Source organism: Dechloromonas hortensis (assembly GCF_009469765.1).
In the GTDB taxonomy this organism is placed as follows: Bacteria; Pseudomonadota; Gammaproteobacteria; order Burkholderiales; family Rhodocyclaceae; genus Azonexus; species Azonexus hortensis.
In genome coordinates this window covers 1-57,671 of sequence record NZ_SSSQ01000017.1, presented here as the reverse complement: position 1 = coordinate 57,671, position 57,671 = coordinate 1, and the positions used below count along the sequence as shown (strand labels likewise).

The following is a 57,671-nucleotide window of genomic DNA, read 5'->3' as shown; positions in this document are numbered from 1 at the left end:
GGGGCCTGCGGCCAGCCGGAAGCAGCGATCAGTTCGGAAACGCAGGCCTCGGGACCGATCTTGCGATGGGTCTCGAAGGGCAGTTTCAGGGCTTCGGCCGTCTGTTGCGTGCGCACGGCCGGACTGACGATGATGCGCAGATCCTTCGGTTGATGCGCGCGAATCCAGGCGCCCATGGTGCGCGCCTGCTTCTCGCCGCGCTCGGTCAGCCGGCGCTTCATGTCGTCCTCGCCATCCTCCGCTTCGGCGTGGCGCCACAGCAACAAATCCATGCTCGTCTCTCTGTTGAAAATCGGCATCATGGGCCTCCATTGTTACGTCCGCATTGCAAAGTATAGGCCGGGGCCATTAGGGAAAGGTTGACAGCTGGCCCCGGCCTTCACTAGAGTCAAGATATCCCAAGGGGGAGTAGCTCCCATCCGGCCTGTCGTCATCACGAAGCCCCCGCTTCCGGCAACCGGGCAGCAGAACAGCGCTGCGAGCAAGACCTTTGCCGCGACGGCAAGGCTCCTTTGGCATTCCATGGCCCTGCCCACTCCGGCACGGGCCATTTGCTTTGTGGAATGCGCGAAAGGAAACATCATGGAAACCATCGGCAGTCTGGGTTTATGGACGGGCTTTGCCGCCATTGTGCTGGTCATGCTGGCCATCGACCTCTTCGTCGTCGGTGGCGGCAAGGAGCATCGGGTCACTTACAAGGAAGCGGCCATCTGGTCGATGGTCTGGATCAGCCTGACCTTCGCCTTCGCCGGGGCCCTGTGGTGGCATCTCGACGGCAGTTTGGGACGCGAAGTCGCCAATACCCGGGCCCTCGAATTCATCACCGGCTACTTGATCGAAAAAGCCCTTGCGGTCGACAACGTCTTCATCTGGCTAATGCTGTTCGGCTACTTCGCAGTACCTGCCGAATTGCAGAAGCGCGTGCTGCTCTACGGCGTGCTCGGCGCCATCGTCATGCGCACGGTGATGATCTTTGCCGGCGCCTGGCTGATCAGCCAGTTCCACTGGATTCTGTACATTTTCGGCGGCTTCCTGCTGATCACCGGCGTCAAGATGTACTGGTTCGCCGACGAAAAGCCCGACCTCGACAACAATCGACTGATCCAGTGGCTGCGCCGCCACCTGAAGATCAGCAGCGACTTCGACGGTCAACGCTTCTTTACCTGGCAAAACGGCGCCCGTCACGCCACCCCGCTCTTGCTCGCCCTGGTCCTGGTCGAGATCTCCGACCTGATTTTCGCCGTCGATTCAATCCCGGCCATTTTTGCGATCACCACCGATCCGTTCATCGTGCTGACCTCCAACATCTTCGCCATCCTCGGCCTGCGTGCCATGTACTTCCTGCTCGCCGGGGTCGCCGACCGCTTCTCGCTGCTCAAGTATGGGCTGGCCGTCGTCCTCATGTTCATCGGCGTCAAAATGCTGCTGATCGATCTCTACAAGATCCCGGTTGGCTTTTCGCTGGCCGTCGTTGCCGTCATCATCGGCACCTCGGTCTGGGCCTCTCTGCGCAAGGAAGCCCGAATGAAACGCACCGGCTAGCGATTTTCGAGGCGGCTGTAGTCGAGGATGGCCGCCTCGCGCGGGGCGATCCGCCGCCATTCGGCATGGATCGCATCGCTCAGCGGCCAGAAACGGGGATCGCTCCGGCGCACGCCATAACGCTCGGTCAGACGGACCAGATCGTCCTCACGCTTCAAGCCGGCCACCAGATCGGTGAAATTCGGCAATTCTGCGGCGTCGACCGCATAGATCGCATTCGGATAGGCGCCAACCACGCCATCCAGCGCCAGCAGCGTGTCTTCCTCGGGCAGGCGACGTTTCGACTCGCGGATGATTTCGGCAACATTGCTGTGGGCACTGTTACGCACCAATGAAACGAGATGCAGGCTGCGGTCAGCCCGCCGCACGGCCAGCAAGCTGTTCTCCGGCATCACCGACGCCGCGATGCCGGCGACCGCCCCCAGGCGGCGCAAGTGGACTACCTCCGGCCGACTCCAGCCATTCGCCGCCCAGTCCAGACTGGCTTCGCGCACCGGCGCCATGCGTTGGAGCAGCGCCTGGTACAACTCGTCGAGCGGCTTCGCGCTGCGGAAACGCATGCCGCTTTCCTGCGAAAAATAGGCGGCAGCATCGGAAAAATAGCGACTATGAGCTCCGTTTCGGCCGCGATACCAGTGATCGAGCACCGGCTGACGGGCCTGCAGCGGCAGCAGGGTGAGGAAATTCAGTTCGCCTTCCATACGCAGGAAATCCATATACAGACGTGTGGCGACCTGATGGCCGAGGTTGCCGTAAACGTCGAAGCCGGCGACCAGCAGGTAATGCATCCGTTCCAACAGCGGATAGCCGAGCAACAGCGTCGTCTGCGGCTTTTCTCCGGCCAGGCCGCGCACGACGGAAGCACTATCGAAATGGCGAAAAACGGTTAGCGCAGCATTCGGATTCCGCCCCTCGCCATTCCACAACTTGTTGACGTGCGGCAGGAAGTCCTTGCTCGCCGACTGAGCCAGCACCTTGCTCTTCGACTCCAAATAACGGTTTTCCAGTGTCGCGTAGTCACGCCAGGCGAGCAGGCCGGCCGTGCTTTCGTGCTCGGCCGGCAAGCGCAAGGCCGGCATCGCGGCATCGAGCATGGCATCCATCAAACGATTTTCCTTGCTGTCCGGATTGACGAATACCACCCAGAAATGATCGTTGATCACATTCAGGGCAACCTGCCCCCGGCAGACCGGCCCTTTCATGAAGCCCATCAGCGTGAATTGCGCCTCGTCCAGCATGAAGCGATAGCGCGCCTCCACCGGCAGTGCACGGAAGGTGACGAAAGGATTTGAGGCGACCTCCGCCGCATAACCGGGCAACTGTTCGACCCGGTAATTCGGCGCCAAAAACCAGCCCCGCAATCGGCTCAGGCGCTCGGCATCGAGTTTGAGCGGCATATGCGTCTTGGCAACCGCCGTCGCCTCCAGCCGTTGCAGGCGGTAATAAACCCGCTCGATGCCAGGGTCGTCATACGGCCGGCGCGTCACCACCCGCTCGATCGGCACACCCGACGGCGTCCGACTACGGACCAGTTCGAAGAAGACGCCGGGCAACTCGTCAAAATATAGATGACCGATATACCAGTGCTCGTAGATGTAACGAGCCGCCAGTTGCTCCTTCAGGCTGTCGCCATTGAGGAATTGCTCCCACTCGCCCACCTTGGCCCGGATCGCGGCCGGCAACGGGGCTGGCGGCGTATAGGGCGCACCGGCTTCCAGCCACTTGCTCAGCGTCGCATGCTCCGCCGCCGGCAAGGCCGGCAGACCAAAGGGCATGCCGCGCTGCGGATGCTGCCGCGCATACTCGTCCACGCCCTCGGCTCGAACGCAGACCTGTGTGCGGTCGAGCGAAAAATCAAAATCCCGCTCCGGCAAGGCGCCGGCCTCCGGCCCGGGATTTTGCTGCTTCAAGCTGAGCAGACGGTGCATGACCCCGGCTGTGCGATTTGCCTCGGGCGTCGACTGCCGCTCGTTGAGAACCGGAAAAAAGCCCATCTGACGCCAAGCCACTGTCGTCTGCGCATCCACCCCCAGCCGGGTCGGCTGCGCGGCAAGCAGGCGCGTGCTGGAATAGACGACCTCCGGATTCGCACCGCGCGTCAGGCCGGCATAACTAGCCAGGTTCAACTGGCACGGTGCGTCGTAGCAGGCGTGGCAACTGACGCAACGTTGATCGAGGAGCGGCCGGACATCGCGCCAGTAATCGGGCGACGGTCCGTTGGCCGCGACCGGCAAGCGATCAAAGCGGGCCGGATCGGCGACCCCGAAACGATCATCGAGGTGCAGCGAAATCACCGTTGCGCAAGCGCTCAACAGCAGAAAAAGGAGAGGGGCTAGTTTGCGCATCGCTTGACCGTTCGAACCACGTGGAGCAGGCAACAAGCACCCCGCACGACACCGGAAATAAGGAATGGCGGGGAGAATACCCGAGGCCGGTACGCCATGCCACAGAGAACAGACGCCATCGCCTCCCCGGTGAGGCAGTTCAGCCGGTCTTGGCCTTCAGCGCTTTTTTCGGGTAAATGTCGAAGCGGCTGGATTTGCCTTCGAGCGCATAGCCGGGCTGCACCCCGGCAATGGTCGGCGCCTTGCGCGGCCGCTTGACCACCACCCGGTGCGTCGCCAGCGCCAGGGCGGCCGCCAGCAGGGCCGGCGCATCGTCATCGGCGCCGGCCAAAGGGCGGAACAGGCGCATTTCCTTCTTGACCAGCGCACTCTTGTCGCGGTGGGGAAACATCGGGTCCAGATAGATGACCTGCGGCACTTCGTCCGGCCAGGCTTGCATCAGTTCGATGGCATTTCCGAAGCGCAGATGCATCCGGCCGACAATCGGGGCTACCTCGGGGTCGGCCATGGCGCGCGCCAGCCCATCCTCCAGCAGGGCGGCAATCACCGGCTGGCGTTCGATCAGCCGGACGGCGCAACCAAGTTCGGCCAGCACGAAGGCATCGCGACCGAGGCCGGCAGTGGCATCGAGGACGAGTGGTCGCACACCGGGCTGGATGCCGACCGCCTTGGCGATCATCTGGCCGCTACCACCACCAAACAGCCGACGGTGCGCCACCGCCCCTTCGACAAAGTCGACCCGCACCGGCCCCGGGGCATCCGGCCCCAGTTCGACAAACTGCAAGCCATCGCCACCCAGTTGGACGGCAAAATCGGCCTCGCCCGTCAGAGGCAAATGCAAACGCTCTGCCCAGCCGGCAGCCGCAGCCGCAAAGGCTGGCTCCAGCGCGTCAACACGGATCATGACCGGCAGAGAGTCGGTGCTCATCGGGTATCCCAAAAGCAAAAAAGCCAACCATTGCTGGTTGGCTTTTTCTACCTTGCGAACAAGGATAATTCTGGTGGCCAATCGCGGAATCGAACCACGGACACGCGGATTTTCAATCCGCTGCTCTACCAACTGAGCTAATTGGCCAAAACGAGCGCGCATTATAGCGATGAGAATCAGTGCTGGCAAGACAATTCAGCATTCAGCGCAAAAAAAGCTCGCCCTCCCCCAATCAGGTGCCAATCGGTGGCGACTGGCGATAGAGTTCCGAAAAGTCGTCAGGCTCCGGCGGCGGCGGTGGCGGCGCTTGCCAGGCCGCAAAGACCACCCGTGCCACGGCACCACGGCCCTGCGGATTGGGCCGCAAACTGGCGCGCGAACCATGCTGCATGGCAATTTCCTGAACGATGGCCAGGCCCAGGCCACTGCCCTCGGTCATCGCATCGTCGACGCGGTAAAAGCGCTCGAAAACCAGCTCCGCCTGCTCTTCGCTGATCCCGATCCCGTCATCCTCGACCTCAAGGACGACGCTGACCTGATTGTTCAGGATACGACAAGTGACATGACCGCCCCTCGGGGTATAGCGGAGCGCGTTGTCGATCAGGTTCTTGGCAAGTTCGCGCAACAGAAAGGCATTGCCCATGATCATCGCGTCGTTGTCCGCCTCGTAGCCCAGATCAATGCCCTTTTCGATGGCAACCATGACCCAGTCCTCCACCACATCGCGAATCAGGGCAGCGAGATCGAGCGGCTCATGCCGCTGCTGGGCCGGCTCGCCGCCCTCGGTACGGGCGAGGGTGAGCAATTGATTAACCAGGCGCCCGGCCCGGTCCACCCCGACCGCGATCTGGCGCAAGGCGTGACGCAAGGCCTCCGGATCGGTTTCGCGGATGGCGAACTGGGCCTGGGTTTTCAGGCCGGTCAGTGGCGTGCGCATCTGGTGCGCTGCATCGGCGACGAAGCGCTGTTGTGCCTCGACGTTTTTCTTCATGCGCTCCAGCATGGCGTTGAAGGCTTCGACCAGCGGCTCCAGTTCTTCCGGCACGCGACGGGTGGCAATCGGCGACAAGTCGGCGGGTTCTCGGGCCTCGATGGTTTGGCGCAGCCGGGTCAGCGGCCGCAAGCCCCGGGAGAGACCGAACCAGACGAGCATGACGGCCAGTGGAATGATCACGAACTGCGGCAGGATGACGCTGGCGACGATCTTGTTGGCCAGTTGGGTCCGCTTCTCGGTCGTTTCGGCGACTTCGACGACGATCCAGCGCTCGCGGGGCAAGGTCGGATCGGCCAGCCAGGTATAGGCAAAGCGCAGATCCTGGCCGTTGTATTCGGCATCACGCAGGTAGATTTCCCCGGTCAACGAGGCATCGCCGGGCAACTCGCTGGGCATCGGTAATTCCTTGTCGCCGGCGAGCAGCTTGCCGTCCTGGGTGACGACGTGGAAATACACGCTGTCGGTCTCGTCGGCGCGTAGCAGCGCCCGCGCCGAGGCCGGCAAGGTCAGCACCGGTTTGCCGCCGACCAGCTTGACCTGGCGGGCGATCGCCGCGACATGCTCGCGCAGGGCCTGATCGTAGGGGAAATTGGCGACGTTGTTGGCGAAGTAATGGGTAAAGGCGATGCTCAGCGGCCAGACGAAAAGCAGCGGCGCCAGCATCCAGTCGAGAATCTCACCGAATAGCGAGCGTTCGGTATCGGAACCAGGCGTCGTTGCCAATTACTCGCCCTGCGGACGTTCGAGGCAATAGCCCAGGCCGCGCACGGTGGCGATCTTGACGCCACCGGGTTCAAGCTTCTTGCGCAGACGATGGACATAGACCTCGATGGCATTGTGGCTGACTTCCTCGCCCCAGCCGCACAGATGGTCCACCAGCTGGTCCTTGCTAACCAGGCGGCCCATGCGGGTCAGCAGCACCTCGAGCAAGCCGATTTCCCGCGCCGAGAGATCGAGCGAGTGGCCCTGGATCTGGGCGACACGCCCAACCTGGTCATAACTCAGCAAGCCGCACTGGATAGTCGGTGTCGTCCCGGCCGAGCGGCGGGTCAAGGCGCGGACCCGGGCCTCCAGCTCGGCCAGCTCGAAGGGCTTGACCATATAGTCGTCGGCCCCAAGATCAAGTCCCTTGACGCGGTCGCCGGTGCCATCGAGCGCCGTCAGGATCAGCACCGGCAGCTGGGAGTGACGGGCCCGCAAACGTTTCAGCACCTCCAGGCCGGACAGCTTGGGCAGGCCAAGGTCGAGAATCAGCAGATCGTAGGAAACCGTCATCAGCGCCGTTTCGGCCTCCAGGCCATTCGGCGCCCAATCGACGGCATACCCACCCTGGCGCAATGAACGGGCGAGCCCGTCGGCAATGATCGCGTCGTCTTCAGCAATAAGAATGCGCATTTATACGTTTGGCCTATGCTGGCGTAAGATTTTTGTAAGCCTGTCGCATTATTCTGCGCGGGCTGTTCTCCTTTTATGGTCTTCGGAGTCTGCGGTTACACCGCGACTCAGGGGGTCGCCCGATCCTGCACTGGGCAACCCCCTACCGTTTTTTTTCCCCTAAAGCCCGACAAGTCTAACAAATAAACCGCCCTGCAATTTTTGCAGTGCACCAGCACGTTCGCATTTTCAGGCGAGCCCTGCGGTCGACTGCCTTTCCGATGCAAAAATCAGGACGAAAAAAAGCCCGGGTCGAAACCCGGGCTTTTGCTTGACGGTGTTCTGTCGGCTTAGTGCGAAGAGGCGGTAGAAGCACCCAGACCGGTTTCCGAACGAATCAGCTGATCCGGGAACAGGGCACGTTCCTTCTTGGCCTGCTCGGAGTTGTCCAGGATGGAAACGAGCCAGATCGTGAAGAAGGCCAGCGACATCGAGAAGATAGCCGGCGAGGAGTACGGGAACGGCGCGGAGCCCTTCGGGTTACCCAGCACAGCTTCCCAGACGTTGGCGGACATCACGGTCAGGGCAACGGCGGCGATCAGGCCGACGAAACCACCAACGGTTGCACCGCGGGTCGTGCAGTTCTTCCACAGGACGGACATGAAGAGAACCGGGAAGTTGGCCGAACACGCGATGGCGAAAGCCAGCATCACCATGTAAGCAACGTTTTCCTTTTCGAACAGGATACCCAGGACCACAGCCAGAACGCCGAGGCAGATGGTGGTGATCTTGGAAACGCGCAGTTCGTCTTCGGAAGTTGCCTGGCCCTTCTTGAACACGGTTGCGTACAAGTCGTGCGATACGGCAGAGGCGCCGGACAGGGTCAGACCAGCCACAACGGCGAGGATGGTTGCGAAAGCCACGGCCGAGATGAAGCCGAGGAACAGGTCGCCGCCAACAGCCTTGGAGAGATGCACAGCAGCCATGTTGCCGCCGCCCTTAAGGCCCTTGGCAATTTCACCGCCAACGTAGAACTCGCCCGGATTCTGCACCAGGTTAACAATGGCGCCGAAGCCGATGATGAAGGTCAGGATGTAGAAGTAGCCGATCCAGGTGGTTGCCCAGGCAACCGACTTGCGGGCTTCCTTGGCGGACGGCACCGTGAAGAAGCGCATCAGGATGTGCGGCAGGCCAGCCGTACCGAACATCAGGGCCATACCGACCGAGATCGCGGAAATCGGATCCTTGATCAGGGCACCCGGCGACATGATGGCATCGTGCTTGGAGTGAACTTCAACTGCCTTGGCGAACAGCGCTTCCGGGCTGAAACCGAACTGCAGCAGCACGGAGACGGCCATGAAGGTCGCACCGGTCAGCAGCATGACGGCCTTGATGATCTGCACCCAGGTGGTAGCGGTCATGCCACCGAACAGCACGTACAGCATCATGATGATGCCGACCATGATGACGGCGTAGGTGTATTCCAGACCGAAGAGCACCTTGATCAGCTGACCGGCACCGACCATCTGCGCAATCATGTAGAAAGCGACAACGACCAGGGAGCCGGTAGCGGCAAAGGAACGCACCGGGGTCTGGGCGAAACGGTAGGCAGCCACGTCGGCAAACGTGAACTTGCCCAGGTTGCGCAGACGCTCGGCCATCAGGAAGGTGATGATCGGCCAGCCGACCAGCCAGCCGATCGAGAAGATCAGGCCGTCGAAGCCATTGGCGAACACCAGGCCGGAAATACCGAGGAAGGAAGCGGCGGACATGTAGTCGCCGGCAATGGCCAGGCCGTTCTGGAAGCCGGTGATACCGCCACCAGCCGTATAGAAGTCAGCTGCCGTCTTGGTTTTGCCGGCCGCCCACTTGGTGATGTAGAGCGTGAAACCGACGAAGGCGCCGAACATCGCGATCGCGGTCCAGTTGGTTGCCTGCTTGGTCGTGTTGCCGAGATCGGCACCAGCCGCCATGGCTGCACCGGCAGCCAGAAGAGCGACAAGGCCGCTCAGGATGTACTTGGTGTTGGTTTTCACTTACCGGCCTCCTTCAGCACTTGGGCGGCTTCGGCGTCGAATTCCGTATTGGCGCGACGCACGTAGATGGTGGTGATGATGATGGTGAAGAGAATGACCCCCAGACCCATCGGGATACCAATGGAAGTGACCATGCCAGCCCCCAGCTTGGTGGCAAGCCATTCCTTGTTGAAAGCGATCAGCAGGATATAGCCGAAGTACACGATCATCATGAGCGAGGTCATGATGAAGGAATACGAATTACGCTTCGCGATCAGAGACTGGAACTTGGGATTGTTCCGAATCTGCGCGTAGCTGTCTGTGTGTTGTGACATCGATTTGCTCCTCAGACTTAGTGATTATTAGAGGCATTGCTGCGGAGCGTAATTTAGGCGGGGCTACTTACAGCCAACTTACAGCGCGCAAGCGATTTCGAAATAGTTAACTCGTTTAACAAAAAGCACCGAAACCCCTTGATATTTCAGGCCAAGCGCCAAGAAAAAGCCCCGCACAAGGCGGGGCTCTCGGTGAGCGTAAAGGCTCAGCAGGACATTACATGCCCATGCCGCCCATACCGCCCATACCACCCATGCCGCCCATGTCAGGCATGCCGCCGGCCGGCTTGTCTTCAGCCAGTTCAGCAACCATGCATTCGGTGGTCAGCATCAGGCCGGCCACGGAGGCGGCGTTCTGCAGTGCGGTGCGGGTGACCTTGGTCGGATCGAGAACGCCCATTTCGACCATGTCGCCGTACTCGCCGGTGGAAGCGTTGTAGCCGTAGTTACCCTTGCCACGCTGCACCTTGTCGACCACAACAGACGGCTCGTCACCGGCGTTGGCGACGATTTCGCGCAGCGGCTGTTCCATGGCGCGCAGCACGATCTTGATGCCGGCGTCTTGGTCGTGGTTGTCACCCTTGAGCTTGCCGATGGCAGCACGGGCGCGGATCAGCGCAACGCCGCCGCCGGCGACGATGCCTTCTTCCACAGCAGCGCGGGTAGCGTGCAGGGCGTCTTCAACGCGGGCCTTCTTTTCCTTCATTTCGACTTCGGTGGCAGCGCCAACCTTGATGACGGCAACGCCGCCAGCCAGCTTGGCAACACGTTCCTGCAGCTTTTCCTTGTCGTAATCGGAAGTCGCTTCTTCGATCTGAATGCGGATCTGCTTGACGCGGGCTTCGATGGCAGCAGCTTCGCCGGCGCCGTCGATGATCGTGGTGTTTTCCTTGGCGACTTCGATACGCTTGGCCTGGCCCAGATCCTTCAGGACAGCCTTTTCCAGCGTCAGGCCGGTTTCTTCGGCGATCACGGTACCGCCGGTCAGAATGGCGATATCTTCCAGCATGGCCTTGCGACGGTCGCCAAAGCCCGGGGCCTTGACGGCAACGGTCTTCAGGATGCCACGGATATTGTTGACGACCAGGGTAGCCAGGGCTTCGCCATCGACATCTTCAGCGATGATCAGCAGCGGACGGCCGGCCTTGGCGACTTGTTCCAGGATCGGCAGCAGGTCGCGGATATTGGAGATCTTCTTGTCGAAGAGCAGGACGAACGGGTTTTCGAGCAGGGCTTGCTGCTTGTCGCCGTTGTTGATGAAGTACGGCGACAGGTAGCCGCGGTCGAACTGCATGCCTTCGACGACGTCGAGTTCGTTGGCCAGGGACTTGCCGTCTTCAACGGTGATGACGCCTTCCTTGCCGACCTTTTCCATGGCATTGGCGATGATTTCGCCGATGTCGGAATCAGAGTTGGCGGAAATGGAGCCAACCTGGGCAATTTCCTTGGTCGTGGTACACGGCTTGGAGATGGCCTGCAGTTCGGCGATGGTGGCGGTGACAGCCTTGTCGATACCGCGCTTCAGATCCATCGGGTTCATGCCGGCGGCAACGAACTTCATGCCTTCGCGAACGATGGACTGAGCCAGCACGGTGGCGGTCGTGGTGCCGTCACCTGCGATGTCGGAGGTCTTGGAAGCGACTTCCTTGACCATCTGGGCGCCCATGTTGGCGAACTTGTCCTTCAGTTCGATTTCCTTGGCGACGGAAACGCCGTCCTTGGTGACGGTCGGGCCGCCGAAGGAACGCTCGAGCACGACATTGCGGCCTTTCGGGCCGAGGGTGACCTTGACCGCATCGGCCAGGACGTTGATGCCTTCGACCATGCGGGCACGGGCGGAATCACCGAATTTGACTTCTTTAGCTGCCATTTAATAGCTCCTGAAATTTGATCTGTTTTGAACGTCGACCGCAGCGCTTAGGCTTGCAGGACACCCATGATGTCTTCTTCACGCATGACCAGGACTTCCTGGCCATCGACCTTGACGGCCTGGCCGGCGTACTTGCCGAACAGAACGCGGTCACCCACCTTGACGTCCAGGGCGACCTGCTTGCCGTTGTCGTCGCGCTTGCCCGGGCCAACGGCCAGGACTTCGCCCTGATCCGGCTTTTCGCCAGCGGAATCAGGAATGACGATGCCGGAAGCAGTGGTGCGTTCGGCTTCAACGCGCTTGACGATCACACGGTCGTGCAAAGGACGGATATTCATAAAGCTAACTCCTCGTGGTTCACAGAGATGAAATTGGCCGGCACACCCAACGGGTTCCCGGGAACGGAGCGAGCGACTGTTAGCACTCGCATCCGGTGAGTGCTAAATAATAAGGTCGCCCCCCCGCTATTTCAAGGGCCGACTTTGAAATTTTCTGCTACCCCAATCTGCCGGTACCTGTTTCGCCCCGTCCCGCGGCAAGGGCAGCGCTGCCGAACAAGCGAATCGACGGCTGCCCGGCCAGTGTTTTAACAAAATTCTTCACCGGAATTAATCTCGGCAATATCGACAAGAGCACGACTTTGGTCATAATTCGCGGATGGAAAAAAACACTCATCCGCTCCTGCTCATCGTTGATGACAGCCGCATGTCCCGCATGCTGGTCCGCGCCATCGTCGCCGACAGCCGGCCTGACTGGCGCATTGCCGAAGCCTGCAACGGCGATGAGGCGCTGCAGATCGTCGCCGAAGAATGTCCCGACTACATCAGCATGGACGTCAACATGCCGGGCATCAGCGGCCTAGAAGCCGCCGGCCGCATTCGCATACGCCACCCGGAAGCCCGTATCACGCTGTGCACCGCCAACATCCAGGAAAGCACCCGGGAGGCTGCGGCCCGGGCCGGCGTTCATTTCGTCGCCAAGCCGATCACCGCGCAATCGGTTGCCGACGCCATCGCCTTTTTCGAGGCCTGAACGCGTGAGTCTGAACGAATTGCAGCGCGATGCGCTGGGCGAGATCTTCAATATCGGCGTCGGCCGGGCCGCCGCCAGCCTGAGCCAGATCGTCAGCGACGAGGTGCTGCTGAGCGCCCCCGAAGTAATGGTCGTCCATCGCGAACAAGCCGCCAAAGTCCTGCTCGGTGCCGAACTGAACCAGTTCAGCACGGTCAGCCAGAGCTTTTCCGGCCCCTTCGACGCCCAGGCCATGCTGGTCTTTCCCGAGTCGAATGCGCTGGAAATCGTCCGTCTGATGGTCGGGCCGCACATGAGCATCGAGGAACTCTCGGAATTTGAGCAGGAGGCGATGTGCGAAATCGGCAACATCATCCTCAACGCCTGCATGAGTTCGCTGGCCGACATTTTCCACATCCGCTTCGAAAGCACGCTGCCGCTGCATCGTTTTGGCGACACCTACAACCTGCCCATCCTCGACGGCGACGAGGAGCAGATGGTGCTGCTCCTGCAGGTGGACATGATCATCAGCCAGCAGCGCATCCAGGGCCACATCCTGTTTCTGCTCAGCGTGCCTTCGATGAGCGCCCTGCTCGACCATATCGACCGCTACCTGAGTTCGCAAGGCTTGGCATGACAGCAGGCGAATTCGACGGCATCGACCTCGGCTGCGTCATCGACAGCCTGCAAGTCGGCATCATCATTCTCGACAGCGCACAGCGCATCCGCCATTGCAACCGCTGGCTGACCCAGCGCAGCGGACTCTCGGCCAGCGCGATCGACGGCAAGCCGCTGTACGAGGTGTTTCCCGAGGCACGAGGCAGCCGGCTCGAACAAGCGGTGCTCCACGCCATTGACGACCGCCTGCCGTCGCTGCTTTCACCGGCGTTGCACGGGACGCTGCTGGCGCTTTACCAGACGCCAGGCGACCGCCGTCACGACCGGCGCATGCAACAGATGATCCACGTCGTACCGCTCAGCGACAAGGCGCAGCAGGGAGCCTGCCTGATCCAGATCAGCGACATGACGGCCAACATTTCGCGCGAGCGCCTGCTCCGCCAGCAGACCGAGACACTGCGCCGGACCACCACCCAGGATGCGCTGACCGGCGTCGCCAACCGGCGCAAGTTCGACGACGTCCTGGCCAGCGAGTTTCACAAGGCGCAGCGTAACCAGTCGCAACTGGCCCTGATGATCATCGACCTCGATGCATTCAGCCGCTACAACACGCATTACGGCCGCGAGCGGGGCGATGTCTGCCTCAGCGAAATCGCCGCCGTCCTGCAGGATGCCGTTCGCCCGCTCGGCGACCTGCTCGCCCGCTATGCCGGCGACGAATTCGCCCTGATCCTGCCCGGCATCGATGAACGCGAGGCCTGCCGCCTAGCCGAAAACCTCCGTCTGCGGGTCGGCACTTTGGGCATTAGCAATGCCGCCAGCAACACGGGCTATCTGACGGCGAGCATCGGCGTCACGGTCATGCAGCCGAGCGCCGATGCCGACACCCACACCCTGCTCTCCTCGGCCGATGTCGCGCTTTACCAGGCCAAGCACGAAGGCCGCAACCGCGTCGTCTATTTTTCCGCCGAGGACGGCAGCTTCAAGAGCTACGGCTAAGCTTCACGCCATGCCCGGGCCGAACAGGCGATAGGCGTTTCGCCCCCCGGCCTTGGCAGCATACAGCGCAGCATCGGCACTGCGCTTGAGGACATCCATGTCCTCGCCGTGCTCGGGGAAGATGGCCACCCCGACGCTGGCCGAGATGCGTGCCTCACCGGCCTCGAGCAGAAACTCCTGACCGAGACTGCCGACCACCCGTCGCGCCACGTCCTCCGCTTCGGCGGGGGTGGCGATCTTGGGCAGGATGACGGCGAACTCATCCCCCCCCAGTCGGGCGACGGTATCCGATTCGCGCACCAGCAAGCGCAGACGGCGCGCCGTTTCAAGCAGCAGTTCGTCGCCGGCGGCATGCCCCATGCTGTCGTTGACCGCCTTGAAGTGATCGAGATCGATGTAAAGCAGCGCAAACGCCTCGCCGTAGCGCCGCGCCTGGGTCATCGACATCTGCAGGCGGTCGTAGAACAGTGCGCGGTTGGGCAGATCGGTCAGCGGATCGCTCTGCGCCTTGTGGCGCAGCAACTCCTCGGCCTCCTTGCGCTGGGTGATGTCGATGAAGGTGGCGACGTGACGTCCGCCACTTTCCGCCGCCTCGCCATGAATCGTCGAAATGGCCAACCAGGATGCATAAACAGTCCCGTCGCGCCGTCGATTCCAGATTTCGCCTTCCCAGTGACCGTTGCGTACCAGCGCCTGCCACATCGCGGCGTAGAACTCCGGCCCGTGCTGGCCGGAGGCGAGCAGTTTCGGGTCACGGCCGAGCACTTCGCGCACCGGGTAGCCGGTAATCACCGAAAAGGCCGGATTGGCCTGGATGATCAGGTTTTCGCTATCGGTAACAATGATTCCTTCGCTGGCATTTTCCATCACTGCGGCGGCGATCTGCAGCGCCCGCTCATCGGCGATACGATCCGTCATGTCGCTGACATTGACCACCCATTGCGGCGCTTCGTTGGCCCCGACATCGATCTTCGCAACATGGACGTCGGCCACCCGAACCTGCTGGCTGCCGGCGCGCAGGAAACGCAGGCGCGAACTGGCCGAGACCGGCTCGCCGCGCAGACGACGGCCGAGGCGATCCGCCACCACGCCCCGGTCGAGCGGATGGATGTAATCGAGAATGGGATGTCCGATCATCTGCTCCGGCATGCAACCGAGAATCGCTGCCGCCCGCTCGTTGGCGAAAGTGATGCAAAAGGCCGGCGCTTCGAAAATCAAGATGCCGTCCTGGCTGGCCTCGATCACCGAGCGGTAACGCGCCTTGCTGTCATTAATCAGGCGCTCGTTGCGCTGCCGCTCGGCAACTTCTTCGAGCAAGTGGGCATTGGCCGCGGAAAGTTCCTGGGTGCGCTCGGCAATCAGCCGCTCCTGGCCGGCGCTGATTTCACTCAGCCGTAAAAAATAGCGGCGCGAGCGGGCCGCGGCATAGTGCAGCAGCCCGGCAACCAGTACGGCCGCGGCAACCATCAGGAAGACGGCACGCTGCCGTTGCTGCGCACGCACGGCGAGCATTCTGGCGGCTGGCATCGTCACGCTGATCCCGCCCCGGACCATGCCCTGTACGTAACCCTGCGTCGCATGGCAGACCAGACAGGATTTCTTGACGTAAAGCGGTGCCATATAGCGGTAGACCGCCGCCTCGCCCGTACCGACCAGGGCCAGCGCCTCCTCGGTCTTGCGTTCATCGAAGCTGCGCAGCGCCGCGGCCTCCCAGTCGTCGGCACCGTTGCCCGGGCGCATCGGCTTCAGGCTGGTGATCCGGAACTTGACGCCGTCGGCCTGCTCGGCGATCTCGGCAATCTGGCGGGTCATGAAGGCCGGGTTGACCATTGTCAGGCGCATGCCATCGACCGTCGTCAGATCCCGTTTCGGATGCGACAGATAAGGATTGGGCTGGGTCTGTTCGGTGACCGGGACATAGACGCCGCCATGCCCGGCGTTCCAGTCGCGGGTCAGCTCGACCAGGCGGAACAGCGCGTTGCCCCGCTCGCGGGCGAGGTACTCGATATTGTCGTCGATGAAACGGAAATCGATGGCAACGGCGAGGCCACAGATCACCGCCACGACCAGGTAAATGAACGCGACGCCGACCCGGTAGCCGGCGAATTGGGGGCTATTCGACACGGAGGACTCAGCGTTCGATGCAATCGTCATGATGACCAATACATATTATAGGAATCAGACAGTTAGCCGTTGAAAACAAACCACAGGATATGGCTAGAATGCCCCCTCCAGGTGTGATTTTTGCTCATTAGCTGCTGCAGCCTACAGCCAACCGACAACTCGAGAAAACTCCTACAAACGCACCATGAAGAACAATCAGCCGACCACCCAACGCGAAGTCGCATTTCCATTAAACACCTATTTGGTGTCCCATACCGACCTTAAAGGAATCATCACTGCGGCCAACGACGCCTTCGTCGAGATTAGCGGCTTTACGCGTGAAGAGTTGATTGGCAAGAACCACAATATTGTTCGCCACCCGGACATGCCGGAGGCCGCTTTTGCCGACCTCTGGCAGACCGTCAAAGGCGGCCTGCCCTGGCGTGGGCTGGTCAAGAACCGCTGCAAGAACGGCGACTTTTACTGGGTCGAAGCCTTCGTCGTGCCGGTCAAGAAAAATGGCCAGATCACCGGTTACATGTCGGTGCGCACCCCGGCCAGCCGCGACAAGCGCGCCGCGGCCGAAAAGGCCTATGCCGCCGCCGGACAAAAGGGCAGCCTGCCGGCCAGCGGCCGGCGCACGCTGTCGTTGCGCACCCGTTTGTGGGTGGCGATTGCCGTCATCCTCAGCCTGATGACGGCGATTGGCCTGTTGGGCCTGAACGGCATCGCCGAAACCAATACCCAGCTCGACCGCATGTACAAGGAAAAACTGGCGCCCTCGAACATGGCCAGCCGAATGATGCTGCTGCTCGCCGACAACCGCGCTCAGGTCATGCTCGCGCTACAGCACGACCCGGCCAATTCCTCGTCGAAACTGCACGACCACGCCATCGACCTGCATATCGAGGCGACGCTGAAGAATCGCGAACAGATTAATGCCGAACTCGAAGGTCTGAAAAAGACCGCGCTCAACGACAAGGAACAGCAGTTGCTGGCGCGCTTCGGCGACACCCGGGAGCGCTTTTCCAAGGAGGGCATCGCCGTCGCCCGCAACCTGCTCAAGGAAGGGCAGTTTGCACAGGCCAACGAATTGCTGCTGCTCAAGATCAACCCGCTGTATGCCGAAATGCGGCGCGATGGCGAAGCGCTGATCCAGGAATTTGCCAATTCGGCGGAAGCGAATTTTGCAACGGCCGAAGCCAATTACCGGACCATCCGCAACATCACCATCGGCAGCATGGCCTTCGCCCTGCTCGCTGCCCTGGTCGGCGGCGCGCTCCTTATTGGTGCAATTCTGACCCCGATCCGCAAGGCCATCACCCATTTTGAACGGATTGCCGAAGGCAAGCTGACCGACGACATCGACGTCTCCGGCCGCGATGAAACCGGGTTGCTGCTCTGCAACCTGGCCACCATGCAGGGCACGCTGAAGGCAATGCTCGACGAGATCACCACCGCCTCGCGCGCCATCGACAGTCGCTCCCGCTTGCTTGAAGAGCAGATGACGCAGGTTGCCGTGCAATCCGACCAGCAACAGGCCAGCGTCGAAGGCGTCGCCTCGGCAACCGAGCAATTCAGCCAGTCGGTGCAGGAAGTGGCGGCCAATGCGCAGGACACCGCGATGGCAGCCCGCGACTCGCAGGCTCAGGTCAGCGAAAGCAACGCCAGCATCAATCAGAGCATGGAAGCGACCAACCGCGTCGTGGCAGCGGTGCATGACTCGAACACCACCATCGACCAGCTCAACCAGTCGATTGCCAAGATCGGCGATATCACCAAGGTGATTGCCGACATCGCCAGCCAGACCAACCTGCTCGCCCTCAACGCCGCCATCGAAGCGGCGCGGGCCGGCGAACAGGGCCGCGGCTTCGCCGTCGTCGCCGACGAGGTGCGCAAGCTGGCCGAACGGACGACGACTTCGACCGCCGACATCAACACCACCGTCTGCGAAATCCAGTCGGTCACCGCGCAGGCGGTGGCCAGCATGGACCGCGCCGCACTCGAAGTGGAAACCGGCATCGGCAAGCTGCGCGAAAGCGTCGCCGGCCTGGAAGGCATCACCGAATCATCGAGCCAGGTCTCGCTGATGGCCGGCCAGATTTCCGACGCCGCCCGCCAGCAGGGTGTCGCCAGCGAGGAAGTGGCGATCAGCATGCAGCAGATCACCGACCTGATCGAACGCAACACCAGCTCGGCCCGCTCGGCCCGCGAAGCGGCCGACGAGTTGCTGGTCACCGCCGGCCAGCTCGACAAGCTGATCGCCGGCTTCGAGCTCTATCGCAAGTAGCGCGGCAGGCGACCGGCAGACCATTAGAATGGGAGGCTTCGGCCTCCCATTCCGCTTTCCGATGATCCTGAAACTACTCGCCGCCCTCGCCGGCGCCCTGCTCGGCCTGCCCGCCCTGGCCGACGGCCTGCCGCCCAATGTGCTGAAAGCGCTGAAGGCGGCGCAGATTCCGGCCGCCAGCGTCGCCGTCGTCGTCCAGCCGGTCGACGCCCCGACGCCGCTGGTTGCCCACAACGCGGCCCCGGCGATGAACCCGGCCTCGGTGATGAAGCTGCTCACCACCTATGCCGCACTCGACCTGCTCGGCCCGGCCTACACCTGGAAAACCACGGCCTGGATCGAGACTGCTGCGGTAGACGGCGTTTTGAACGGCAATTTGTACCTGAAAGGCAGCGGCGACCCGCGCTTCGCCATCGAGCACCTGGCCGGCCTGCTTCGCCAGTTGCGCGTCCGCGGCATCCAGCACATCGCCGGCGACATCGTGCTCGACCGCACGGTGTTCAACGTGCCCAGCATCGATCCCGGTGCCTTCGACGACAAGCCGATGCGCCCCTACAACGTCGGCCCGGACGGCCTGCTGATCAACTTCCGCGCCCTGCGCTTCACGCTGCAACCGGACAACGGCAAACCGCGCCTGCTGCAGGAAACGCCGAGCGAGGGCCTGCGCCTCGACAACCGCCTGCGCACTGCGGAAGGTGGCTGCGGCAGCGACTGGAAGGAACGGATCGAGGTCCGCCTGATCCCGGAAAACAACGGCAACCGCCTCGAATTCAACGGCAGCTACAGCCCGCTGTGCGGCGAAAAGACGCTCAACCTGGCGCCGCTACCGGCCGACGCCCAGAGCAGCGGCCTGCTCCGTGCGCTGTGGAAGGAACTCGGCGGCAGTCTGGCCGGCCAGGTCCGCGGCGGCGGCATCCCGCTCGGCAGCAAGCTGGTCGCCAGCCACGAATCGCCGCCGCTGGCCGATGCCGTGCGCGACATCAACAAGTTCAGCAACAACGTCATGGCCCGCCAGGTTTTTCTGACCCTCGGCAACGATACGGCGCCGGCCACCCCCGAACGTGCCCGGCAGCGCGTCACCGACTGGCTGAACGGGCGCGGCCTGCGCTTTGCCGAACTGGTGCTCGACAACGGCTCCGGCCTGTCGCGCAGCGAACGGATCAGCGCCGACAGCCTGAACCGCCTGCTGCTCGATGCCTGGAAAAACCCGGTAATGCCCGAATTCATCTCCAGCATGCCGATCGTCGGCATCGACGGCACGATGAAGAAACGCCTGAACGGCTCCGATGCCACCGGCCGCGCCCACATCAAGACCGGCACGCTGGACGGCGTCAAGACCGCCGCCGGCTACGCGCTGGATGCCCAGGGCCGCCGTTACGCGGTGACGTTCCTGATCAATCACGCGAAAGCGCAGGCCGGCAGCGCAGCGATCGATGCGCTGCTGGTCTGGGTCGCCCAGCGCCGGGTCGGCGAAAAAGCACCACTGCTGGAGAACGAATGAGCGACTTCACCGACCTGCCGCAGGCCTTGCCGGCTGCCGTACTGAATGAGGCCGGCCTCAACCGGCAGGCGGTTTTCGCGCTGGCTGAGCTGCCGGCCGAGATCCGCGCCAGCCTCGATGCCATCGCCCCATTGGCCGGCTACCGGCAACTGATCCTGATCGGCCACGGCGGCCGCCGGCTGTGGGAATGCGTCAAGGCTTCGGGCATCCGCAACGCCGACCCGATCGACGACTTCACCGTGCGCACCATCGCCCAGTTCTTCGCCGCCCACCTGCCCGACAACCGTTACCAGTTGCTCTACCCAAGCCATCACCCGATCGGCCTGCAGCAACTCGGCAGCTTGGCCGGCTGGCACCACGCCTCGCCCTTCATGGTTGGCATCGACGCCGAATGGGGCAGCTGGTCGGCCTATCGCGCCGTCGTGCTGGCAGATACCCGTTTCCCCGTTTCCTCACCGGTCCACCGCAGCCATCCCTGTTCGGCTTGCCGGACGCAGGACTGCATCGCCGCCTGCCCGGCCGGTGCGCTCGGCGACGGCCCGTTCAAGCTGGAGCGCTGCGTCGCCTACCGCAAGCAGCCCGACTCGGCCTGCCGGACGACCTGCCTGGCCCGCCTGGCCTGCCCGGTCGGCGCCCGGCATCGCTACACCGACGAACAGATCAGCCACAGCTACAGCATCTCGCTGCGCATGATCGAAGAGTTCTACTGAGCCTGCCGCGCCGTATGTCCAAACATCCCATCAGCCGCCACACGCTGTTCGAAGACGCCCAGGCCCTGCTCGTCGCACCGCTTTTCGTCGCCTTCGCCGTCCTTCTCTTCAAGGAAGCCGGGCTGCTTACCGGCGGCACGGTCGGCATCGCCTTCCTGATTCACTACCTCAAGCAATGGCCGTTCGGCCTCGTCCTCTTCGTCGTCAACCTGCCCTTCTACCTGCTTGCCATCCGGGCCATGGGGCGCAGCTTCACGCTGAAGACCTTTCTCGCCGTCAGCCTGCTCTCGCTGTACGCCGAACTGCTGCCCCGGCTGGTCGAGTTCCAGGCGCTGAACCGGGTTTTCGCCGCGCTGATGGGCGGCTTTCTGGCCGGCGTCGGCCTGCTCATCCTGATCCGCCACCGGGCCAGCCTGGGCGGCCTCGGCATTCTCGTCATCCACTTGCAGAACACCCGCGGCTGGCGGGCCGGCCACCTGCAGATGGCGGCCGACAGCCTGATCCTCGGCGCCGCCATCTTCGTCCGCGACCCGCTCAGCGTCGGCCTGTCGATCATCGGCGCACTGGCCCTGAACCTGGTCATCGCGGTCAATCACAAGGCTGGCCGCTACATGGGTACCTGAATCTGGTTTTTGCCCTTTTTCGCCGGTCGACCGCAGGACTCTTGTTACGGCGAATTTGAAAGCAAGAGACAGGGTGTCCGGCGATTGCGCGACCGCTAAAGTTGATCCGACAATGAACGGGAAAGGACAAGCGATGGCCAACGACATACTCTCTGCTGCAACTCTGGCCGACCCGCGCTGGGCCGCCGTCATCGGCCGCGACCGCGAGGCGGACGGCCAGTTCGTCTACGCCGTGCGGACGACCGGCATCTACTGCCGCCCGGGCTGCCCGTCACGCCCACCGAAGCCGGAAAACGTCACCTTTTACGCCACGCCGGAGGCCGCAGCCGCCGCCGGCTTTCGCCCCTGCCAGCGCTGCCGGCCGGATACGGCATCACTGGCCGTGCGTCAGCAAGCCATCATCAGCGACCTCTGCCGCTACATCGAACAAGCCGAACAGCCGCCGACGCTGGCGCAACTGGCGACCCGGGCCGGACTCAGCCCGCATCACCTGCACCGCCTGTTCAAGGCGAGCACCGGCCTGACTCCGCACGCCTACGCCAGCGCCATACGGGCCGGGCGGCTGCGCCAGAACCTGGCCCAAGCCGCCAACGTCACCACCGCCATTTTCGCCGCCGGCTACAACAGCGGCAGCCGCGGCTACGCCGAGTCGGATGCGCTGCTCGGCATGACGCCCGGCGCCTACCGGGCCGGCGGCGCCCGCCAGGAAATCCGCTTCGCCAGCGGCGCCTGCACCCTCGGCTACGTCCTCGTCGCCCGCAGCGAGCGCGGCCTCTGTGCCATCCTGCTTGGCGACAAGCCGACGGCCCTTGCCGACGATCTCGAACAACGCTTCCCGGCGGCACAACTGATTGCCGATGATGGCGAACTGGCGCAGCAACTGGCCGAGGTCGTCCGCTTCGTCGACGCCCCCAAAACCGGGCTCGACCTGCCGCTCGACATTCGCGGCACCGCCTTCCAGCAACGCGTCTGGCAGGCCCTGCGCGCCATCCCGCCCGGCCAGACAGCCAGTTACAGCGAGATCGCCGAGCGCCTCGGCGCACCGAAGGCAGTGCGCGCCGTGGCCGGTGCCTGCGCCGCCAATGCGCTGGCCGTCGCCATTCCCTGCCATCGCGTCGTACGCAGCGACGGCGCGCTGTCCGGCTACCGCTGGGGCATCGAGCGCAAACGAGCACTGCTCGCCCGCGAGGCCGAAGAATGAACGGCGACCTGTTCGCTGGCGCCAGCGGACCGGAACAGATCGGCCCCGGCACCTGGCTGCTGCATGGCGCAGCGCTCGATGCCGCACCGGCGCTGTTCGCCGAGGTGCAGCACCTGACCGCCACCGCCCCCTTCCGCCAGATGCAGACACCCGGCGGCTACCGGATGTCGGTGGCGATGAGCAATTGCGGGCCGTTCGGCTGGGTCACCGACCGCAGCGGCTACCGCTATGCGGCAACCGACCCGCTCAGCGGCCTGCCCTGGCCACCGCTGCCGCCGCTCTTTCTGCAAATTGCCGGCGCCGCCGCCGAACGGGCCGGCTACCCCGGCTTCGTGCCCGACGCCTGCCTGATCAACCGCTACGCCCCCGGAGCGCGGATGGCGCTGCACCAGGACAAGGACGAGCGCGATTTCACCGCCCCCATCGTTTCGCTGTCGCTCGGCCTGCCGGTCGTTTTCCTGTTCGGCGGCACCCAGCGCAGCGACCCGCCGGCCCGCCTGCTGCTCAGCCACGGCGACGTGCTGGTCTGGGGCGGCCCGGACCGCCTGCGCTTTCACGGCGTCATGCCCTTGAAGCCGGGGCGGCATGAACTTTTGGGTGAACAGCGCATCAACCTGACATTCCGCAAGGCGCGCTGAACGACGATGACACCCAGTCCGAGCCCCTGCAAGATCGAATTGCCCGAGTACTTTCGTGCCCAGGACATCCTCGCCTTCCATCGCCGCGACAACCAGCAACTGGCCGAACAGGTCGAGGGCGAGGTGCTGCGCAAGGGCCTGCTCTGGGCCGGCCAGCCGGCCTGTTTGAGCATCCGGTTTACGGCCGGACAGGCCACGGCGGAATTGGCCATCGATGGCCCGTCGACCGCCGGAACCGCCGCCGCGCTAAGCCGACTGGCCCATCGTCTGCTCGGCCTGACCCAGCCGGTCGATGCCTTCGCCGCCGCCTATCGCGAGCATCCGCAACTCGGCCGCCTGCTCGCCGAGCGGCCCGGCCTGCGCGTGCCGCAGACCGCCACCCCGTTCGAGGCGCTGAGCTGGGCGGTGACCGGCCAGCAGATCAGCGTCCATGCCGCCGTCGCCGTCCGCCGCAAGCTGATCCAGACGACCGGCCGCCAGCACTCGAGCGGCTTGTGGTGTTACCCGGATGCGGTGCAGGTCGCCGCCAGCAGCGAGGTCGAATTGCGCCAGGCCGGCTTTTCGCAGAGCAAGGCGGCGACGCTGCTCGCCCTCGCCGAGCAAGTCGCCAGCGGCCAGCTACCGCTCGACGACTGGCTCGCTTGCGAAACGGCGAGCCTGCCGGTCGACGCTATCCGTGAGCAACTTTTGCAGGTCCGCGGCATCGGCCCGTGGACGGTCAACTACGCGCTCCTGCGCGGTTTTGCGTGGCTCGACGGATCGCTGCACGGCGATGTCGCCGTCCGCCGCAAGCTGCAGCACCTGCTCGGCGCCAATGCCCCGCTGAGCGAACGGCAAACCGCAGCCTGGCTCGAAGAATTCAAGCCGTGGCGGGCGCTGGTTGGCGCCCATCTGTGGGCGATGCCGCTCTAGTTATCGACTGGCCGCACGCCCGACAGCGCCACCCAGCCGCGCCCGACACGGTAGATCACCCACAGGCCGAGCAGCGCGATGAGCAGGAAGGCGACGGGAATACCGATGATGGTGATGATCAGCAGGCCGTAGATCACCAGCCACAGCGCGGTGAACCAGAAAGTGCGGATCTGCCAGCGGAAATGGCTTTCCAGCCAGGTGCCGCTGACCTCGCCGCGCTTGAGGTAATTGAGAAAGACGGCGATCAGTGACGGCAAGCCGAAGACGAAGCCGCCGGCCACGGTCGCCGCCGAAGTGACGCCGACCAGTACGGCGAAGGCATGCAGCCCGTAAATGACATGGGTCAGCTGGACCAGCGACGGGCGCACGCCGTGCAGGTCGGGGACGGGAAGTTGCTCGGGCATCTCAGGCCTCCTCAAGATATTTCTGCAGCAACAGCGCGTTGCCGGCCGCCGGATCGAGCACATAAGGCGCGAAACCGGCACGCTCGTAGGATGCCATCGCCTGCCGGTTGTTGGACAGCACTTCCAGCGTCAATTTGCAACAGCCAAGCTGGCGGGCCCGCCCTTCGGCCCACTGCAGCAGCGCCTGGCCGATGCCCTGGCCGCGCCATTCGGCCCGGGTGACGATATCGTGGATATTGAGCAGCGGCCGGGCGGCAAAGGTCGAGAAGCCGGCGAAGCAGTTGATCAGGCCGACCGCTTCGTCGTCGAGGAAGGCCAGGGCGCCGTGGAAAGTTGGCAGGGCCTGCAGTTCGCGCAACAGGTTGGCCTTGGCATAAACCGACAGCCCCTCGCCGCCGCCCATCGGATCGCGCGCGTAGTGGTCGAGCAGCGCGAGGAAAGCCGCAGCGTGCGCGGGCCGGGCCAGATCGGTGGCGGTAATGACAAGACGGGAATGCATGGCCGAGGACGCCTGAAAAATGCTGGAGGGCGCCATACTAAAGCGCCCGCCAGCATTCGCTCAACTCAGCGCGAAAACGGTTTCCGTGCCCTCGTCCCAGCCGTCCCACAGATAGTCGTCGGCTTTGCCGTCGGCAATCAGGCGCAGCGCGTAATTGACCTGCTCCTTGTAGAAGTCGCAGAAGGCGCCGATCTTGTCCATGCCGCCGTTCATCTCGAAGGCTTCGGCCGGACAGGGCGAGCCGCAGAAATGGCGGATCGCGCAGTCGCCGCAGGGACTGAACTTATCGACATCGCGCGTCGTCACCGCCTTGAAGGCAGCCGAATCGAGCGCCGCTTCGACCCCGCCGAGCAGCAGGCTGCCGCCATTGAAGCGCGGCAGGCCGATGAACTCGCTGCACGGGTAGAGGCTGCCGTCGGCGGCCAGCGCGAAGAAGGCCCGGCCACCGCCGCAGGGCGAGATGTCGCACATCAGGCGGCGCGCAGTCGGGGCCAGGATGCCGATCAGGATATTGGCGAAATTGGCGACCATCAGCTTGCGGCCAGTCTGCTGGTACAACTCGTAGGTGCGGTCCATCGCGGCGAAGAAGGCCTTGGCCATCTCGCCATCGGCCGGCTTGACGCCGCGCGCCCCGGACAAGGTGCAGCGCACGGTGTTGAGCATGCAGGTCGGCACTTCGTGGGCGTGGAACAGCTCGATCATGCGCGTCAGGTAAGGCAGGTTCTCGGTCGTGCAGGTCGTGATGACGCTCCATGAGCCGTAACCGCGCAATTTCTCCATCGCCCGCAGCACCTTGTCGTGCACGCTCTTGCCGCCCCAGGTCCGCCGGGTGGCGTTGGTGATCTCCGCCACCGGGCCGTCGAGCGAGAGGCCGATGCTGACATTGCGCGACGTCAGGAAATCGAGCGCCTTGTCGTCGAGCAGCGTGCCGTTGGTCTGCAGGCCGAAAACGAAATCGTCGGCGAAGGCATCGATCGCCTCGAACACCGCCGGCGCGTTCATCAACGGCTCGGCGCCGTGGAAAATGGCGCGCGGCTTGCGGTCGGCCGGCATCACCGAACGGAAATAATCGCGCAGCTTGCCGAGCGAGGCATGCAGGATCTCGGCCGACATGTGGGTGCCGCTGCTACGCTGGGTGTCGGGCAGATAGCAGTAGGTGCAGTTGAGATTGCAGCGCTCGGTCGGGTTCAAATAAACGCCGGACGGTTTCAGGCCGAAGCGCAGCGCGTGCAGCTCCTGTTCGAACTGCCCGGCCTTGGCGCTGTAGGCGGCGAGCAGGTCGGGGTCGCGATTGGCTTCATGAACCTTGTTCTTGTCGACCAGTGCCCAGAAAGCAGTCTGCGGATCGGTTACCGCGGCATAGAGCGGGTGGCCGATATCGACCGGCTGGAAAAGCGTGCCGCGGGCGGCACGCTCGGCAAGCACAGCGTTCATTTGGCCGCCTTCCGGTCCATCAGCACATAGTGCGAGAGGCCGATGCCGTCCGGATTGCAGCTCTTGCGCACAGCAATGGTCGGGGCGACGGGCGCGTTCTGGCTCGGGGTTGTTTGCGGGGCGTTGACGGTTTGCTTGATGGTTTGGGACATTTTCCACTCCTCGGGAAGACAAAAAACAAAAAGGGCTCCGTCTGAGCACACGCTTGTCGCAGGCGCTCAGACGGAGCCCTTGCCTTGGCTCCATACTCGGTATCGATTCGTCTTCTGGCTTCCGGATCAGCCGAAGCGCTGCGCCTTCCCGGCGGGGTATGCCCCGCAAGTGGCTGGTCTGGCGACCATGCAGCCTTCGTCCCCGGTTACAGCGGCGGGCCCGCCACGGATTCGCACCGTGTTCCGTATCTCGATTCCAACTGGAGAGCGGATTCTCTCAAGCCGCCGAGCCGCGGGTCAATTCGTCCTAAAGGCCTAGTTCCTGCCACATCGTATCGACCCGCTGCTTGACCCCGTCGTCCATGACGATCGGTCGCCCCCACTCGCGGCTGGTTTCGCCCGGCCACTTGTTGGTCGCATCCAGCCCCATCTTGGAACCGAGGCCGGCCACCGGCGACGCAAAGTCGAGGTAGTCGATCGGCGTGTTGTCGACCAGCGTCGTGTCGCGCGTCGCATCCATGCGCGTCGTCATCGCCCAGACCACTTCCTTCCAGTCGCGGATATCGATGTCGTCGTCCACGACGATGATGGTCTTGGTGTACATGAACTGGCGCAGGAAGCTCCAGATGCCGAACATGATCCGCTTGGCGTGGCCGGGATACTGCTTCTTGATGCTGACGATGGCCATCCGGTACGAACAGCCTTCCGGCGGCAGGTAGAAATCGACGATTTCCGGGTACTGCTTCTGCAACAGCGGTACGAAGACCTCGTTGAGCGCGACGCCCAATACGGCCGGCTCGTCGGGCGGCTTGCCGGTGTAGGTGCTGTGGTAGATCGGGTCGTGGCGCATGGTGATGCGCTCGATGGCGAACACCGGGAACTCGGCCTGCTCGTTGTAGTAGCCGGTGTGGTCGCCATACGGCCCTTCCAACGCCATCTCGCCGGGATGGATGACGCCTTCGAGGACGATTTCGGCCGAGGCCGGCACTTGCAACGCCGAGCCGAGGCATTGGGTCAGCTCGGTCTTGCCGCCGCGCAGCAGGCCGGCAAACTGGTATTCGGACAGGCTGTCCGGCACCGGCGTCACGGCGCCGAGGATGGTCGCCGGGTCGCAGCCGAGCACCACCGCCACCGGGAAAGGCTGGCCAGGATTGGCCAGCTGGTGGTCGCGAAAATCCAGCGCCCCGCCACGATGCGCCAGCCAGCGCATGATCACCTTGTTCGGCCCGAGCACCTGCTGGCGGTAGATGCCGAGGTTCTGCCGGTTCTTGTGCGGCCCCTTGGTGACGACCAGGCCCCAAGTGATCAGCGGCGCGATGTCGCCCGGCCAGCAATGCTGGATCGGCAGTTTGGCCAGATCGACATCCTTGCCCTCCCAGACCACCTGCTGGCAGGGCGCGTTCGACACCTTCTTCGGCGCCATGTTGAGCACCTGCTTCAGGATCGGCAGCTTGTCCCAAGCGTCCTTCAGCCCTTTCGGCGGCTCCGGCTCCTTGAGATAGGCGAGCAGCTTGCCGACTTCGCGCAGCGCCTGCACCGATTCCTCGCCCATGCCGAGTGCGACGCGCTTCGGCGTGCCGAACAGGTTGGCGAGCACGGGTATCGTATGTCGGATCGACGCCGTTTTCGGCTTTTCAAAGAGGATGGCCGGCCCTTCGGCGCGCAGCACACGGTCGCAGATTTCGGTCATTTCGAGGCGGGTATCGACCTCGACGCCGACGCGCTTCAGTTCGCCGGTCTTTTCCAGTTGCGACATGAAGTCGCGCAAGTCGTGATATTTCATCGGGTCCGCTACGAAAAAAGACAGTCGGCGCAGGCGAATGCTGCGGTCCACGGGGCAAAAAGGGCAAAAACCGGGGCGTTCATCCGAAGCTCCGGCCGGCAAGCAGGAAGTCGACAACGATGCCGACGAAGATCACCAGGCCGACCCAGTTGTTGTGCAGGAAGGCCTTGAAACAGGGCATCCGTTGGCGACCGCGGATCCAGGTGTAGTGCAGTCCGAAAATACCGGCCGCGACGACCAGCCCGGCGTAGAAGGCCCAGCCCAGATGCAGCGTCCAGCCGACCCAGCCGATGATGGCCAGCGTCATCGCATAGCAGAAAATCACCGCCGCCACGTCGTGGCGGCCGAAGGTGATGGCCGAGGTCTTGATGCCGATTTTCAGGTCGTCGTCGCGGTCGACCATGGCGTACTCGGTATCGTAGGCGACCGCCCAGAAGACATTGGCGAGCAGCAGCCACCAGGCTTCGGCCGGCACGTTGCCGAGGTGGGCGGCGTAAGCCATCGGGATGCCGAAGCCAAAAGCGACGCCGAGGTAAGCCTGTGGGATGGCGAAGAAGCGCTTGGTGAAGGGATAGCTGGCGGCCAGGAAGACGGCCGGCACCGACATCCAGATCACCAGCTGGTTGCCCAGCATCAGGACCAGCCCAAACGAAATCAGCGACAGGACGGCAAAGAGAGTGAGCGCTTCCTTCGTCGTGACCTTGCCGGCCGTCAGCGGGCGCTCCTTGGTCCGCTCGACATGCTTGTCGAAATCGCGGTCGGCATAGTCGTTGATGACGCAGCCGGCCGAACGCATCAACACGGTCCCCAGCACGAACACCCAGAGCACCACCCAGTTCGGCTTGCCCAGCGCCGACAGCCAGAGTGCCCACAGCGTCGGCCAGAGCAGCAGCAGGATGCCGATCGGCTTGTCGAGCCGCATCAGCTTTTCGTAAAGATCGAGTTTTTCCTTGAGCGCAGGCCAGTTCATCGGTCGATTTTACCTTGGTGCCCGCCAGCGACAGCGGCGGGAATGCTTGAAGCAGAGATCATGGCAAGGCGGCGAAAGCAAAAGCGGGCATTTTACCGGTCTCGCCCCTGCCGCCGGCGGCCAACACCCAAAACAATCAAAACGCCCCACAAGGGCGCGATGCCAATATACTGATGACAGAAAAGCCGACAACAAACACAAACATCTCATGCGCCCCAACGCACCCGCCCCCCGCCGCCGGTACTGGCTGACCGGTGGCCTTGTCGTCGCCCTGCTCGCCGCTGCCGGCCTGTGGGTTGCCGACGAAATCGAAACCTCCCGCCTGCAGGCCACCCATCTGGCCCGCTACGCGGCAACCCTCGATTACCGGATGGTCGACGGCGCCAGTGACGCCATCCGCTTCCCAACGCACGGCCCCTTCGAGCAGCGCATGGGCTACAGCGAACTGCCAAAGCTCGCCAGCCGCCTGAACGCCAACGGTTTCAAGCTAACCCGACAGGCCCGCTTTTCCGAAGCCCTGCTCAACTACACCGGGCGCGGCTACTTTCCACCCTACCGCGAAAAGACTTCGGCCGGGCTGACCGTCACCGACTGCCGGGGCGAAACGCTGTACCGCTTCCGCTACCCCTATCGGGCCTATGCCGATTTTGACGCCGTGCCGCCGCGCATCGGCCAGGCCCTGATGTATATCGAGAACCGCGACCTGCTCGACGAATCCCGGCCGACCATGAACCCGGCGGTCGACTGGGTACGCTTCGCTCGCGCTGTCATCGGTCGCATCGGGCGGATGGTCAACGACGATTTCGACGCCCCGGGCGGCAGCACGCTGGCGACGCAGATCGAGAAATTCCGCCATTCGCCGGACGGCGTGACACCGAACAGCAGCGAGAAGCTGCGCCAGATGGCCTCGGCCAGTGTCCGTGCCTACCGCGATGGCGAGCAGACGCTGCCGGCCCGGCGCACGCTGCTGCTCGATTACCTGAATACCGTACCGCTCTCGGCGGCGCCCACCTTCGGCGAGGTCAACGGCCTGGGCGATGGCCTCTGGGTGTGGTTCGGCGCCGACTTCGACGAGGTCAACGCGCTGCTCGCCGCACCGGAAGCCGAAGGTGCCCGCCTCGCCGAGCAAGGCCGGGCACTGCACCAGGTGGTGGCGCTGATGATCGCCCACCGCCGCCCGACCTACTACCTGTCGACCAAGGGGCACGACAGTCTGGCCCGCCTTTCGGAAAGCTACGTCCGCCTGCTCGCCGAGCAGGGCGTGATCAGCCCGGCCCTGCGCGATGCGGCGCTGGCCCAGCCGCTGCAATTCCGCAACCAGGCGACCGATCCGGCCCTGCTGCCGGCCGATGCCGGCAAGGGCGCGATGGCTATCCGCAACCGCCTGTCCGGCCTGCTCGATGCGTCGCTGTACGAGCTGGATCGCTACGATGCCGAGGTCGGAACGACGCTGAACGGCAAGCTGCAGCAGGAAGTCACCAGCTTCCTGCGCCGTCTGGACGAACCGGAGGTGGCACGCAAGGAAGGCCTGCTCGGCGAACGGATGCTCGACCCGGGCAAGCTCGACGGCGTCTATTACAGCTTCACGCTGGTCGAAAGCACGCCGGCCGGCAACCGTGTCCGGGTCCAGACCGACACCACCGACCAGCCGCTCGACATCAACGAAGGCAGCAAACTGGAACTCGGCTCCACCGCCAAGCTGCGGGTGCTGACCACCTACCTGGAAATCATTGCCGAACTGCACCAGCGCTTTGCCGACAAAACGCCCGCCGAGTTGCGCAAGCTGCCGGTCGAGCAGCGTGATCGCCTGACCCAGTGGGCCATCGACTATCTGCTCAGCGCCAAGGAACGCGAACTGCCGGCCATGCTGCAGGCGGCGCTGGCCCGCAGCTACTCGGCCAGCCCCGGCGAGGATTTCTTCACCGGCGGCGGCGTCCATAGCTTCAACAACTTCCGCCATGAGGACGACAGCCGGGTCGTCACCGTACGCGAAGCGCTGCAGGGTTCGATCAACCTGCCCTTCGTCCGCCTGATGCGCGACATCGTCCGCCACACCATGTACCAGGTACCGGGCAGCAGCGCGCAACTACTGGAAAAAGCCAGCGATCCGCGCCGCACCGAATACCTTGCCCGCTTTGCCGACCAGGAGGGACAGGTCTTCCTGCGCCGCTTCTGGCACAAGTACCGGGGCAAGAAAGCAGCCGAAATCCAGGATGTCTTCCTCGACGGCCTGCGCCCGAACGCCACCCGGCTGGCTGCCGTCTTTCGCTTCCTGTCGCCGCAGGCGACACCGGCCGAACTGGAAACCTTCCTGCGCCAGCGCCTGGAAGGGGCGCGCCTGAGCAGCGATGAAGTCGCCCGCCTTTACGAACGGACCGGGCCGGCGGCCTACGACCTGCCGGACCGCGGCTACGTGGCGCGCGTGCACCCGCTCGAACTGTGGCTGGTCGGCTATCTGTCGGCCCACCCGGAGAGTAGCTGGAGCGAACTGGTCCAGGCCAGCGCCAAGGAGCGCCAGGCCGTATACCGCTGGCTATTCAACACCCGCTTCAAGGGGGCCCAGGATTCACGCATCTACACCATGCTCGAAGTCGAAGCCTTCCTCGACATCCACCGCCGCTGGGTCCGCGTCGGCTATCCTTTCGGCCACCTGGTGCCCTCGCTGGCCACCGCGCTCGGCAGTTCCGGCGACCGGCCAGCCGCGCTCGCCGAACTGATGGGCATCATCGCCAACAACGGCATCCGCCAGCCGACGCGGCGCATTGACCGCCTCGATTTCGCCGTCGGCACCCCGTACGAGAGCCGCTTTGCCAGCAACGGCGAAACTGGCGAACGGGTGATGGCACCGGAAGTGGCCGCCGCCCTGCGCAACGGGCTGTCGGAAGTGGTTGAGGGCGGCACGGCACGCCGCCTGTCCGGCGCCTTCAAACTGGCCGACGGGACGCCGCTCGCCGTCGGCGGCAAGACCGGCACCGGCGACAACCGCATCGTCCTCGGCCGGGGCGCGGCGCGCGGTGTCGCCATGAACCGCACGGCGACCTTCGTCTTCTACCTCGGCCCGCGCCACTTCGGCACGCTGACCGCCTATGTGATGGGGCCGGATGCCGCTAAATACCGCTTCACCTCCGCCCTGCCGGTGCAGATCCTCAAATCCATGGGCCCGATCCTGACCCCGGAGCTCGACGCCCGCAACGACAACACCTGCCCGGGCGGCTGGCCGGGCGGGCAGAATAGCGCCGGACGCCCCCCCGAGAAGGCTGCCGACCAGGCAAAGGCTGCTGCGACAGACGGTGCTCCACTCGCCCCCGTCCCTGCGGCCGGAGACGACAAGAGCGCGGACAAGGAAGCGAGCCCGGACAAGCCGGCCGAAAGCGCCGAGGCAAAGCCTGCAGAGACGAAACCGGAAAAACCGCTCGACAAGCCCAGCGAGAAGGCGGCGGACAAGGCCGCCGAGAACGCAGTGAGCGCTAGCGGCGAAAAATCCCCTGCCCCACCTCCGCCCGCTACTCCGCCGCGCGGCACACCAGCAACGCCACCGGCCCCTGCCGCAGCACCAACGACGCCAAGCCCGTCAGCCCCGAAAGACGAGGCGCAGCCCCTCGATAAGCCCCCCGAGCAGCCCCCTCGTAGCGAACGGGGCACCGGATAGCACGCCGGCCTTAGCGCTGTTCGCCACGCAAGGCGAGCACCGTGGCCTGCAACCTGGCCGGCGTCGCCTCGGCGGCAGCGAGCGGCGCCCCGACCCGCAGGCTGATCCGCGAAAACAAACCGCGCCGGAAAGGCGTTTTCATCGCCTCGCCGTCGATCCGTGAAAAGAAACTACCCCACAGGCCGGACAGCGCCAGCGGCACCACCGGCACTGGGTTGGCGGCGAGGATGCGGCTGATGCCGGGGCGGAAGGTCTGCAATTCGCCGTCGCGGCTGATATAGCCTTCCGGAAAAATGGCGACCAATTCGCCGTTGGCCAGCGCGGTCGACACCTCGGCGAAGGCTTTTTCCATCAGTGCCGCATCCTCCTTGGCCGAGGCGATGGGGATCGCGCCGCAGTGGCGGAAGATGAAGCTGAGCAGCGGAATGCGGAAGATCCGGTAGTCCATCACGAAGCGCAGCGGCCGCGGCGAAGCGCCCATGATCACCACCGCATCGACGAAGCTGACATGGTTGGCGACGAGCACCGCCGCCCCCTCGCCCGGGATATGTTCTAGTCCTTCACAGCGCAGCCGGTAGGCCGCCTTGACCAGCAGCCAGGCGATGAAGCGCAACAGGAATTCCGGCACCAGCCCGTAGATGTAGATCGCCACCGCCGCATTGAGCAGGGCGGCGATGCCGAACAGCGCCGGGATCGACAGCCCGGCGCCGAGCATGGCCGCCGCCCCGAGCGCGCCGACCACCATGAACAGGGCGTTGAGGATGTTGTTGGCGGCGATGATGCGGGCCCGGTGGTCCGGCGAACTGCGCAGTTGGACCAGCGCATAGAGCGGCACGATGAAGAAGCCACCGAAGGTGCCGAGCAACATCAGGTCGACCAGCACGCGCCAGACTGCCGGGATGCTGAGCAAGGCGAGCAGTTGATGCGGCGTCGTGCCGGCCAGGCCGACCGGCGACGCGAAATAGAGATCGAGCCCGAACAGCGTCAGGCCGATCGAACCGAACGGCACCAGGCCGATTTCGACCTGCTTGCCGGACATCCGCTCGCAAAGCATCGAACCGATGCCGATGCCGACCGTGAAGGTGGCCAGCAGCAGCGTCACCGCCGACTCGCCGCCACCGAGCACGTTCTTGGCATAGACCGGGAACTGGGCGAGGAAGAGCGCGCCGTACAGCCAGAACCACGAGATACCGAGGATGGACAGGAAAACCGTGCGGTTCTGCCGGGCGAAATTGATATTGCGCCAGGTTTCGGTCAGCGGATTGAGGTTGACCGCCAGCCCCGGGTCCGGCGCCGGCGCCGCCGGAATGCCGCGGCTGGTCAGGTAGCCGCCCGCGGCGACGACGAAGCCGCCGAGCGCGATCCAGGCCGGATGTTCGACCGAGCCGGCGAGCAGGCCGCCGGCCAGCGTGCCGATCAGGATGGCGACGAAAGTGCCGGCCTCGATCAGCGCATTGCCGCCGACCAGCTCGTCGCTGTGCAGGTGTTGCGGCAGGATGGCGTACTTGACCGGCCCGAACAACGTCGAATGCAGGCCGAGCAGGAAGAGCGCCCCCATCAGCACCGGCAGACTGTGCAGGAAGAAGCCGGCGGCGGCGACGCCCATGATCAGCATCTCCAGCACCTTGACCAATCTGGCCAGCATGGCTTTGTCGTACTTGTCGGCCAACTGCCCGGCGGTCGCCGAGAACAGGAAGAAAGGCAGGATGAAGATGCCGGCCGCCAGGTTGGCCAGCAACTCGGCCGGCAGCGTCGTCCATTGCGCCGCCTGGAAGGTGAGCAGCACGACCAGCGCGTTCTTGAACAGGTTGTCGTTGAAGGCGCCGAGAAACTGCGTGACGAAGAAAGGCGCGAAGCGCTCTTGTTTGAGAAGTCCGAATTGTCCGCTCATGCGTGGCTCGCTGCAAAAAGTCGGCGGGTGTTGAAGACCGCCGGAGAGAAGGAATGACCCTGCCAGTTGAGCAGGCGCTTCAGGGTGAAGTCGAAGAGCAGCGGATTGTGCTGGCGCAGGATGTCGAGATCATGAACTGCCGCTTTCGGCAGCAAGCCGGCGCGTGCCAGGGAAGCGGTCGAGGTCAGCGGCACGATGCCGGGCAGCGGGTAGTCGGAGCCGTGCAGCAGGCGATCGTGCAGGTCGCCGCGCTCGAGCAGCGTACGAATCAAGGCCGGTTTCCGGTTGCGCTGGGTAATGGCCGAAATGTCGCCGTGCAGCAGCCCCTTGGCGCGCGGCTCGGCCATCAGTTGCAGGAAGAGGTCGAAACTTGCACGCGGCTTGCCAGCGTCGTCGAGACCCTCGCCAAGCGAGGCGCAATGGGCGACGACGACCTTGACCCCGGCATCGAGCGCGCGGCGCAGGCGCAGCGGGTTGCCGAAGGCCTGCGTGTCACTGCCTTTGACGGCTTTTTCCTCGCCGCAATGAACGATCAGCGGTGTGCCACTCTCGGCCAGCACGCGGTAGAAAGCATCGCAGCGGGCCGCAGCCGGGTCCATGCCCATCGCGGCTGGCAGCCATTTGACGGCGCGGGCGCCCTGGGAAATTGCCTGTTGCAGGTCGTCGACCGCAGCCGCGTGGTAGGGATGCAAGGAGGCGACCCACTCGAAGCGCGCCGGAAAATCCCCGGCCAGCTTGGCGGCCCAGGCATTCGGCACGTAGAAGGCGGAGTGCTCGGGATGCGCATCGCCCCGGCCGTCGTGAAAGCGCTCGAAAGCGAAAAGCATGACCTTGAAGCCGGCCGGCATCGCATCGCACAGGTTGAGCAGACGTGCGACATAGGCCTGATCGACCTTGCCCGGCGCCTCGTGGGCACAGCCGGCATTCATGTAGAACAGACGCTGGGCGTAGTGCAGCGGATGCAGGGGCGAGGACAATTGCGGCCCGACCACGATGCCGCTGCCGCCATCGCCAATGCCGGCCAGATGGACGTGGCAGTCCCACAACTGTGCCGGGTCAACGTCGGCCCACGCCTGTTTCAGCCACGGGCTGTCGATCAGGCCAGCCGGAATGGCGACGCGGCATTGATTGACCAGCAGCGGCTTGGCCAGCGCCCCGCCCCCGGCCGCCAGCCCGGCAGCACCGGCCAGCCAGCCGAGAAAACGCCGACGGTCGGCCTTCATACCGCCTCCGCCAGACGTTTCAGCGTCACGTAATCGATCTTGCCGGTGCCGAGCAGCGGCAGCGCTTCGACGCGCTGGATCTTGCGCGGTACGGCCAGCTCGGGCACGCCGAGTTCGCGCGCCTTGGCGGCCAGCAGTTCGCGGCTCAACTCGCCGTCGGTGGTGAACAGCACCAGCGCCTCGCCCTTGCTGGCATCGGGCTGACTCGACACGGCATGCAGCTTGTCGGGCGAACTGGCCGTCGCCAGCTTTTCGGCGACTTCCAGGCTGACCATCTCGCCGGCGATCTTGGCGAAGCGCTTGACGCGGCCGACGATCTTGAGAAAACCCTCGTCGTCGATCTGCACCACGTCGCCGGTTTCGTACCAGCCGTCGCCGAGCTCGGAGAGCGGCGGCTGCAGCACGCCCGGTTGGTCGGACTTCAGATAGCCGGACATCACATTCGGGCCGCGCACGTGCAGGATGCCGCCATGCTCGATGCCGGACACCGGCTGCAGGCGATACTCGATGCCCGGCAGCAGGTTGCCGACGGTACCGGTTTTGTAGGCCATCGGCGTGTTGACCGCCAGCACCGGCGCCGTTTCGGTGGCGCCGTAGCCTTCAAAGATGCGGATGCCGAATTTCTCGAACCACTGGCTGCGCACCGCTTCCGACAGCTTTTCGGCGCCGGCGACGACGTAGCGCAGACGATAGAAGTCGTAGGGATGGGCGAACTTGGCGTAGTTGCCGAGGAAGGTCGAGGTGCCGAAGAGCACGGTACAGGAACGGTCGTAGGCCAGTTCCGGGATGATCCGGTAATGCAGCGGCGACGGATAGAGAAAGAGGCTGGCCCCGGTCAGCACCGGCAGCAGCGCACCAGCGGTCAGGCCGAAGGAATGGAAGATGGGCAGCGCATTGAGCACCTTGTCGTCCACCGAGAAGTCGATCACCGCCCGGATCTGCGCGATGTTGGCAAGAATGGCGCGATGCGGCAGCACGACCCCCTTCGGCTTGCCCTCGGAGCCGGAGGTAAACAACACGACCGCCGCCTCCTCCGGCGAGGCGTGCAGCTCGAAAGCGCGCGGCCGGTGGATGGCGTAGAGCATCAGCCACAGCTTGTCGGCCAGCCCGATCTGCTCGCGGATGTCTTCCAGGTAATGCAGTTGGACGCCGTGCAGCACGGCCAGCTTGTCGGTCAGCTTGGCCTGCTCGACGAAGGCACGCGAGGTGACGATGCTGCGAATTTGGGCGCCTTCACAGGCGGCCTGCATGGCATCGACCCCGGCCGTGTAGTTGAGCATGGCCGGCACGCGGCGGCGCGCCGTCAGGCCGAAGATCAGCCCGATGGTCGGCACCAGGTTGGGCAGCAACAGGCCGACCTTTTCACCGGGGTCGGAAATCCGCTCGACCTGGCGGCCGAGAATCAGCGCCATCTTGAGCAGGTCGTTATAGGAATACTCGATCTGCTTGACGTCCTCGAGCAGGCGGCGGCGCTTGCCGAAAATTTCGGCGGCATCGCACAGCGCCGTGTACAACGTCTGCTGCGGCCGCGAGGCGAAGATCATTTCCTGCATCAGCTGGCGCATCTGCTCGCCCGCCTTGCGCCGACGCAGCTTGGCAGTGGCCGCCACCGGCATCGGGAAATGCCGCTCGGGCAGCACGGTCAGGCGAATCTGTGGAAAGAGCTCCTTGGGATACTTGCCGGACAGGCGCGAGAAATAGCTGCGCGAAGCCCCGTCCAGGCGTACCGGCAGCACCGTCGCCCCGGTCTTGGCGGCGACGAAGGCCGGGCCGTCGTACACCTTCATCAGGCTGCCGGTCAGCGTGATCCGCCCTTCCGGGAAGATGACCACCGGCCGGCCGGCCTCGATCAGCCGGATGACCTTCTTCATCGCCATCGGGCTGGTCGGGTCCACCGCCAGATACTCGACCTGCGAGAGCAGGATACGGAACCAGAAATTATTGGCGATGCCGGTATGGACGACGAAGACCGGGTCGATCGGCAGGAACAGGCCAATCAGCAGGCCATCGAGGAAGGATTCGTGGTTGGCGACGACGAGCAACCGTTGGCGCGCGAAATCGGCCTGCTGCATCCGGACGTCGACACGAAACAACAGGCGGGCCAGGCCGCGCAACAGCGGCCGCAACAATTTGCGCATCAGGTGTTTTCCTTCAGATAGTCGAGAACGTTGCCGAGCGTGAGTTGCAGGGCATCGCGGTTGATCCAGAACCAGACTTCCTTGCCGAGCTTTTCGGAAGCCAGCACGCCGGATTCGTGCAGGATTTTCAGGTGGTGCGAGACGGTGGACCGCGCCAGCGTCGAGACTTCGGCGATCTGCCCGACATTGAGCCGCTCGCCCGGCTCGAACAGCAGCAGGATGCGCTGCCGGTGCTCGTCGCCGAGCGCGACGAAAATGCGGGACATGGCCTGCCACTCGGCAGGAATTGTTCGGGAGTAGTCTTTTTTCATATCGACAATCTTAGTTATATCGATATGTTTTCGTCAACTCCCGTTTTACCCGAACTCTTATCACCTGCAGCTTAAGGCTGGCTTCGGATCAAGCCCTGGCTTGCGAAAACACGCCGGGGGTACAGTTAAATTGGCTTCTGAATGCGGCAATGAAGGCCGACAGGGAGTCATATCCGCAGGCACACGAGACATCGGTCACCCGGTCGCCTCGTTCCAGTGCAGGCAATGCGCTCAGTAGCCGCATGCGCTGGCGCCAGACGCGAAAGCTTAGTCCGGTTTCCTTTAAAAACAGTCGACTCAGGGTTTTCTCCGAAACGCCGACCTGGAGTGCCCACTCAGCCAGGCCGTGCTTTTCGTCGGGGCGCTCCTGCAGGCTGCGGCACAATCGGCGGAGGATCGCACTCCGTGGCAGTGGAAGCATCAATTCCACTTCCTGTGCTTCGGCGAGGAGATCCAGCAGAACCGCTGCGAAACGCCCATCCGGGCCGGTTTCATCGTATTCGACGGGGATCGAGCTAAACCGTCGGATCATCTCGCGCAGCAAGGTGCTGACCTCGATCACCCGGCAACGCTCAGTTGCCCATCCCTGGATTTCCGGCTCGATGTAGAGGCTGCGAATGCAAGTCGTAGGACCGCTGCGTACCTGATGCGTGATGCCGGCCGGTATCCATATGGCACGTTGCGGCGGCGCCACAAATCGACCGGCATCGGTATGCACTTCGATCACACCTTCCGCCGCATAGGCCAGTTGCCCCCATGAATGCTTGTGGCGATAGCGCAAGGCTTGGTTTGGCAGCGCCTCGGCGTGTCCGTAAATCGGCCGGGGCAGTTTTCTTAGCGAACGCAGCCCCTGGACCTTGCGGTTACTCGTTTGTCCGTTAAACGACACTTGCTGGCCTTTTGACGTTAGTCGGAATTTTTCGACGATGCTAACGTTGTAACAAGCGATGGCGCAAGGGGCGTTTCGATCGTTTGAGCGGCCGCGCCGAGAAACACTGCGACAACCTGCAAAGATACGTGAGCGATGCGGTCCGGCAACATAGACGTGCAGAAAGGAAGTCAAATGAGCGAAACCAACCGAGAGTTCATCGCATACATCCTGGACGACGACGTCGATAGTCGAGGTTTGCTGGTTTCACGCCTTCGGTCACACGGCTTATCGGTGGCCGCTTTCAGTTGCGCCGCTGACTTCATCGAAAACCATGACCGCTCCCAGCTTGCTTGCCTGATTCTGGAGTCGAAGCTTCCCGACATGACGGGCCTGGAGTTGCAGGAATTTTTGAACAGCCAGCAAATCTGGCTTCCCCTGATATTTTTCACCGCATCTGGGGATATTTCTTCTGCGGTCAGTGCCATCCAGAATGGTGCCGAGGACTTCATCCGCAAGGTGCAGGGAACTTCGGCCGTGGTCGCCGCGGTAGAAAGAGTCATCCGTGGCTACCGGTCAGGTAAAGGGAGTGGCAAGCCGCGTCACCCGTATGCCCCGGTGGGTTATCGTCCGCCGATATGACAGTAAGCCATTGTCGCTCCCGCCCGGCAGCAATCTGAACTCAGGCTTCGTCGAAGGTAAACTATTGGCCAAACAGCGCTAAAATGTAGTATTAGCTTCAGTTGATCATCACGATGCGTTGGTTATTGGTCGCGGCCCTGGTCGCATTCTCATCCGTAAATGTCCTCGCCGCCGACGCGGAGAGCGAGGAGACGCGGTCGCTCGTCGACGCGTCGGAAGCGACCCCGGGCGTTACCGTTTCGGCCATCCTGGCACTTCCTCCGGTTGTCGAGGTGGTCAAACTGGAGATTCGCTCGACCAAGAAACAACGGCTGGCCAAGAAAAATATCTCGCCGACCATCATGTTGACGCGCACCGAGCGGCGTCAGGTCGCCTTGCTGGCCGCCACGACAGCCGGCAGCCAGCAAAGCCACACCTACTACCCGAATGAAGAGTATGAAGTCGGGATTGACGAACTGGTCTTGCATCGTTCATTCAGCCGCCCCAAGGTGGTGGCCGATCCGGACGACGATGAAAACGATGCACTGGCAGTCTCCGAAGAAATCGGGCTGCGCCTGCTGATGGCGCGCCTGAAGGCGGTCGAGGCGCACGCACTCAATCAAGTACCGGATACCGGCGAGGCGCTCCCCGAATCGGTGCAACGTCGCCTGTCCGAGGCTCGCCTGAAGGCGGTTGAAGCGCACCAGAAAAAATTTGCGTAACGCTTCGGACTGGCTGCATCCGGTCATTCGGCATCGCCCCCAAAATGGCCGCGGGCCGAACAATGGCGACAAAGAGCCTCGCCGCAGGAACGAAATCATCCGGATTTGCGTCAACTCGACATCCTGCCTTGCATCCGGCATGCGAGTTTCAACACTGGCAACACGCGATAGCTAGCATCCAGCCTGCCCGACCGTTCCTGCGGTCGACCACCTGAAAAGCCCGAAAATCCCATGCACCCTTCCCGCTCCGAATATCTCGACCTGCCCGACGTCCGCCTGCACATCCGTCGCTGGGGCAACCCGCAGGCTCCGCAGCTTTTTCTGCTGCATGGCTGGATGGACGTTTCCGCCTCCTTCCAGTTCGTCGTCGATGAACTGCAGCAGGACTGGAACATCATCGCCCCCGACTGGCGCGGCTTCGGCAATTCGGAATGGCTGAATCGCCCCTACTTCTTCGCCGAACACCTCGGCGACCTCGAAGCCATTCTCGACCGCTACGCCCCCGAGGGCCAGGTCAGGCTGGCCGGGCACAGCATGGGCGGCATTCTCGCCTGCCTCTATGCCGGCATCCGGCCGCAACGGGTGGCCGGCGTAATCTCGCTGGAGGGTTTCGGCATCGCACCGACGACGCCCGAGATGGCGCCGGAACGCTACCAGCAATGGCTCGGTACGCTAAAGCAGCCGCCGCGCATGCACGTCTATGCCGACCGTGCCGCTTTCGCCCGCCGCCTGCAGCACACCGACCGTTTCCTGACCCCGGAACGGGCCGATTTCCTGTCCCGCCACCTGGCCCGTATCGGCGATGGCGAAACCAAGGGCGGCCAGCGCCGCCACGGCATCATCTGGAATGGCGACCCCTGGCACAAGGCGACCTCGCCCTACCTGTTCCGCTTGGAAGAATCGATGGCGATCTGGAAGAAGATCACCTGCCCGGTGCACTGGGTGGCCGGCCGCCAGTCCTGGGTGATCCGCGATTTCGCCATGCGCCCGGGTGACTGGGAGGCCCGCCAGGCCTGCTTTGCCAATGTCTCGGAAAGCTGGATCGAGGACGCCGACCACATGCTGCACCACGACCAGCCGGCCGCAGTCGCCCACAGTATCGAAGCCTTCTTTGCCTGACCGGGACCGGCGAGAGCCGGCACAGTGTCACAACATTGCGTTTGCATAGCAGGCGATGCCATTGCAAAATCACCTGACTGCACACCATCAAGGCCGCCATGGATAGCCCCGTCAAACTCAGCATCGAAGCCGCGCTGTCGAAAACACTGCTCTGCGCCGACCTGAATTCAACCGAATTGCGCCGGATTGCTCACTCAACCCGTGAGATCTACGCCAAAAAAGGCGAAATACTGTTTCACAAAGGTGAGCCCTGCACCGGCGTGCATCTGGTGGTCAGCGGCCAGCTCAAACTGGCGCTGGTCTCCAGCGTCGGCAAGGAAAAAATCGTCGAGTTGCTCGGCGCGGGGCAGAGCTACGGCGAGGACCTGCTGCTCGCCGAGCGGCCCTATGGCGTTTATGGCGAGGCGCTGAGCGATTCGCTGCTGCTCCATGTGTCACGCCAGGCCCTGCTCCCGGAAATCGAGGCGATCCCGGCGCTGGCCCGCAAGATGCTGAACAATGCGGCCAACCGCACCCACACCCTGGTCGATGACGTCGAGGCCTACTCGCTGCACTCCGGCAAACAACGCATCGTCGGCTTCCTGATGCACGAACTCGATAACGAACAAGCCTCGGCTGCCGATGCCGTCCTCCACCTGCCGGCTCACAAGGGGGTGATTGCTTCGCGGCTGAACCTGACGCAGGAACACTTTTCCCGCCTGCTGCATGAATTGCAAGACCTCGGCCTGATCGTCGTCGACGGGCCGCTGATCCGCATTCCCTGTCTCGACCGGCTGCGCGCCGCGTTCGTCTGACTCAGGCCTTGAGCAGTTCTTCGCGCGAACCGAGCCAGCGTTCGAGATGGCGCTCGGCCAGTTGCGGATGCCGGGTCAGCATTTCCTCCGCCACCGTCCGCGCCATTTCGACCAGGTCGGCATCCAGTTCCAGATCGGCGTAGCGCAAGAGCGGCACGCCGCTCTGCCGGGCCCCGACAAATTCGCCGGGGCCGCGAATCTGCAGGTCCTGGCGGGCAATCTCGAAACCGTCGGTATTCTCGAAAATGATCTTCAATCGCTGGCGGGCGATTTCGCCGAGCGGCCCGGCATAGATCAGCACGCAACTCGATTCGTACTGGCCGCGCCCGACCCGCCCCCGCAACTGGTGCAGCTGCGACAGGCCGAAACGCTCGGCGTGTTCGATCACCATCAGGCTGGCGTTCGGCACATCGACGCCGACCTCGATCACCGTCGTCGCCACCAGCACATCAATCTCGCCGGCCGCGAAAGCAGCCATCACCGCCTGCTTCTCGTCCGCCTTCAGCCGGCCATGCACCAGTCCGACGGTCAACCCCGGCAAATCGGCCAAAAGCGTTTCGTAGGTATCCTGTGCCGTCTGCAACTGCAGGGCTTCCGATTCCTCGATCAGCGGGCAGACCCAGTAGGCCTGCCTTCCTTCCTCGACCAGCTTCCTGACGAAGCCGACCACGTCGTCGCGCCGGCTGTCGGCGACCAGCCGCGTCTTGATCGGCGTCCGCCCGGGCGGCAGTTCGTCGAGCACGGTGACGTCCAAATCGGCGTAATAGCTCATCGCCAGCGTGCGCGGAATTGGCGTCGCCGACATCATCAACTGGTGCGGATTGCCGCCCTTCTTGCGCAGGGCCAGGCGCTGGGCGACACCGAAACGGTGCTGCTCGTCGACAATGGCCAGGCCGAGCCGGGCGAAATCGACGCCGTCCTGGATCAGCGCATGTGTGCCGACCACCAGTTGCGCCCCGGCCGCCGTCGCCGCCAGCTGTTCGCGCTTGGCCTTGCTCTTCAGGCTGCCCGACAGCCAGGCGACCTCGACGCCGAGCGGCGCCAGCCAGTCCTTCAATTTCAAATAGTGCTGCTCGGCCAGGATTTCGGTCGGCGCCATGAAGGCCGCCTGCCAGCCGGCCGAAATCGCCTGACAGGCTGCCAGCGCGGCGACGATGGTCTTGCCGGCCCCGACGTCGCCCTGCAGCAGGCGCTGCATCGGGTAGGGCTGGGCGAGGTCGTCGGCGATTTCGGCCATCGCCCGCAACTGGGCGCCGGTCAGGCCGAAGGGCAGCTGGTCGAGCAGGCGGGCGCCGAGATCGTCCTGCGCCACCAGCACCGGTGCGCCCTGCTCGCGGCGGGCGAGATAGGCCCGACGCAGGGAGAGTTGCTGGGCCAGCACTTCGTCGAACTTGACCCGGCGCCAGGCCGGATGATTGCGCGCATGCAGGGTATCGAGATCGGTGCCGGGCGGCGGCTGGTGCAGGAAGCGCAGGCTGCGCGCCAGACCGGGCAGTTTCAGGCGCTGCCGAAGCTCGTCGGGCAGCGTTTCGGCGAGGTCGCCGACCGCCAGCGCCTTGCCGATCAGTTTCTGCAGCGCCGAATTGGCCACCCCGGCGGTCGACGGGTAAACCGGGGTCATTTCCGTCGGCAGCGGCGTCTCTGCGTCGACCTTGCGGAAACGCGGGTGCACCATCTCCGCCCCGAAAAAGCCGCTGCGCACTTCGCCGAAGGCGCGAACCCGGGCACCGGTGGCAAAGACGGCCTGCTGGCTGGGGTAGAAACTGAAGAAGCGCATGGTCAGCTCGCCGCTGTCGTCGAGCGCCCGCACCACCATCTGCCGGCGCGGCCGGAACTGCACTTCGCAGGAACTGACGACGACCTCGACCTGCACCGCCTCGCCCCACGGCGCACGGGCGACCGGGGTCAGACGGGTTTCATCCTCGTAGCGCAGCGGCAAATGGACCAGCAAATCGGCCTCGCTATGGAGGCCGATCTTTGCCAGTTTCTTACGCAGCGCTTCGGGGGCGCGAATCGGGGCCGACGTCCCGGGATTGCCCATCAGCCGATGAACATTACCGCGTCAGCCTCGACCAACGCACCGCGCGGCAGTTCCTTGACGCCAACGGCGGCACGGGCCGGGAAGGGCTCGCTGAAGTAACGGGCCATCGTTTCATTGACCTTGGCGAAGTTGGCCAGATCGGTCAGGAAGACGTTGAGCTTGACGACATCGGCCAGCGAACCACCGGCCGCTTCGGCAACGGCTTTCAGATTTTCGAAGACGCGAACGATTTGCGCATCGATCCCGTCTACCATCTGCATGGATGCCGGATCGAGCCCGATCTGCCCCGACATGTAAACGGTGTCGCCGACGCGCACGGCTTGCGAATAGGTGCCGATGGCAGCCGGGGCGTTGGGCGTGGCGATGATGGTCTTGGCCATGAGTAGCTTCCTGTATCCGAATTGCGAAAACCCTATTTTAGCCTTGGTCGCCCATGAACCCACGTATCGAATCCCTGGAAAAAATGCTCGATGGCCCGCGCGATGGCGCCCTGCTCCGCTTCTCGCTGGGCAATGAATATCTGAAGGCCGGCGATCCTGCCCAGGCAGCAAAATGCTTCCAGGCCGCCGTCGACCGCGACCACCACTATTCCGCCGCCTGGAAAGCACTCGGCAAAGCCTTGGCCGAAGCCGGCGCGCATCGCGACGCCCTGGCCGCCTACGAACGCGGCATCGCCGTCGCCGAAGCACGCGGCGACATTCAGGCCGCCAAGGAAATGACCGTCTTTGCACGACGGATTCGCCGAGCACTGGAAGAGGCCGGCACAAGCCCGTAACCCGCGGTTCATGGTATTGCCACACCACTTGAAATACGATGGAATATTCCATCGCCTAAAACAAAGGGGGTGGCATGAACAAAACAATCAAATTGCTTGCGCTGCTCGGCCTGGTCGCCACGCTGACCACCGGTTGCGCCGTCAACCGGGCGACCGGCAGCGTCGATCCATCGACCAACCTCGCCGCTTTGAAGACCATGTACGTCAAGAAGATTCCGGACGACGACAATACCCACGCGCTGATTGCCGACAAGCTGCGCAGCAAGGGCATCACCGTGACGACTGGCGTCGAGCCGGCACCGGGCGGGGTCGATGCGGTGGTCACCTACATCGATAAATGGATGTGGGACATCACGATGTACATGCTCGAATTGACCATCACCTTCCGCGATCCGAAAACGGACTTCCCGATGGCGACCGGCAACTCGTTCCACACCTCGCTAACCCGGCTGTCACCGAAGGAAATGGTCGACGAAGTGATCGACAACATCTACAAAGGGGCGAAATAAATGCTACCTGCCATGCGCCGCCAGCTGCTGACCGGTAGCGCATTGCTCGGCATCGCGCTGGCCGGTTGCTCTTCACCGGCTAGCCGCGAGGCGATGGTCCCATCCGATCTCGTCGTCAGCCAGCAGCACCGGCACAGCCTGCGGGTGCAGACTAGTGGCGGGGCCGAAACGAGCGGCCTGGACAGCAGCAACATCGCTGATGCCGACCTCAAGGCGGCGATCGAGGATGCCGTCGTCCGCAGCCGGCTGTTTCAAAGCATCGTCCAAGGCAATGACGGCGATTACGAACTGCACGTCCAGGTCGTCTCGCTGCGCCGGCCGTTGATCGGCGGCACGCTTAACGTCGAACTGGAAACCGGCTGGTCGCTGGTGCGCCGCGCCGACCGCGCCGTCCTCTTGCGCAAGTCGATCCACAGCAACGGTACGGCGAGCATGGCGGAGGCCTTCACCTTCGTCACCCGGCTGCGCCTGGCTGTCGAAACGGCCGCTCGTGACAGTATCCGGCAGGGCCTGTTGGCAATCGCCGAACTGAATCTCTAGCATCCGGTTACAAAATGACTCAATAGAGGCGTCGGCCGGGCGGGGGCTCCATGCGTTAATTGCTTACGACCTCACTGGAATTGCCTGCCCCATGAAACTGAAGCAAATGCTCACCCGCCTGACGATTGCCGCCTTAGTGCTCGGTGGCCTGAGTGCCTGCACCATCGTGCCGGCCCAGCCGGGGGCATATGGCTACGGTTACCGGACCACGCCGGTCTATGTCGAAACCTACCCGACCTACCGCTACGGCTATCCGAACACCTATTACTACGGCCGCGATCATCGCCACTACGATAACCGGGATGACCGGCGCTATCGGGAAGAGCGTCATTACCAGGAACCGCGGCGCATCGACTCGCCGCTGGAAAGTGCCGCCCGCGCCCACCGCGATGTCCGGCGCAGCCTCGGCCTGCCCCGCTTGCCGGGCATGCCCTGACCCCTTGCTGACGGCTTAGTGCTTGCCCTTGGCCGGCGGAACGAGCACGGTTTCGACGCCCAGCTCCCGCAATCTGGCCTGTGCTGCTTCCGCCTCCTGGCGGGTGCGGAAGGGGCCGACCTGAACGCGGGTCTCCAGCGTCGACGGCACGCCGCTCAAGGTCAGCTTGGCATGCAGTTCCTCGGCCCGCTGCGGGCTGGCAAAGACACCGGCCTGCAACAGGAAGCCGGAAAACAGCCGTGACACACCACTCGGTGCGACGACCGTAACCGGCCGCGGCTCAGCCACCCGGGCCGACGGTTTGGCGGCCGGGGCCGCTGGTGCCTCTTCCACCACCGAAACACTGGGGGCTGACGTTGCCTCGGGAACCGGGCGAACCGCTCTCGCGACGGGCGCCGGAGCGGGCGCAGGCTGCGGCAGGACGGCCGGTGGTTTGGCGATGGCTGCGGCCGACGGGGCCGGCGGACGGATTTCCGGGCGCGGCTCGACTTTGGCTTCCGTCCTGGTTTTCGCCTCGGTGTTAGCGTCGACCGCCGGCGGAGCAGCCGTAACCGGGGCCGGCGCTGTTTCGGCGACGACGGGGGCCGGTGGCGGCGGTTCAGGCAGGTCGGTGGTCGGCGTTACCGGCTGCGACACCGCCTTTTTCGGCGGCACTGGGACCGGCTGGGTGTATTCGTCTTCGTCAGGTTCTTCGGGCGGCGTCGACAGGTAGTCGAAGAAGGCCAGCACGCCGAGCAGCACGGCAACCAGGACGCCGGCCATGGCCAGACGCTTGACCAGCTTGTTGCGCAAATCGCTGGCGGTGTCGGTTTCGGCGCTGTCCGTCTTTACTTCGGGATTGTCTGCCATCGTCAGCCTCCCCGTTCCTGACTTTTGGCCAGGGCAACGACCAACTCGGCCTCGGCCCGGGCAATGCCGCAACGCTCGGCAATCATCGCCGGCTCGTAACCGGCGGCCGCCATTTGCATGGCGTCACCGTAGATCGGCGACACCGTTTGCGCCGCCCGCAGGTGTGCCAGTTCCTGTTGCATGTCGGTGCGCAGGGCGGCCAGTTCGCCGCGCATTGCGTCGACTTCGTCACGCAACTGACCGAACTCCTGCTCTAGGCTGTGGCGCAGCATTTCGTCCGCCATCCCGCGCGAAGCGCGTTCCCAATCATCGCTCGCCGCGGGCTCGGACTCGACGGCGACAGGCTCTTCCGGTGGAGGTGCGACCGGCTCGACCGGCACCGGGGTCGGCTCACGTGGCGCAGCGATTTGACTGGCCCGACTATGCAGGCGATACATCCGGAGCAACACGAAAATGATGTAGCAGGCGACCAGCGTGATCAGGCCGATCACGGCTTCACGCAAACCCAGGGTCACGCCGGCCAGTTCCACGCTCTAGACCTAGAACCCAGCCGAATACTGCAAGCCGAGAATGTGCGCACTGTCGTCGTAGGTGCCGCGCAGCGTCGTTCCGACGCGTGAGGTCTGGTTGATGTTCGGGTCCTTGACGTAGAGGTAGGTGTAGCCGAGATCGAACTTGCCGGCCGCGCCGGCATTCCACTGGCCGCCCAGCGAGAACCAGACGCGGTCGTTGTCGGGGACGCGGGCCGAGCGGTCGCTGTCGCTGACCGGCGTCCGGTCGTAGGCGATACCGAACTTGACCTTCAGCGCATCGGTCGCCTTGTAGGCGGCGCCCCAGGCAAAACGCCAGGCGTTGTCGTAGTTGAAGTTCTCGGTCGACACCAGCGCGCCACTGTTACGGCTGTAGACGTTCAGGCTCTTCAGGCTGTTCCAGCGCGTGTAGGAAAGGTCGCCCATCGCTTCCCAGCGGTCGGAAACCTGCTGCCAGACGGAGAGGATGAAGGTGTCGGGCAGCTTGACGTCAGCCCGGATCGGCGTCGAGGAGAGTGCCGTCGAGGCATTGCCTTCGAGGGTGTAGTCCATCGTCGACCGGTAGGAGACACCGACCCGCATGGCCGGCGACAGCGTGAACAGCGCCCCGGCATTCCAGCCCCAGGCGGCATCGTCGCCCTTCAGGCGCGAGTAACTGCGGGCATCGGGCAGGGCCGAGGTCAGTTCGGCATCGATGGTTTGGTAGTTGATGCCGAGGCCGAGCGAAACTTTGTCATTGACGCGGTAGCCGAGCGACGGATTGTAATTGACCGTCTTCACTTCCGATTTCAGCGACTGGTAGCGCCCGATCCAGTTGCTGTCGTCGTACTCGGTAGCCAGACCGAACGGCGCCGAGATGCCGAAGCCAACGAACCAGTTCGGCGCCAGTTGGGCAGAGAAATAGGCGTTGGGCACCGCCGCCCAGCCGCCGGCATCACCGCCGTTGCCGCCAGTCCCGGTCGAGCCGCTGTTCTGGAACTTGTAGCTCGGGCCGACCCCGGCAACCCCGGCCGACAGGTGCAAACCTGGCAACTGCGTCATACCGGCCGGATTGAAGAAAATGGTGCTGGCGTTGTCGGCCACCGCCGCCGAGCCGGCGTAGGCGTTGCCGAGGCCGCTGGCGTTCTGCTCCCAGAGTTGAAAGGCAGCAGCCGATGCGCCGCCCGCGAAGGCAAGCAACAGCAGGGCGGGGACGGTACGCAGCATCATTTTGTTCATTGCTTCGCTCACTTGAAGTCGGGCCGGATAATTAATTGCGCGATTTTATTCCATTTCCGGTGAATTTTCGGCCGGCACCGCACGCTTGTTGCCAGCGGCATCGATCGCGACATAGGTTAGTTCGGCCTCGGTCACCTTGACGATGACCGGATTGGCGTAATTGCGCTCGGCATAGACCTCGACCTTGACGGTGATCGAGGTGTTGCCGACATGCACGATATCGGCATAAAGACTGACGATATCGCCGACCGAAATCGCCTGCTTGAACTGGAAGGAGTTGACGGAAACGGTGGCGACCCGACCGCGCGCCCGGCGCATGGCGGGAATGGCGCCGGCGACGTCGACCTGGGCCATGACCCAGCCGCCGAAGACATCGCCGTTCTGGTTGAGATCGGCCGGCATCGGGACGACGCGCAACGTTGAATGATTTTCCGGAAGAGTCATGCGGTCGACGGCCATAATTTGCCCAAATTCAAATGGAAGCCTGATTTTCGCGGAAAGCGGCGAGTTTTCATATACTGGCGAGCATAACCATATCAACGCTCAGAACAGGCTCCCCATGCGCCGCAGTACCGCCCTTCCCAAACCGCCGGTTGGCCAGCCGCTGGCCGAAACCCATGTCTGGCTGACGCTGCGCACCCTCTTCCCCTACCTCTGGCGCTACCGCCTGCGCGTCCTCGCTGCGCTTGCTTGCCTGGTCGGCGCCAAGGTCGCCAACGTCGGCGTGCCGATCATCTTCAAGGAAATGATCGACGGCTTGTCGACAACGCAACAAGCGCTCGCCCTGCCCATCCTGTTGCTCGTCCTTTATGGCGCCCTGCGCTTTTCAACCTCGCTGTTCACCGAGCTGCGCGAAATACTCTTTGCCCGGGTCACCCAGCGCGCCGTCCGCCAGGTCGCCCTCGAAGTCTTCGGCCACCTGCACTCGCTGAGCCTGCGCTTTCACCTCGAACGGCAGACCGGCGGCGTTTCGCGCGACATCGAACGCGGCTCGCGCTCGATCTCCAGCCTGATTTCCTACACCCTGTATTCGATCCTGCCGACGCTGGTCGAAATCGGTTTGGTCCTCGCCATCCTGTTCGTCAAGTACGACGCCGGGTACGTGCTGATCACCCTGGTTTCACTGGCCGCCTACATCGTGTTCACGATCAAGGTCAGCAACTGGCGCATCGACATCCGCCGCGCCGTCAATGAGAACGACTCGGCCGCCAACAGCCGCGCCATCGACAGCCTGCTCAACTACGAGACGGTCAAGTATTTCAACAACGAAGCCTGGGAAGCCCGCCGTTACGACGAACAACTGGTCAAGTGGGAAGAGGCGGCGACGCGCAGCCAGACCACGCTGGCCTTCCTCAACCTGGGCCAGCAGGCGATCATCGCCCTCGGTGTCACCGCCATGATGTGGCGGGCGGCGAGCGGCGTCGTGGACGGCACGATGACGATCGGCGACCTCGTGCTGGTCAATGCCTTCCTGATTCAGCTCTACATGCCGCTCAATTTCCTCGGCATTGTCTATCGCGAAATCCGCCAGGCGCTGACCGACATCGAACGCATGTTCAACCTGCTCAAGACGCATCGTGAAATTGCCGATGCGCCGGATGCCCGCGATCTACCGGCCGGCCCGCTGCAGATCAATTTCGACTCGGTGAGCTTCGCCTACGACCCGGAGCGGGTGATCCTGAAGAACCTCAGCTTCGCCGTCGCCCCCGGCCGTTCGGTCGCCGTGGTCGGCCACTCCGGGGCCGGCAAGTCGACACTGTCCCGCCTGCTCTACCGTTTCTACGACGTCACCGGTGGCGCCATCCGGATCAACGGCCACGACCTGCGCGGCCTGAAACAGGGCGCCCTGCGCGCCGCCATCGGCATCGTGCCGCAGGACACCGTGCTCTTCAACGACAGCATTTTCTACAACATCAACTACGGCCGCCCCGAGGCCAGCCGCGAAGAGGTCTATGCCGCCGCCCGAGCCGCCCAGTTGCACGACTTCATCGAATCGCTGCCGCAAAAGTACGAAACCAAGGTCGGCGAACGCGGCTTGAAACTCTCCGGCGGCGAAAAGCAGCGCGTCGCGATTGCCCGCACCCTGCTCAAGAACCCGCCCATCCTGATTTTCGACGAGGCGACCTCGGCCCTCGACTCGGCCACCGAGCGCGCCATCCAGGGCCAATTGGAAATGGCCGCCATCGGCCGGACGACGCTGACCATCGCCCACCGCTTGTCCACCGTGATGAATGCCGACGAAATCCTGGTCATGAGCGACGGCCAGATCATCGAGCGCGGCAGCCATGGCGCGCTGCTCGACGCCGGCGGCACCTACGCCCGGATGTGGACACTGCAACAACAGGAGGACGGCAATAGCGGCGACGGGCGATAATGGCGGATTCAACGTCCGCCGGCCGCCCGTACTCGCCCGCACTCGCCTGTCCATGCCTGAAATCCGCCCGCCACCGAAGCTCACCGCGCTCCCCGGCTCGCGCTGGCTGCTGCCGGTCCTGGTCTTCGTGCTGCTTGCCGCCGGCACGGTCGGCGCTTGGCGCTGGCAAAGCCTGACCCAGATCGAGGCAGCCGAACATGCCGGCCTGCGCGACAGCGCGGCGCATACGGCCGAACTGCACGACCGCCTGAAACTGCACGCCCAGTTTCTCCGCTCGCTGTCCGCCTTTGCCGCCGCCAATGTCAGCCAGGACCTCAAGGCCTGGCGCCGTTACACCAACGAAATCGACATCTCGCGCAACCTTAACGGCCTGCTCGCCTTCGCCTATGCGCCGGCCGTCGCCTCCAGCCAACGGGCCGCCTTCGTTTTTGGCCAGCGCCAGCAGGTCGACCGCAGCAATTTCACCATTTTCCCGCCGCCCGGCGACAACCTGGCCGTTCCGGTCACGTTTGTTGCACCGGACACCCCGACCTCGCAGCAGGCGCTTGGTTTCAACCTGCTCTCCGAAGCCGTCCGCCGCGAAGCGGTCGACATCGCCATCGCCAGCCGCGACGTTGCGATGTCCGGACGCATCACGCTGCTCTCCGACGAGAAGACCCGCCGCCCCGGTTTCATGCTGCTGCATGCGATCTACCAGCCCGGCATGCCGCTCGGTAATGTCGAGGAACGCCGACGCGCCTTTAGCGGCGTCGTCCTCAACGCCTATCACACCGACGCCTTCCTGGCTTCGCTGAACCTCGGCTTCAACAGCCAGTTTGCCATCCAGATCTTCGACGAAGGCAGCAATAGCCGCTCGGCCATCGCCCAGCCGCCGGCCCTGATTTTCGATTCGGCACCGGATTTGCCCGCCACGGCCAACGCACCGATCTTTCATCACGAAATCGATTTCGGCGGTCGCAACTGGGTGCTCCACTACCGCCCGCGCCCGACGCAGCAAGACAGCAGCGGCTTTGATGCCGCCCGTCTGATCCTGGTCAGCGGCCTGGGTGGTAGCGTCCTGCTCGCCCTGCTGGTCTTTTACCTGACCACCCACCGCGAACGAGCCGAGCATTACGCCCGCCGGATTACGGCCGAGCTGCGCCGTTCCGAGGAGCGCATCCGGCTGGCCACGGCCGGCACCAACGACGGTCTGTGGGACCAGAACCTGCAAACCGGCGAGGAATACATCTCGGACCGGATGGCCGAAATTTTCGGTTTCCCCCGCGACCAGCCGCCCCAGCAGCTCAGCCGCTATACCGAGTGTATTTATCCGGAAGACATTGAGCGCCACAACGCCGCGCTGCGTCGCCACTTGCGGGAAAACGCCCCCTTCGACATCGAACTGCGCATCGACAAGACGAACGGTGACAGCGCCTGGATCAGGGCGCGCGGCGAGGCCATCCGCGATCCGGCGGGGCGGGCGATACGCATCGCCGGATCGGTTTCCGACATTACCGAGAAGAAGAACGCCGAGGCCCGCCTGGAGCGCCTGCGCCGCCTGCTCGCGACGTCGATCGCGGCGACGCCGCTGCCGCTTTTCGTCCAGGATGAACGGCGCAAGCTGCAAATGGTCAACGATGCCTTCTGCACCCTGCTCGGCACCCCGGAACGCGACTTGCTGACCCGTTTCTGGCCCGATTTTGCCGGTATTTCAGCCGCCGATCAGCGCCGCCTGCTCGGCGCCAGCGAACGGGCCCTCGCCTCCGGTGCCAGCGAGCCGCTGAGCTTCGAATTCGACAGCCCGGACCAAACCCGCCACCGTTTGATCGCCCGCATCGCCCAGGCCCAGAACCCGGAAGGCGAGCCTTTCCTGATTACCACGCTGACCGACGTCACCGAATTGCACCGGGCGGAAACCGCGATCAAGGCGGCCGACCGGATGAAGCAGGCGGTGCTCGATGCGGCGACCGAGGTGGCGATCATTGCCTGTGACCCGGAAGGGCTGATCACCATTTTCAACCGCGGCGCCGAAAAGATGCTGGGCTACTCGGCGCACGAGATGGTCGGCCGGCAGACGCCGCAACTGATCCATCTGCCGACGGAAGTCGCCGCCCGCACCAGTGCATTGAGCCGCGAGCTGGGCTATCCGGTCAGCGGCTTCGAGACCTTCGTCGTCAAGGCCCGCAACGGCAAACCGGATCAGCGCGAGTGGACCTATGTCCGCAAGGATGGCCGACAACTGAGCGTCAATCTGGTAGTCACCACCCAGCGCGATAGCGCCGGCCGGATCAGCGGCTACCTCGGCATCGCGGTCGACGTTTCCGAACAGAAACGGGCCGAGCAGGAATTGGCGCAACACCGCGACCACCTGCAGGAACTGGTCGCCGAACGCACCCAGCAACTCGACGTCGCACTGCACGAAGCGCAGGCGGCCAACGTTGCCAAGTCCGAATTCCTGGCCAACATGTCGCATGAACTGCGCACGCCGATGCATGCCATCCTGAGCTTTGCCGAGCTGGGCGAAGATCGGGCCGAGGCCGGCAGTCAAACCAAGATAGCCCAGTATTTCAACCGTATCGGCCAGAGCGCACGGCGACTGCTCGGCTTGATCAACGAGTTGCTCGATCTGGCCAAACTCGAAGCCGGGCGCATGGCACTGAACGCGGCGCCGATCGACGTCCTCGCCCTGCTCCGTCACACCGGCGCCCATCTCGAATCATTGATGCAGACCCGCCAGCTCAGCCTGGAAATCAGCTACGACACGCTACAAACCGATTTAGTCGGTGACCCGGAACGGATCGCCCAGGTCTTCCACAACCTGCTCTCCAATGCCATCAAGTTCTCCCCCGAAAAGGGTCGTATTCAAATCCATCTCGCCGCTGCCGAACTGCCCTGCGGTCGACCGGGTGAAAATGGCAAAAACCGGCCGGCGCTGGCGATCAGTTTCAGCGACGCCGGCATCGGTATTCCGCAGGACGAATTGCACAGCATTTTCGACAAGTTCGTACAGAGCAGCGCGACCAAGACCGGGGCCGGCGGCACCGGCCTGGGACTGGCGATCAGCCGGGAGATTGTTCTCCAGCACCGTGGTACGATTGCCGCCGAAAACAACACTGGCAGCGGCGCCTGCTTCACCGTCACCCTGCCACTCAATATCAGGATGGAGTCATCGGACCACGATGAATGAAGCGCGCGTACTGGTTGTAGACGACGAGGGCCTCAACCTCGAAATCCTCGGTGAATATTTCGAAAGCGAGCCGTCCTTCACGCTGCGCACGGCCGATGGCGGCGAAGAGGCCTGGCAGATCCTGCGCGACCCCGGCCAACACTTCGATGTCGTACTGCTCGACCGGATGATGCCGGGACTCGATGGCATCGGCCTGCTCCGCCGCATCAAGAGCGATCCACGCTTGGCCGACATCCCGGTCATCCTGCAGACGGCGGCCAATTCAGCCGGCGAAATCCGCGAAGGTCTGGAGGCCGGTGCCTATTACTACCTGACCAAGCCCTACCAGCGCGATGCCTTGTTCGCCATCGTGCACGCCGCACTGTCCGATGCCAAGACGCGCGACTCGCTGCGCCGCCGGCTGCACGAACATATCAACTCTCTGCAGTTCCTCAGTCGTGGCGAATTTACCATCCGCAGCATCGAGGAGGCCGGCCAGCTCGCCTCCTTCCTTGCCCAGGCCTGCCCAAATGCCGACACTACCGTGCTTGGCATCTCCGAGCTGCTGATCAATGCGGTCGAGCATGGCAACCTCGGCCTGAGCTATGCCGAAAAATCGCAACTCAAGCGAGAAGAGCGCTGGCAAGCGGAAATCGACCGGCGCAGCGCACTGCCGGCCTATCGCGACAAGCGGGTCAAGGTCAGCTTCGAGCGCAGCGCCGACTGCATCACCCTGCGCATCGTCGATGAGGGCAAGGGCTTTGCCTGGCAAAACTACCTCGAACTCTCCCCCGAGCGCGTCTGCGACCCGAACGGGCGCGGCATTGCACTGGCCCGGCTGATGAGCTTCGCCAATATCGCCTACGAGGGCTGCGGCAATGTTGCCGTCGCCACCATCCTCACCGCTCCCCATATACGCTAAGGCACACAGCCGAACATGAGTCTGGCCATGAACAAGATGAAGGTACTGGCGGTCGATGACAACCGCACCAACCTCCATATCCTGCAGGTCTTCCTGAAGAAACTCGGGCATGAAGTGATCCTTGCCGAAAACGGCGAGGAGGCGGTGCGCCGCTTCGTGGCCGATGCACCGGACCTGATCCTGCTCGACATCATGATGCCGGTCATGGACGGCTTCGAGGCCGCCCGCCGGATCAAGGGCCTGAACAGCGAACGGTGGACACCGATCATTTTCCTCTCGGCGCTGAACCGCGACGAGAATCTGGTCGAGGGGCTCGACGCCGGGGCCGACGATTACCTGACCAAACCGGTCAATTTCGTCGTCCTTGAGGCCAAGTTGCGCTCGGTACAGCGCTCGTTGAACATGCAGCAGCAGGCCATCGACTCGCTGCGCCGCGTCCAGGCCATTTCGGACAATGTCCTCGATGCCATCGTGACCATCGACGAACATGGCATCATTGCCACGGTCAACCGCGCCACCGAACGCATTTTCGGCTGGAGCACGGCCGAGATGGAAGGCAAGGGCATCGAGATGCTCATGCCAGAGCCCTATCAGGCGGGCCACAACAGCTATATCAACAACTACCTGAACGGCGGGTCGGCCAGGGCGATCGGCCAGGAGCGGGAACTCGAAGGCCTGCGCAAGGATGGCCACCGCTTCCCGGTGACCATCGGCGTCACCGAGATCACCCTCGACAACAAGCGGATGTTCATCGGCGTCCTGCGCGACGTCTCGGCGCAAAAACAGGCCGAGCAGAAGCTGCGCGACAACGCCCGCCAGCTCCAAGCCTATTACGACCAGACGCAAAGCGAACAGCAACTGGCCATGAAGCTGATGGAAAAACAGTTGCATCGCAGTGGTTTGAAGGACAGCCGCCTGCGTTACAAGGTAATCGCCGCCGAGAACTTCAGTGGCGACATCGTTGCCGCCAGTCGCTCGCCGGAAGGCCGCTGCTTCGCCCTGCTCGCCGACGCCACCGGTCACGGCCTGACGGCAGCGATCAGTGTGCTGCCGGTGCTGGCCATTTTCTACCGTCTCGCCCGCCGCAACCATTCGGTACGCGAGATCGTGCTTGAACTGAATCAGCAGCTCAAGGAATCAATGCCGGTCGGCCGTTTCGTCGCAGCCTCGCTGGTCTGCCTCGACGAAATCACCCGCACTGGTGAGATCTGGGTCGGTGGCACCCCCGAGGCTTTCCTGTTCGACCGCTGGGGGCGCAGCGAAAAAGTCTTTCCCTCCGCCAATCTGCCACTTGGCATCGTCGACAATGCGGAAATGGATTGCCACCCGGTCGCCTTCACCTGGAGTCCGGAAAGCCAGATCGTCCTCTGCTCGGACGGACTGCTCGAAGCCAACAACCGCCAAGGCAAGCAGTTCGGGCTCGACGGTCTGACCACTGCCGCCGCCAATACCTCACCTTCCAACCGTTTTACCGAAATCGACAACGCCCTCTCCCAACACCGCGAAGGTACTGTCGCCGCTGACGATATTTCCCTGATGATCATCGATTGCCCCTGACCCCGAAGGAGATTGACCATGCATTTCAGCAAACTTGCCGCCGCCGCCCTCATCGCCGCCACCTTCAGTGCCACACCGGCACTGGCCCAGGAGTCGGCCACCCTGAAGAAAATCAAGGACACCGGCACGATCACGCTGGGTCACCGTGAATCCTCGATTCCGTTTTCCTACTACGACGACAAGCAGCA

Annotated in this window: 51 protein-coding genes, 1 tRNA gene, 1 pseudogene and 1 riboswitch (1 of these 54 running past the window's edge); of the genes and pseudogenes, 25 read left to right on the top strand and 28 right to left on the bottom strand. The window is 63.7% G+C overall.

Annotated elements, in window-relative coordinates; all coding sequences use genetic code 11:
- Positions 1-272: the 5' portion of a SixA phosphatase family protein gene (locus GH663_RS19495; RefSeq protein ID WP_066885088.1), read on the bottom strand. Its footprint begins 184 nt before the window's first position; only the first 272 of its 456 coding nucleotides appear in the window; its start codon is at positions 270-272; its stop codon lies beyond the left edge, outside the window.
- Positions 273-582: 310 nt separating this feature from the next.
- Between GH663_RS19495 and GH663_RS19490 the strand changes: the two genes are divergently transcribed.
- Positions 583-1,542 (top strand): TerC family protein, encoded by a 960-nt coding sequence (locus tag GH663_RS19490; RefSeq protein ID WP_153133264.1) that lies wholly within the window; start codon positions 583-585, stop codon positions 1,540-1,542.
- Here GH663_RS19490 and GH663_RS19485 read toward each other — a convergent pair.
- The 9 genes from GH663_RS19485 to GH663_RS19445 all read right to left on the bottom strand — a co-directional run bounded on the left by GH663_RS19485 (position 1,539) and on the right by GH663_RS19445 (position 11,741).
- Positions 1,539-3,836 (bottom strand): fatty acid cis/trans isomerase, encoded by a 2,298-nt coding sequence (locus GH663_RS19485; RefSeq protein ID WP_246181654.1) that lies wholly within the window; start codon positions 3,834-3,836, stop codon positions 1,539-1,541. The two genes, GH663_RS19490 and GH663_RS19485, sit on opposite strands and share 4 nt — an antisense overlap.
- A 190-nt stretch (positions 3,837-4,026) precedes the next feature.
- Positions 4,027-4,815: a class I SAM-dependent methyltransferase gene (locus GH663_RS19480; RefSeq protein WP_153133262.1), complete on the bottom strand. Its 789-nt coding sequence runs from the start codon at positions 4,813-4,815 to the stop codon at positions 4,027-4,029.
- 71 nt (positions 4,816-4,886) lie between these two features.
- Positions 4,887-4,962 (bottom strand) — tRNA-Phe (locus GH663_RS19475).
- Positions 4,963-5,047: 85 nt separating this feature from the next.
- Complete coding sequence (locus GH663_RS19470; protein ID WP_246181653.1) at positions 5,048-6,532, bottom strand: sensor histidine kinase N-terminal domain-containing protein; 1,485 nt, start codon at positions 6,530-6,532, stop codon at positions 5,048-5,050.
- The gene (locus GH663_RS19465) at positions 6,533-7,204 is read right to left on the bottom strand and encodes a response regulator transcription factor (RefSeq protein WP_153133261.1); all 672 of its coding nucleotides are present in this window, start codon (positions 7,202-7,204) and stop codon (positions 6,533-6,535) included.
- Between the two features lie 329 nt (positions 7,205-7,533).
- Entirely contained in the window at positions 7,534-9,219 is a 1,686-nt protein-coding gene (locus GH663_RS19460; protein WP_153133260.1) for a cation acetate symporter, read from the bottom strand.
- Entirely contained in the window at positions 9,216-9,533 is a 318-nt protein-coding gene (locus tag GH663_RS19455) for a DUF485 domain-containing protein (protein WP_153133259.1), read from the bottom strand. The genes GH663_RS19460 and GH663_RS19455 overlap by 4 nt, the downstream gene beginning before the upstream one ends.
- A 217-nt stretch (positions 9,534-9,750) precedes the next feature.
- On the bottom strand, positions 9,751-11,403 hold the full coding sequence (groL, locus tag GH663_RS19450; RefSeq protein WP_066885111.1) for a chaperonin GroEL: 1,653 nt from the start codon (positions 11,401-11,403) through the stop codon (positions 9,751-9,753).
- A gap of 47 nt (positions 11,404-11,450) precedes the next feature.
- Positions 11,451-11,741: a co-chaperone GroES gene (locus GH663_RS19445; RefSeq protein WP_153133258.1), complete on the bottom strand. Its 291-nt coding sequence runs from the start codon at positions 11,739-11,741 to the stop codon at positions 11,451-11,453.
- Between the two features lie 319 nt (positions 11,742-12,060).
- Here GH663_RS19445 and GH663_RS19440 point away from each other — a divergent pair, with 319 nt between their 5' ends.
- From GH663_RS19440 to GH663_RS19430, 3 genes are read left to right on the top strand one after another with little or no spacing between them, the layout of a single operon-like run.
- Complete coding sequence (locus tag GH663_RS19440; protein ID WP_153133257.1) at positions 12,061-12,435, top strand: response regulator transcription factor; 375 nt, start codon at positions 12,061-12,063, stop codon at positions 12,433-12,435.
- Positions 12,436-12,439: 4 nt separating this feature from the next.
- Positions 12,440-13,051, top strand: a complete 612-nt coding sequence (locus tag GH663_RS19435) for a chemotaxis protein CheC (protein ID WP_153133256.1) — start codon at positions 12,440-12,442, stop codon at positions 13,049-13,051.
- Complete coding sequence (locus GH663_RS19430; protein ID WP_153133255.1) at positions 13,048-14,031, top strand: sensor domain-containing diguanylate cyclase; 984 nt, start codon at positions 13,048-13,050, stop codon at positions 14,029-14,031. Before GH663_RS19435 ends, GH663_RS19430 begins: the two co-directional genes overlap by 4 nt.
- Before the next feature lie 3 nt (positions 14,032-14,034).
- On the opposite strand, the gene GH663_RS19425 is transcribed toward GH663_RS19430, so the two are convergent.
- The gene (locus tag GH663_RS19425) at positions 14,035-16,155 is read right to left on the bottom strand and encodes a diguanylate cyclase domain-containing protein (RefSeq protein ID WP_170291462.1); all 2,121 of its coding nucleotides are present in this window, start codon (positions 16,153-16,155) and stop codon (positions 14,035-14,037) included.
- A 184-nt stretch (positions 16,156-16,339) separates the two neighbouring features.
- On the opposite strand from GH663_RS19425, the gene GH663_RS19420 reads away from it, so the two are divergent.
- The 7 genes from GH663_RS19420 (at position 16,340) to GH663_RS19390 (ending at position 24,009) form a co-directional block, all read left to right on the top strand.
- Positions 16,340-18,424: a methyl-accepting chemotaxis protein gene (locus GH663_RS19420; protein WP_153133253.1), complete on the top strand. Its 2,085-nt coding sequence runs from the start codon at positions 16,340-16,342 to the stop codon at positions 18,422-18,424.
- Positions 18,425-18,485: 61 nt separating this feature from the next.
- Complete coding sequence (dacB, locus tag GH663_RS19415; protein WP_153133252.1) at positions 18,486-19,925, top strand: D-alanyl-D-alanine carboxypeptidase/D-alanyl-D-alanine endopeptidase; 1,440 nt, start codon at positions 18,486-18,488, stop codon at positions 19,923-19,925.
- The gene (locus GH663_RS19410) at positions 19,922-20,635 is read left to right on the top strand and encodes a hypothetical protein (RefSeq protein ID WP_153133251.1); all 714 of its coding nucleotides are present in this window, start codon (positions 19,922-19,924) and stop codon (positions 20,633-20,635) included. The genes dacB and GH663_RS19410 overlap by 4 nt, the downstream gene beginning before the upstream one ends.
- Positions 20,636-20,649: 14 nt before the next feature.
- Positions 20,650-21,258: a YitT family protein gene (locus tag GH663_RS19405; protein WP_066885140.1), complete on the top strand. Its 609-nt coding sequence runs from the start codon at positions 20,650-20,652 to the stop codon at positions 21,256-21,258.
- A gap of 133 nt (positions 21,259-21,391) precedes the next feature.
- Positions 21,392-22,459: a bifunctional DNA-binding transcriptional regulator/O6-methylguanine-DNA methyltransferase Ada gene (ada, locus tag GH663_RS19400; protein ID WP_153133250.1), complete on the top strand. Its 1,068-nt coding sequence runs from the start codon at positions 21,392-21,394 to the stop codon at positions 22,457-22,459.
- Positions 22,456-23,097, top strand: a complete 642-nt coding sequence (alkB, locus tag GH663_RS19395) for a DNA oxidative demethylase AlkB (protein ID WP_153133249.1) — start codon at positions 22,456-22,458, stop codon at positions 23,095-23,097. The genes ada and alkB overlap by 4 nt, the downstream gene beginning before the upstream one ends.
- Positions 23,098-23,103: 6 nt before the next feature.
- Complete coding sequence (locus GH663_RS19390; RefSeq protein ID WP_153133248.1) at positions 23,104-24,009, top strand: DNA-3-methyladenine glycosylase family protein; 906 nt, start codon at positions 23,104-23,106, stop codon at positions 24,007-24,009.
- Here the strand turns inward: GH663_RS19390 and GH663_RS19385 are convergent.
- The 6 genes from GH663_RS19385 to ubiA all read right to left on the bottom strand — a co-directional run bounded on the left by GH663_RS19385 (position 24,006) and on the right by ubiA (position 29,251).
- On the bottom strand, positions 24,006-24,413 hold the full coding sequence (locus tag GH663_RS19385; protein WP_153133247.1) for a DUF4870 family protein: 408 nt from the start codon (positions 24,411-24,413) through the stop codon (positions 24,006-24,008). The genes GH663_RS19390 and GH663_RS19385 overlap by 4 nt on opposite strands.
- Before the next feature lies 1 nt (position 24,414).
- A complete protein-coding gene (locus GH663_RS19380; RefSeq protein ID WP_153133246.1) occupies positions 24,415-24,912 on the bottom strand; it encodes a GNAT family N-acetyltransferase in 498 nt (165 codons plus the stop codon).
- A gap of 60 nt (positions 24,913-24,972) precedes the next feature.
- Positions 24,973-26,346: a peptide-modifying radical SAM enzyme CbpB gene (gene cbpB, locus GH663_RS19375; protein WP_153133245.1), complete on the bottom strand. Its 1,374-nt coding sequence runs from the start codon at positions 26,344-26,346 to the stop codon at positions 24,973-24,975.
- Positions 26,343-26,498 carry a modified peptide precursor CbpA gene (gene cbpA, locus GH663_RS19370; RefSeq protein WP_153133244.1) on the bottom strand — a complete coding sequence of 52 codons (156 nt, stop codon included), beginning with the start codon at positions 26,496-26,498 and terminating at the stop codon, positions 26,343-26,345. Before cbpA ends, cbpB begins: the two co-directional genes overlap by 4 nt.
- 109 nt (positions 26,499-26,607) lie before the next feature.
- A riboswitch (cobalamin riboswitch) is annotated at positions 26,608-26,743 on the bottom strand.
- 62 nt (positions 26,744-26,805) lie between these two features.
- Positions 26,806-28,281 (bottom strand): 4-hydroxy-3-polyprenylbenzoate decarboxylase, encoded by a 1,476-nt coding sequence (ubiD, locus tag GH663_RS19365; protein ID WP_066880127.1) that lies wholly within the window; start codon positions 28,279-28,281, stop codon positions 26,806-26,808.
- A gap of 79 nt (positions 28,282-28,360) precedes the next feature.
- Positions 28,361-29,251, bottom strand: coding sequence for a 4-hydroxybenzoate octaprenyltransferase (gene ubiA / locus GH663_RS19360; protein ID WP_153133243.1), 891 nt, complete (start codon positions 29,249-29,251; stop codon positions 28,361-28,363).
- Positions 29,252-29,459: 208 nt separating this feature from the next.
- Between ubiA and GH663_RS19355 the strand changes: the two genes are divergently transcribed.
- Positions 29,460-32,900 (top strand): transglycosylase domain-containing protein, encoded by a 3,441-nt coding sequence (locus tag GH663_RS19355; protein WP_153133242.1) that lies wholly within the window; start codon positions 29,460-29,462, stop codon positions 32,898-32,900.
- 10 nt (positions 32,901-32,910) lie between these two features.
- Here GH663_RS19355 and GH663_RS19350 read toward each other — a convergent pair whose 3' ends face one another.
- From GH663_RS19350 to GH663_RS19330, 5 genes are all read right to left on the bottom strand, one after another.
- Entirely contained in the window at positions 32,911-34,791 is a 1,881-nt protein-coding gene (locus GH663_RS19350) for an MFS transporter (RefSeq protein ID WP_153133241.1), read from the bottom strand.
- The gene (locus GH663_RS19345) at positions 34,788-36,014 is read right to left on the bottom strand and encodes an amidohydrolase family protein (RefSeq protein WP_153133240.1); all 1,227 of its coding nucleotides are present in this window, start codon (positions 36,012-36,014) and stop codon (positions 34,788-34,790) included. The genes GH663_RS19350 and GH663_RS19345 overlap by 4 nt, the downstream gene beginning before the upstream one ends.
- On the bottom strand, positions 36,011-38,152 hold the full coding sequence (aas, locus tag GH663_RS19340) for a bifunctional acyl-ACP--phospholipid O-acyltransferase/long-chain-fatty-acid--ACP ligase (RefSeq protein WP_211371214.1): 2,142 nt from the start codon (positions 38,150-38,152) through the stop codon (positions 36,011-36,013). The genes GH663_RS19345 and aas overlap by 4 nt, the downstream gene beginning before the upstream one ends.
- Positions 38,152-38,463, bottom strand: coding sequence for an ArsR/SmtB family transcription factor (locus GH663_RS19335; protein ID WP_211371213.1), 312 nt, complete (start codon positions 38,461-38,463; stop codon positions 38,152-38,154). Before GH663_RS19335 ends, aas begins: the two co-directional genes overlap by 1 nt.
- 88 nt (positions 38,464-38,551) lie before the next feature.
- Entirely contained in the window at positions 38,552-39,352 is an 801-nt protein-coding gene (locus tag GH663_RS19330) for an AraC family transcriptional regulator (RefSeq protein ID WP_246181652.1), read from the bottom strand.
- A 174-nt stretch (positions 39,353-39,526) separates the two neighbouring features.
- Here GH663_RS19330 and GH663_RS19325 point away from each other — a divergent pair, with 174 nt between their 5' ends.
- From GH663_RS19325 to GH663_RS19310, 4 genes are all read left to right on the top strand, one after another.
- A complete protein-coding gene (locus GH663_RS19325) occupies positions 39,527-39,973 on the top strand; it encodes a response regulator transcription factor (protein WP_170291461.1) in 447 nt (148 codons plus the stop codon).
- A 101-nt stretch (positions 39,974-40,074) separates the two neighbouring features.
- Positions 40,075-40,674 (top strand): hypothetical protein, encoded by a 600-nt coding sequence (locus tag GH663_RS19320; protein WP_153133237.1) that lies wholly within the window; start codon positions 40,075-40,077, stop codon positions 40,672-40,674.
- 231 nt (positions 40,675-40,905) lie between these two features.
- Positions 40,906-41,793 carry an alpha/beta fold hydrolase gene (locus tag GH663_RS19315; protein ID WP_153133236.1) on the top strand — a complete coding sequence of 296 codons (888 nt, stop codon included), beginning with the start codon at positions 40,906-40,908 and terminating at the stop codon, positions 41,791-41,793.
- Positions 41,794-41,891: 98 nt separating this feature from the next.
- Entirely contained in the window at positions 41,892-42,587 is a 696-nt protein-coding gene (locus GH663_RS19310) for a Crp/Fnr family transcriptional regulator (protein WP_066880039.1), read from the top strand.
- Position 42,588: 1 nt separating this feature from the next.
- Here GH663_RS19310 and recG read toward each other — a convergent pair whose 3' ends face one another.
- Entirely contained in the window at positions 42,589-44,628 is a 2,040-nt protein-coding gene (recG, locus tag GH663_RS19305; protein WP_153133235.1) for an ATP-dependent DNA helicase RecG, read from the bottom strand.
- Complete coding sequence (locus tag GH663_RS19300; protein WP_153133234.1) at positions 44,628-45,008, bottom strand: RidA family protein; 381 nt, start codon at positions 45,006-45,008, stop codon at positions 44,628-44,630. Before GH663_RS19300 ends, recG begins: the two co-directional genes overlap by 1 nt.
- Positions 45,009-45,061: 53 nt before the next feature.
- Between GH663_RS19300 and GH663_RS19295 the strand changes: the two genes are divergently transcribed.
- The 4 genes from GH663_RS19295 to GH663_RS19280 all read left to right on the top strand — a co-directional run bounded on the left by GH663_RS19295 (position 45,062) and on the right by GH663_RS19280 (position 46,888).
- Positions 45,062-45,403 carry a tetratricopeptide repeat protein gene (locus GH663_RS19295; RefSeq protein ID WP_153133233.1) on the top strand — a complete coding sequence of 114 codons (342 nt, stop codon included), beginning with the start codon at positions 45,062-45,064 and terminating at the stop codon, positions 45,401-45,403.
- Between the two features lie 74 nt (positions 45,404-45,477).
- The gene (locus GH663_RS19290) at positions 45,478-45,912 is read left to right on the top strand and encodes a hypothetical protein (RefSeq protein WP_153133232.1); all 435 of its coding nucleotides are present in this window, start codon (positions 45,478-45,480) and stop codon (positions 45,910-45,912) included.
- A complete protein-coding gene (locus GH663_RS19285) occupies positions 45,913-46,452 on the top strand; it encodes a hypothetical protein (RefSeq protein WP_153133231.1) in 540 nt (179 codons plus the stop codon). It begins immediately after the preceding gene.
- 91 nt (positions 46,453-46,543) lie between these two features.
- Complete coding sequence (locus tag GH663_RS19280) at positions 46,544-46,888, top strand: hypothetical protein (protein WP_153133230.1); 345 nt, start codon at positions 46,544-46,546, stop codon at positions 46,886-46,888.
- A gap of 15 nt (positions 46,889-46,903) precedes the next feature.
- Here the strand turns inward: GH663_RS19280 and GH663_RS19275 are convergent, their stop codons facing one another.
- The 4 genes from GH663_RS19275 to GH663_RS19260 are packed head-to-tail and all read right to left on the bottom strand — an operon-like array spanning position 46,904 to position 49,929.
- Positions 46,904-47,737, bottom strand: a complete 834-nt coding sequence (locus GH663_RS19275) for an SPOR domain-containing protein (RefSeq protein ID WP_153133229.1) — start codon at positions 47,735-47,737, stop codon at positions 46,904-46,906.
- A 2-nt stretch (positions 47,738-47,739) separates the two neighbouring features.
- Positions 47,740-48,267, bottom strand: coding sequence for a DUF2802 domain-containing protein (locus GH663_RS19270; RefSeq protein WP_153133228.1), 528 nt, complete (start codon positions 48,265-48,267; stop codon positions 47,740-47,742).
- A 9-nt stretch (positions 48,268-48,276) separates the two neighbouring features.
- On the bottom strand, positions 48,277-49,485 hold the full coding sequence (locus GH663_RS19265) for an OmpP1/FadL family transporter (protein WP_153133227.1): 1,209 nt from the start codon (positions 49,483-49,485) through the stop codon (positions 48,277-48,279).
- 45 nt (positions 49,486-49,530) lie between these two features.
- Complete coding sequence (locus tag GH663_RS19260; protein WP_246181651.1) at positions 49,531-49,929, bottom strand: acyl-CoA thioesterase; 399 nt, start codon at positions 49,927-49,929, stop codon at positions 49,531-49,533.
- A gap of 115 nt (positions 49,930-50,044) precedes the next feature.
- Here GH663_RS19260 and GH663_RS19255 point away from each other — a divergent pair, with 115 nt between their 5' ends.
- From GH663_RS19255 to GH663_RS21515, 5 genes and pseudogenes are all read left to right on the top strand, one after another.
- On the top strand, positions 50,045-51,859 hold the full coding sequence (locus GH663_RS19255; protein WP_153133225.1) for an ABCB family ABC transporter ATP-binding protein/permease: 1,815 nt from the start codon (positions 50,045-50,047) through the stop codon (positions 51,857-51,859).
- A gap of 52 nt (positions 51,860-51,911) precedes the next feature.
- Positions 51,912-55,025, top strand: coding sequence for a PAS domain S-box protein (locus GH663_RS19250; protein ID WP_170291460.1), 3,114 nt, complete (start codon positions 51,912-51,914; stop codon positions 55,023-55,025).
- Positions 55,018-55,926 (top strand): ATP-binding response regulator, encoded by a 909-nt coding sequence (locus tag GH663_RS19245; RefSeq protein ID WP_153133223.1) that lies wholly within the window; start codon positions 55,018-55,020, stop codon positions 55,924-55,926. The genes GH663_RS19250 and GH663_RS19245 overlap by 8 nt, the downstream gene beginning before the upstream one ends.
- A gap of 27 nt (positions 55,927-55,953) precedes the next feature.
- Positions 55,954-57,483 carry a SpoIIE family protein phosphatase gene (locus GH663_RS19240; protein WP_246181650.1) on the top strand — a complete coding sequence of 510 codons (1,530 nt, stop codon included), beginning with the start codon at positions 55,954-55,956 and terminating at the stop codon, positions 57,481-57,483.
- Positions 57,484-57,501: 18 nt separating this feature from the next.
- Positions 57,502-57,671 (top strand): annotated as a pseudogene (locus GH663_RS21515) (amino acid ABC transporter substrate-binding protein); the annotation flags it as partial.

Bases quoted from the DNA above. Each gene is read 5' to 3' on its own strand.
- GH663_RS19490 (WP_153133264.1), top strand. From the start codon at position 583: ATGGAAACCATCGGCAGTCTGGGTTTATGGACGGGCTTTGCCGCCATT.
- GH663_RS19480 (WP_153133262.1), bottom strand. From the start codon at position 4,815: ATGAGCACCGACTCTCTGCCGGTCATGATCCGTGTTGACGCGCTGGAG.
- GH663_RS19465 (WP_153133261.1), bottom strand. From the start codon at position 7,204: ATGCGCATTCTTATTGCTGAAGACGACGCGATCATTGCCGACGGGCTC.
- GH663_RS19455 (WP_153133259.1), bottom strand. From the start codon at position 9,533: ATGTCACAACACACAGACAGCTACGCGCAGATTCGGAACAATCCCAAG.
- groL (WP_066885111.1), bottom strand. From the start codon at position 11,403: ATGGCAGCTAAAGAAGTCAAATTCGGTGATTCCGCCCGTGCCCGCATG.
- GH663_RS19445 (WP_153133258.1), bottom strand. From the start codon at position 11,741: ATGAATATCCGTCCTTTGCACGACCGTGTGATCGTCAAGCGCGTTGAA.
- GH663_RS19440 (WP_153133257.1), top strand. From the start codon at position 12,061: ATGGAAAAAAACACTCATCCGCTCCTGCTCATCGTTGATGACAGCCGC.
- GH663_RS19430 (WP_153133255.1), top strand. From the start codon at position 13,048: ATGACAGCAGGCGAATTCGACGGCATCGACCTCGGCTGCGTCATCGAC.
- GH663_RS19420 (WP_153133253.1), top strand. From the start codon at position 16,340: ATGAAGAACAATCAGCCGACCACCCAACGCGAAGTCGCATTTCCATTA.
- dacB (WP_153133252.1), top strand. From the start codon at position 18,486: ATGATCCTGAAACTACTCGCCGCCCTCGCCGGCGCCCTGCTCGGCCTG.
- GH663_RS19410 (WP_153133251.1), top strand. From the start codon at position 19,922: ATGAGCGACTTCACCGACCTGCCGCAGGCCTTGCCGGCTGCCGTACTG.
- GH663_RS19405 (WP_066885140.1), top strand. From the start codon at position 20,650: ATGTCCAAACATCCCATCAGCCGCCACACGCTGTTCGAAGACGCCCAG.
- ada (WP_153133250.1), top strand. From the start codon at position 21,392: ATGGCCAACGACATACTCTCTGCTGCAACTCTGGCCGACCCGCGCTGG.
- alkB (WP_153133249.1), top strand. From the start codon at position 22,456: ATGAACGGCGACCTGTTCGCTGGCGCCAGCGGACCGGAACAGATCGGC.
- GH663_RS19390 (WP_153133248.1), top strand. From the start codon at position 23,104: ATGACACCCAGTCCGAGCCCCTGCAAGATCGAATTGCCCGAGTACTTT.
- GH663_RS19385 (WP_153133247.1), bottom strand. From the start codon at position 24,413: ATGCCCGAGCAACTTCCCGTCCCCGACCTGCACGGCGTGCGCCCGTCG.
- GH663_RS19380 (WP_153133246.1), bottom strand. From the start codon at position 24,912: ATGCATTCCCGTCTTGTCATTACCGCCACCGATCTGGCCCGGCCCGCG.
- cbpB (WP_153133245.1), bottom strand. From the start codon at position 26,346: ATGAACGCTGTGCTTGCCGAGCGTGCCGCCCGCGGCACGCTTTTCCAG.
- cbpA (WP_153133244.1), bottom strand. From the start codon at position 26,498: ATGTCCCAAACCATCAAGCAAACCGTCAACGCCCCGCAAACAACCCCG.
- ubiD (WP_066880127.1), bottom strand. From the start codon at position 28,281: ATGAAATATCACGACTTGCGCGACTTCATGTCGCAACTGGAAAAGACC.
- ubiA (WP_153133243.1), bottom strand. From the start codon at position 29,251: ATGAACTGGCCTGCGCTCAAGGAAAAACTCGATCTTTACGAAAAGCTG.
- GH663_RS19355 (WP_153133242.1), top strand. From the start codon at position 29,460: ATGCGCCCCAACGCACCCGCCCCCCGCCGCCGGTACTGGCTGACCGGT.
- GH663_RS19350 (WP_153133241.1), bottom strand. From the start codon at position 34,791: ATGAGCGGACAATTCGGACTTCTCAAACAAGAGCGCTTCGCGCCTTTC.
- GH663_RS19345 (WP_153133240.1), bottom strand. From the start codon at position 36,014: ATGAAGGCCGACCGTCGGCGTTTTCTCGGCTGGCTGGCCGGTGCTGCC.
- aas (WP_211371214.1), bottom strand. From the start codon at position 38,152: ATGCGCAAATTGTTGCGGCCGCTGTTGCGCGGCCTGGCCCGCCTGTTG.
- GH663_RS19335 (WP_211371213.1), bottom strand. From the start codon at position 38,463: ATGAAAAAAGACTACTCCCGAACAATTCCTGCCGAGTGGCAGGCCATG.
- GH663_RS19325 (WP_170291461.1), top strand. From the start codon at position 39,527: ATGAGCGAAACCAACCGAGAGTTCATCGCATACATCCTGGACGACGAC.
- GH663_RS19315 (WP_153133236.1), top strand. From the start codon at position 40,906: ATGCACCCTTCCCGCTCCGAATATCTCGACCTGCCCGACGTCCGCCTG.
- GH663_RS19310 (WP_066880039.1), top strand. From the start codon at position 41,892: ATGGATAGCCCCGTCAAACTCAGCATCGAAGCCGCGCTGTCGAAAACA.
- recG (WP_153133235.1), bottom strand. From the start codon at position 44,628: ATGGGCAATCCCGGGACGTCGGCCCCGATTCGCGCCCCCGAAGCGCTG.
- GH663_RS19300 (WP_153133234.1), bottom strand. From the start codon at position 45,008: ATGGCCAAGACCATCATCGCCACGCCCAACGCCCCGGCTGCCATCGGC.
- GH663_RS19295 (WP_153133233.1), top strand. From the start codon at position 45,062: ATGAACCCACGTATCGAATCCCTGGAAAAAATGCTCGATGGCCCGCGC.
- GH663_RS19290 (WP_153133232.1), top strand. From the start codon at position 45,478: ATGAACAAAACAATCAAATTGCTTGCGCTGCTCGGCCTGGTCGCCACG.
- GH663_RS19285 (WP_153133231.1), top strand. From the start codon at position 45,913: ATGCTACCTGCCATGCGCCGCCAGCTGCTGACCGGTAGCGCATTGCTC.
- GH663_RS19280 (WP_153133230.1), top strand. From the start codon at position 46,544: ATGAAACTGAAGCAAATGCTCACCCGCCTGACGATTGCCGCCTTAGTG.
- GH663_RS19275 (WP_153133229.1), bottom strand. From the start codon at position 47,737: ATGGCAGACAATCCCGAAGTAAAGACGGACAGCGCCGAAACCGACACC.
- GH663_RS19265 (WP_153133227.1), bottom strand. From the start codon at position 49,485: ATGAACAAAATGATGCTGCGTACCGTCCCCGCCCTGCTGTTGCTTGCC.
- GH663_RS19260 (WP_246181651.1), bottom strand. From the start codon at position 49,929: ATGACTCTTCCGGAAAATCATTCAACGTTGCGCGTCGTCCCGATGCCG.
- GH663_RS19255 (WP_153133225.1), top strand. From the start codon at position 50,045: ATGCGCCGCAGTACCGCCCTTCCCAAACCGCCGGTTGGCCAGCCGCTG.
- GH663_RS19250 (WP_170291460.1), top strand. From the start codon at position 51,912: ATGCCTGAAATCCGCCCGCCACCGAAGCTCACCGCGCTCCCCGGCTCG.
- GH663_RS19245 (WP_153133223.1), top strand. From the start codon at position 55,018: ATGAATGAAGCGCGCGTACTGGTTGTAGACGACGAGGGCCTCAACCTC.
- GH663_RS19240 (WP_246181650.1), top strand. From the start codon at position 55,954: ATGAACAAGATGAAGGTACTGGCGGTCGATGACAACCGCACCAACCTC.